This is a genomic window from Pseudomonas rossensis (genome assembly GCF_039888995.1).
GTDB classification, from domain to species: Bacteria; Pseudomonadota; Gammaproteobacteria; order Pseudomonadales; family Pseudomonadaceae; genus Aquipseudomonas; species Aquipseudomonas rossensis.
Map to the genome: position 1 here is coordinate 1 of NZ_JBBWCB010000036.1, position 49,307 is coordinate 49,307.

30 protein-coding genes and 2 pseudogenes are annotated in these 49,307 nt (G+C 59.0%); 12 read left to right on the forward strand and 20 right to left on the reverse strand.

Annotated elements, in window-relative coordinates; translation table 11 throughout:
* Nucleotides 1-101 precede the first annotated feature (101 nt).
* Nucleotides 102-1,046: a LysR substrate-binding domain-containing protein gene (locus WLY71_RS12115; protein ID WP_347803729.1), complete on the reverse strand. Its 945-nt coding sequence runs from the start codon at nucleotides 1,044-1,046 to the stop codon at nucleotides 102-104.
* Nucleotides 1,047-1,156: 110 nt separating this feature from the next.
* On the opposite strand from WLY71_RS12115, the gene WLY71_RS12120 reads away from it, so the two are divergent.
* From WLY71_RS12120 to WLY71_RS12130, 3 genes are all read left to right on the forward strand, one after another.
* Entirely contained in the window at nucleotides 1,157-1,795 is a 639-nt protein-coding gene (locus WLY71_RS12120; RefSeq protein ID WP_347803730.1) for an FMN-dependent NADH-azoreductase, read from the forward strand.
* Nucleotides 1,796-2,101, forward strand: a complete 306-nt coding sequence (locus WLY71_RS12125; RefSeq protein WP_347803731.1) for a DMT family transporter — start codon at nucleotides 1,796-1,798, stop codon at nucleotides 2,099-2,101.
* 109 nt (nucleotides 2,102-2,210) lie between these two features.
* A complete protein-coding gene (locus WLY71_RS12130; protein WP_347803732.1) occupies nucleotides 2,211-3,101 on the forward strand; it encodes an alpha/beta fold hydrolase in 891 nt (296 codons plus the stop codon).
* Between the two features lie 84 nt (nucleotides 3,102-3,185).
* Here the strand turns inward: WLY71_RS12130 and WLY71_RS12135 are convergent, their stop codons facing one another.
* Nucleotides 3,186-4,073 carry a DMT family transporter gene (locus WLY71_RS12135; RefSeq protein WP_347803733.1) on the reverse strand — a complete coding sequence of 296 codons (888 nt, stop codon included), beginning with the start codon at nucleotides 4,071-4,073 and terminating at the stop codon, nucleotides 3,186-3,188.
* Nucleotides 4,074-4,169: 96 nt separating this feature from the next.
* Between WLY71_RS12135 and WLY71_RS12140 the strand changes: the two genes are divergently transcribed.
* From WLY71_RS12140 to WLY71_RS12155, 4 genes are all read left to right on the forward strand, one after another.
* Complete coding sequence (locus tag WLY71_RS12140) at nucleotides 4,170-4,952, forward strand: AraC family transcriptional regulator (RefSeq protein ID WP_347803734.1); 783 nt, start codon at nucleotides 4,170-4,172, stop codon at nucleotides 4,950-4,952.
* Nucleotides 4,953-5,160: 208 nt separating this feature from the next.
* Entirely contained in the window at nucleotides 5,161-9,588 is a 4,428-nt protein-coding gene (locus WLY71_RS12145) for a dermonecrotic toxin domain-containing protein (protein WP_347803735.1), read from the forward strand.
* Between the two features lie 85 nt (nucleotides 9,589-9,673).
* The gene (locus tag WLY71_RS12150) at nucleotides 9,674-9,979 is read left to right on the forward strand and encodes a PsiF family protein (protein WP_347803736.1); all 306 of its coding nucleotides are present in this window, start codon (nucleotides 9,674-9,676) and stop codon (nucleotides 9,977-9,979) included.
* A 180-nt stretch (nucleotides 9,980-10,159) separates the two neighbouring features.
* Complete coding sequence (locus WLY71_RS12155) at nucleotides 10,160-11,173, forward strand: AI-2E family transporter (RefSeq protein WP_347803737.1); 1,014 nt, start codon at nucleotides 10,160-10,162, stop codon at nucleotides 11,171-11,173.
* Nucleotides 11,174-11,308: 135 nt separating this feature from the next.
* Here the strand turns inward: WLY71_RS12155 and WLY71_RS12160 are convergent, their stop codons facing one another.
* Nucleotides 11,309-12,583, reverse strand: a complete 1,275-nt coding sequence (locus tag WLY71_RS12160; protein WP_347803738.1) for an Hsp70 family protein — start codon at nucleotides 12,581-12,583, stop codon at nucleotides 11,309-11,311.
* Nucleotides 12,584-13,038: 455 nt separating this feature from the next.
* Here WLY71_RS12160 and WLY71_RS12165 point away from each other — a divergent pair, with 455 nt between their 5' ends.
* Entirely contained in the window at nucleotides 13,039-13,986 is a 948-nt protein-coding gene (locus tag WLY71_RS12165) for a DnaJ C-terminal domain-containing protein (RefSeq protein ID WP_347803739.1), read from the forward strand.
* A gap of 23 nt (nucleotides 13,987-14,009) precedes the next feature.
* Nucleotides 14,010-14,315 (forward strand): chaperone modulator CbpM, encoded by a 306-nt coding sequence (locus WLY71_RS12170; protein ID WP_140677264.1) that lies wholly within the window; start codon nucleotides 14,010-14,012, stop codon nucleotides 14,313-14,315.
* A 90-nt stretch (nucleotides 14,316-14,405) separates the two neighbouring features.
* On the opposite strand, the pseudogene WLY71_RS12175 reads toward WLY71_RS12170, so the two are convergent.
* Nucleotides 14,406-14,881, reverse strand: a pseudogene (locus tag WLY71_RS12175) (sensor histidine kinase); the annotation flags it as partial.
* A 427-nt stretch (nucleotides 14,882-15,308) separates the two neighbouring features.
* On the opposite strand from WLY71_RS12175, the gene WLY71_RS12180 reads away from it, so the two are divergent.
* The 3 genes from WLY71_RS12180 to WLY71_RS12190 all read left to right on the forward strand — a co-directional run bounded on the left by WLY71_RS12180 (nucleotide 15,309) and on the right by WLY71_RS12190 (nucleotide 31,886).
* Nucleotides 15,309-20,126: an NEL-type E3 ubiquitin ligase domain-containing protein gene (locus tag WLY71_RS12180; protein WP_347803740.1), complete on the forward strand. Its 4,818-nt coding sequence runs from the start codon at nucleotides 15,309-15,311 to the stop codon at nucleotides 20,124-20,126.
* Between the two features lie 442 nt (nucleotides 20,127-20,568).
* Complete coding sequence (locus tag WLY71_RS12185) at nucleotides 20,569-25,725, forward strand: NEL-type E3 ubiquitin ligase domain-containing protein (RefSeq protein WP_347803741.1); 5,157 nt, start codon at nucleotides 20,569-20,571, stop codon at nucleotides 25,723-25,725.
* Nucleotides 25,726-25,817: 92 nt separating this feature from the next.
* Nucleotides 25,818-31,886 (forward strand): NEL-type E3 ubiquitin ligase domain-containing protein, encoded by a 6,069-nt coding sequence (locus WLY71_RS12190; RefSeq protein ID WP_347803742.1) that lies wholly within the window; start codon nucleotides 25,818-25,820, stop codon nucleotides 31,884-31,886.
* 82 nt (nucleotides 31,887-31,968) lie between these two features.
* On the opposite strand, the gene ureC is transcribed toward WLY71_RS12190, so the two are convergent.
* The 16 genes and pseudogenes from ureC to WLY71_RS12270 all read right to left on the reverse strand — a co-directional run bounded on the left by ureC (nucleotide 31,969) and on the right by WLY71_RS12270 (nucleotide 49,112).
* The gene (gene ureC, locus WLY71_RS12195) at nucleotides 31,969-33,669 is read right to left on the reverse strand and encodes an urease subunit alpha (RefSeq protein ID WP_347803743.1); all 1,701 of its coding nucleotides are present in this window, start codon (nucleotides 33,667-33,669) and stop codon (nucleotides 31,969-31,971) included.
* A 172-nt stretch (nucleotides 33,670-33,841) separates the two neighbouring features.
* Entirely contained in the window at nucleotides 33,842-34,150 is a 309-nt protein-coding gene (locus tag WLY71_RS12200; RefSeq protein WP_008011171.1) for an urease subunit beta, read from the reverse strand.
* Nucleotides 34,150-34,683 (reverse strand): GNAT family N-acetyltransferase, encoded by a 534-nt coding sequence (locus WLY71_RS12205; protein ID WP_095127352.1) that lies wholly within the window; start codon nucleotides 34,681-34,683, stop codon nucleotides 34,150-34,152. Before WLY71_RS12205 ends, WLY71_RS12200 begins: the two co-directional genes overlap by 1 nt.
* A 6-nt stretch (nucleotides 34,684-34,689) precedes the next feature.
* Complete coding sequence (locus WLY71_RS12210; protein ID WP_347803744.1) at nucleotides 34,690-35,223, reverse strand: GNAT family N-acetyltransferase; 534 nt, start codon at nucleotides 35,221-35,223, stop codon at nucleotides 34,690-34,692.
* A gap of 9 nt (nucleotides 35,224-35,232) precedes the next feature.
* Nucleotides 35,233-35,535, reverse strand: a complete 303-nt coding sequence (ureA, locus tag WLY71_RS12215; RefSeq protein WP_123367600.1) for an urease subunit gamma — start codon at nucleotides 35,533-35,535, stop codon at nucleotides 35,233-35,235.
* A gap of 165 nt (nucleotides 35,536-35,700) precedes the next feature.
* Nucleotides 35,701-36,540: an urease accessory protein UreD gene (locus WLY71_RS12220; RefSeq protein WP_347803745.1), complete on the reverse strand. Its 840-nt coding sequence runs from the start codon at nucleotides 36,538-36,540 to the stop codon at nucleotides 35,701-35,703.
* Between the two features lie 30 nt (nucleotides 36,541-36,570).
* Nucleotides 36,571-37,269 (reverse strand): urea ABC transporter ATP-binding subunit UrtE, encoded by a 699-nt coding sequence (urtE, locus tag WLY71_RS12225; RefSeq protein WP_347803746.1) that lies wholly within the window; start codon nucleotides 37,267-37,269, stop codon nucleotides 36,571-36,573.
* 157 nt (nucleotides 37,270-37,426) lie between these two features.
* Nucleotides 37,427-38,299 (reverse strand): urea ABC transporter ATP-binding protein UrtD, encoded by an 873-nt coding sequence (urtD, locus tag WLY71_RS12230; RefSeq protein WP_008146480.1) that lies wholly within the window; start codon nucleotides 38,297-38,299, stop codon nucleotides 37,427-37,429.
* Nucleotides 38,296-39,375 (reverse strand): annotated as a pseudogene (urtC, locus tag WLY71_RS12235) (urea ABC transporter permease subunit UrtC). Before urtC ends, urtD begins: the two are co-directional and overlap by 4 nt.
* Entirely contained in the window at nucleotides 39,375-40,877 is a 1,503-nt protein-coding gene (gene urtB, locus WLY71_RS12240; RefSeq protein WP_347803747.1) for an urea ABC transporter permease subunit UrtB, read from the reverse strand. Before urtB ends, urtC begins: the two are co-directional and overlap by 1 nt.
* A 159-nt stretch (nucleotides 40,878-41,036) precedes the next feature.
* The gene (urtA, locus tag WLY71_RS12245; RefSeq protein WP_347803748.1) at nucleotides 41,037-42,302 is read right to left on the reverse strand and encodes an urea ABC transporter substrate-binding protein; all 1,266 of its coding nucleotides are present in this window, start codon (nucleotides 42,300-42,302) and stop codon (nucleotides 41,037-41,039) included.
* Between the two features lie 254 nt (nucleotides 42,303-42,556).
* Nucleotides 42,557-43,567 (reverse strand): FecCD family ABC transporter permease, encoded by a 1,011-nt coding sequence (locus WLY71_RS12250; RefSeq protein WP_347803749.1) that lies wholly within the window; start codon nucleotides 43,565-43,567, stop codon nucleotides 42,557-42,559.
* The gene (locus WLY71_RS12255) at nucleotides 43,564-44,511 is read right to left on the reverse strand and encodes an ABC transporter substrate-binding protein (protein ID WP_347803750.1); all 948 of its coding nucleotides are present in this window, start codon (nucleotides 44,509-44,511) and stop codon (nucleotides 43,564-43,566) included. The genes WLY71_RS12250 and WLY71_RS12255 overlap by 4 nt, the downstream gene beginning before the upstream one ends.
* Nucleotides 44,508-45,296 (reverse strand): ABC transporter ATP-binding protein, encoded by a 789-nt coding sequence (locus tag WLY71_RS12260; protein WP_347803751.1) that lies wholly within the window; start codon nucleotides 45,294-45,296, stop codon nucleotides 44,508-44,510. Before WLY71_RS12260 ends, WLY71_RS12255 begins: the two co-directional genes overlap by 4 nt.
* Before the next feature lie 176 nt (nucleotides 45,297-45,472).
* Entirely contained in the window at nucleotides 45,473-46,852 is a 1,380-nt protein-coding gene (locus tag WLY71_RS12265) for a PepSY-associated TM helix domain-containing protein (protein WP_347803752.1), read from the reverse strand.
* 142 nt (nucleotides 46,853-46,994) lie between these two features.
* Nucleotides 46,995-49,112, reverse strand: a complete 2,118-nt coding sequence (locus tag WLY71_RS12270) for a TonB-dependent copper receptor (protein ID WP_347803753.1) — start codon at nucleotides 49,110-49,112, stop codon at nucleotides 46,995-46,997.
* Nucleotides 49,113-49,307 lie beyond the last annotated feature (195 nt).

Sequence of the window (49,307 nt, forward strand, 5' to 3'; positions counted from 1 at the left end):
CACAGGTACAGTGATCTCCTGTGGGAGCGAGCTTGCTCCGGGCGGCGATCCGACGATGGCGGTCTGGCAGGCGCTACAGGTCTTTCAGAGTGTCGGCCATGTCATCCCCTCATAGGAGCTACCGAAGGACGCGATCTTGGCAATAGCCCCGACAACGCTGCTTCTTCCTGCAACCACGCAAAAAACGCCCGCACTGGCGGATGCCGTTCGCGCCCCGGAACGCACAGTGCAGCGTAACCGGCACCATCGACCTGAACCTTCCCCTTGTAAGCCACCAGCAAATCACTGGCCACGCTCTCGGACACCAGAATATTGCTCGCCAGCACCAGGCCTTGCCCGGCAATCGCCGCTTGCAGGGCGTAATGCTCTTCGTCGTATTCGCGAACCGCTGGTTGCCCCGCAAGCCAGTTCTCGCCGGATTGTGCGCACCAGGCCTCCCAGCCGTGGGCGTACAGTTTGGAGTTATGCCAGCGCACGCTGATCAGCGTCGGCGTTCGGCTGGCGGCCAGGGCGACTTGCTCCGGCGAGCCATAAACACCGAAGGATTCGTCGAACAGACACAGGCCATAAAGGTTCGGGTAATCACCGAGGCTATAGCGCAGCACCAGATCGACGCTGGCGTCCTGATGCAAATCGATGACTTCGCAATGGGTATCGAGCCGCAGGCTGATGTTCGGGTGCCGGGCGTAGAACCGGCCCAGTCGGGGCACCAGCCATAACGCAGCGAAAGCAGCGGTGGTGGAGATCGTCAGGCTCGCGCCGCTGCGTTGCGGGCGCAGTGTATCGACACTTTGCGCCACTTCCAGCAAGGCACCGTGCAAGCTGTGGAACAGCCGTTCACCGCAGTCCGTCAGGCGAACTTGCCGTGGCAGTCGCTCGAACAACGGCACACCGAGCCAGGTCTCCAGCGAACGGATCTGATGGGAAACCGCCGTCGGCGTCACCGAGAGTTCTTCGGCGGCAGCCTTGAAGCTCAGCAGGCGCGAGGCGGATTCAAAGGCGCGCAGGGCGGTCAGCGGCAGCGAGGCAAACATTGAAAGCTCCATGGATGAAATAGATTCATCCAGAATGATTTTTGTTCATTTGAAGAGGGGCGGCTACGCGCTTCAAGCTGCAAGCCACAAGCAGTTTGAGTTTAGTCCTTCAGGAGATTCAGATGAGCACAATTCTTGCCGTACATGCCAGCCCCCGTGGCGACCGTTCTCACTCCCGGCGCTTGGCCGAGGTGTTTCTTTCAGCCTGGCAAGCGGCCAATCCGCAGTCGCACCTGACCCGTCGCGAAGTCGGTCGGGCGTTGATTCCGCCGGTCAACGAGGCTTTTGTGGCCGCCGCGTTTTACCCCGAGCCCGATGCGCGGCCGCTGTCGATGCAGGCCGACCTGGCGTTCAGCGATGAATTGGTGGGCGAGGTACTCGGTCACGATTTATTGGTGATTTCCACGCCGATGCACAACTTCAGCGTGCCCAGCGGCCTCAAGGCCTGGATCGATCAGATTGTGCGACTCGGGTTGACCTTCAATCACACCCTGGACAATGGCGTCGCCCAATACGAGCCGCTGGTGCAGGGCAAAAAAGCGTTGATCGTCACCAGTCGCGGCGGGTTCGGTTTCGGGCCCGGTGGAGCACTTGAGGCGATGAACCATGCCGACCCGTTGTTGCGAACGGCATTGGGGTTCATCGGCATCACCGACATCACGGTCGTGGCCGCCGAAGGCGAAGAATCCGAGGCGCGCACCTTCCAGATCTCCGCCGCCGAGGCCGAGCAGCGTTTGCGTGCGCTGGCCAGGGAGTTCTAGATGGCCTGGCTGTTTTTGCTGATCGCCGCCGGCTTCGAAGTCACCTTTGCCATGGGTATGAAGTACGCCGAAGGCTTCACCCGGCTCTGGCCGTCGATGATCACCGTGGTGGCCGCGGTGGGCGGGATCTACTTCCTGACCCTGGCCCTGCGCGAGTTGCCGGTGAGCATCGCTTACCCGATCTGGACCGCCATCGGCTCACTGGGCACGGTGTTTCTCGGGTTTGCGTTGCTCGGTGAAAGCCTGACGGCGGTCAAACTGGTGTCGGTCGGATTGATCGTGGCGGGGGTGGTGGGGCTGAAGTAGCGCGGGATGTCATAGACTGGTCGTCGAGTTGTCATCTTCGATGCCGATGCTTGGCTGATGTCTTGCATTCAGCCTTGCGTCACCTCACCGATCACAAGGAAGTTCGCCCATGTCGCAAGGTTCTGCCACGCGTTACCCGTTGGTGCTGGTCCCGGGAATGCTCGGGTTTATCCGTCTGCTGATTTATCCATATTGGTACGGGATCGTCTCGGCGTTGCGCCGCGGTGGGGCGACGGTGATTGCAGTACAGGTTTCTCCGCTCAATTCCAGCGAAGTGCGTGGTGAGCAGTTGCTGGCGCGGATCGACGAGATTCTGCGCGAAACCGGGGCCGAGAAGGTCAACCTGATCGGCCATAGCCAGGGCTCGCTCACCGCCCGTTACGCCGCTGCCAAACGCCCGGATCGGGTGGCGTCGGTGACGTCGGTGGCAGGGCCCAATCACGGTTCTGAGCTGGCGGATTACCTGCACAAACACTATCCGGGAGACAGCGCCAAGGGGCGTTTACTCAGCGTTTTACTGCGCTGGATCAGTGCGCTGATGAGCCTGCTGGAGACCGGTTATCGCGGACCGAAATTGCCGGTGGATATCCATGCCTCCCATCATTCACTGACGACTGAAGGCGTGGCGCTGTTCAACCAGCGTTATCCACAGGGCTTGCCTGAAACCTGGGGCGGGCATGGGCCGGAAGAGGTCAACGGCGTGCGGTATTACTCCTGGTCCGGGACCTTGCAGCCGGGCAAGACCGATCGTGGGCGAAACCTGTTTGATGGGACCAACCGCAGTTGTCGTTTGTTTGCCAGGACCTTCGTTCGAGAAGTCGGGCATTGCGACGGAATGGTCGGGCGTTACAGCTCGCATCTGGGGACAGTGATCGGCGATGAGTATCCGATGGATCACTTCGACATCGTCAATCAGTCGTTGGGTTTGGTGGGGAAGGGCGCGGAGCCGGTCCGGTTGTTTGTCGAGCATGCTGCACGGCTGAAGACCGCGGGTCTATAAGATCAAAAGATCGCAGCCTTCGGCAGCTCCTACGTTGGAATGCGTTCTCCCGTAGGAGCTGCCGAAGGCTGCGATCTTTTTCTATCAGGCGACGCTGATCTTGCGGCCCAACACCGTGGTCCAGCGCTCCGAAAGAATCACCCCACCCAACGTCAACATCCCGCCGACCAGGTGATACATCGCCAACTGCTCATGCAGCACCACCGCCGCAATCAGCGCAGTAATCAACGGCAGCAGATTGAAAAACAGCGTGGTCCGGCTCGGCCCCAGGCGGATCACGGCCTGCATCCACGCCAATGGCGCAAGCATCGAGGCCAGCAGGCAGGCGTAAAGCACCAGCGGAATGTTCTGCAGCGTCGGGCCGATCTTCGGTGAAGCAAGGAACAGCGGAAACAGCACCACCACCGCTACCCATACCTGCAAGTACAGCAACACCAGCGGCGGTAATCTCAGCTGCCATTTTTTCAGCAGCGTGCTGTAGATCGCGTAGGCCAGGGTGGCGATCAGCATCATCGCGTCACCCAGGTTCACCCCGTGTTCAAGCAGCGCACCAAGGCTGCCGGATGAGACGACCACCAAAACCCCCGCGAACGACAGCACCGCACCGGCCAGTGCGCCGATGGTCAGGCGCTGGCCGAGGCTAATGATCGCCATGGCCAGCGACATCAGTGGCATCAGCGACAGGATGATGCCCATGTTGGTGGCCGAGGTCAGGCTCGCCGCGAAGTACGCCAGGCTTTGGTAAACAGCCATGCCGAGCACGCCGAGCACAAAGATCTTGCCCAGGTTCGGGCGGATCGCTGGCCAATGGGCGATCACCGGTTTGAGCATGAAGGGTGTGAACAGCAGTCCGGCAAGCAGCCAGCGGTAAAAGCCGATCTCGGCGGGGAAGATCGCCCCGGCCGACATCTTGGTGATCACGGTGTTGCCGGCCCAAATGAAAATGGCCAGCAGGGGATAAGCGTATTGCATCAGAGAAAACCAGAGCGTTAATGAGGGGTGATTATCGCTTGTCTGGATACAAGCCTATACTTCGATCCAGACAACCTTCCCCTGATGACGGACAGCATGAACAGTAAACACATCGATCTGCTCGACTTCAGCGAACTGCCTGCCCCGGTGTACTTCCGTTATGCCGACTTTGATGCACATCGTTATGCCTCGGCGCACCGTCATCCATGGGGCACGCTGGAGTATTCGGCCCACGGCGTATTGCACATGGAAATCGGTGGCAGCCGCTTCATGTCGCCGCCGCAATATGCGGTGTGGGTGCCGCCGCAGACCGAGCACAGCTTCTATAGCCATCAGCCCATCAACTATCGCGCGGTCTGCCTGGCTCCGCTGATGTGCCAGGAACTGCCGCAACAGGCCTGCACCCTGGCCATCAGCGACATCCTCAAAGCAATCCTCAAAGACTTTGCCTCACGCGATGTGAAGATTCCCGAGCACGACGCTGACAAACGTCTGGCTCAGGTGTTGGTAGATCAGCTGCAACAGGCGCCCATCCACGAGTGTTATTTGCCCTACGCCAGCAGCTCGGGATTGCTCGGGATACTCGAAGCCTTGCAGGCCGAGCCCGGTGATAACCGGCCATTGGCGGAATGGGCCGCGCAGATCCATGTCAGCGAACGCACCCTGGCGCGGCGGTTTGTGCGTGAGTTGGGCATGAGTTTTGGTGAGTGGCGGCAGCGGTTGCGGTTTCTGGCGGCGATCGAAGCGCTGGACAGCCACCGCAGCATTCAGGAGATCGCGTTCGACATGGGCTACAGCACCGGTTCAGCGTTTATCGCGATGTTTCAACGCCAGGCAGGGTGCACGCCGGAACAGTATCGGCGACACCGGGGAGGCTGATGCTCCTGAGTTGTATTTTTTCTTAAAAATTATTGAATGAAAGTTAAATTAAATATTGCGGTGTCGTGTGTATGTGGCGTTGTTTAATTAACATCTATTTTTTTGCGAAGCCTCTTACACGTTTTGTCGGAAACACACTCAATAAAATTTCTATGCCTCGCTGTATGCTCCAGTATGCATTTATTAACTTGCTTTGGAGTTGTCAGTCATGGGGCATTCAGTTCTAGTTCGCGGACCGTCCGTATTAATTGCGCAAGAAAAAGGTATTCATCATGAATTTATCAAAGAGGCTATGCCCGCATGGGTGGCTGATGCCTCGTTGGAAAGAGTGCATGCGCTGAAACTAGGGCTGTCCGGTATCCCTCGATGGAGTAAGGAGGCGCCTTCGGCATTGCACTCAAGTCTGAAAAAAACGATGGTGGCGAGTTGGAAAGCCCAAAATGATGTCGACCGAATGCTCGGTGAATTGCAGGATGTTTACGCGTTTGCCGAACCCTTACTGCATCAGGCATTGAAAAAACAATACGGAATCGACGTCGATGTCAGAAGCACTTATTTAAAATTGTTCTCTCCGGCAAAGTTGTCCCCGTGGGCGCTTAACATTACGGGCGGTGTCAAATCTCGAACCGTCTCCATGCTCGATGCGGCATTGCACAACTTTGCACTCAATGAAGTCCTTCTCCCTGACTCGCAGTTTATTTCCAGACCTGACGAACTGGGTCACTTTGAAATACTGGGCATCCGAAACAAGATATCTATCGAGCAGTTCAAGACAGTGTGTCGAGTGCTGGATGTTGGCGCTCAATACAAGGAACACCTCGAAAGTTATTTGCGTCCCACCGATGGCCTGGCACAGGGATGGGTGCAGAACAAAGTCATCAAAAGTCAGCAACACGCGCTGAACGCCGCCACAGATTGGGCCTTGATGCGAAAAGATATCTCGGCCAACGGCTATCGGGTGGTGAAGGGCATACTCGAAGGGGTTAAAGGCCTGAAACTGGAAGGCATCCCGGTTCGTTATTATCACCTGACGATGCTGGACACCCGGCTGCACGGCATTGTGCTGATCACCGGTGATCTGGACGCACCTGGTGCAGGGAGGCGACTCATTGCCTATGTGCCGAACGACCCCGAGCATCCGTTGAAAGAGTATGCGTCGCTGGGCGAGTTCTCGCTCGAACTCACCCGCCAGTTACGCGACGCTGGCCAGGCGCCCGCTCGTGAGGGCCTCCCCTACAGGCGCAGTTATCAGCAGTTCTTCAGCCGCTTTGTCGCCCATCAGCGCCGCGGGCATTTCTTTGCCGAGCTTAACAGTCAACTTGTCGAGATCACCCGGCATGAAAAGGAACGGGGCGTGGACCTGCCTGTCTGGCGAGAAACTGCCGTGGACAACCCGCGCCTTCGTTTTGGGACCCTGAAGTTCGAAGAGGATACCGAAACCCGTTTCAATGGCGACCTGTGGGTTTATCTCTACCAGGTCCAGCAAAACAAAATCCTCAACGACGCACGAGAGATGGTGATTTCCACCGCCGATGCCGATCGCATGGAGCGTTGGGCCTGGTTCGACAATCTGGAGAAGATGCTGTCCGACATCCTCAATGCCGCATTATTGGTCGTGACGCCATTCGTGCCTTTTCTGGGCGAGGCGATGATGGCTTACATGGTTTATCAGCTAGTCAGTGAAGTGGTCGAAGGCGTCGTTGACCTGGCCGAAGGTGTTTATCTAGAGGGGGCCGAGCACCTGATCGGCTTCGTTGAAAGTTTGATCCAGTTGGGCTCGTTCGGCGCTGGCATGAAGCTCGGATCGGAGGTGGTGCTGCCCAAGCTTTCGTCGTTCATCGAAGGGAGCAAGCCGGTCACCCTGTCCAACGGCGACAAGCGTCTGTGGGGACAGAACCTCGAGCCCTACCAGCGCGATCTTATGCTGTCCGCCGATTCAAAACCCGACGATCAATGGCTGCATCGGCATGAGGGCAAGCCGATCCTCAATCTCGATACGCGCTACTTCGAACTTAACAAAGACCTGCAGACCGGCAAGCACCGGGTGCAGCATCCTGCCCGGCCGGACGCCTATCAACCGGTGGTCGAGAGTAATGGAGAAGGCGCTTTCGTGATTGAAGGTGAGCAGCCCCATTTGTGGGATGACGATACGTTGATGGCGCGACTCGGTCAGCCGATGGAAGGGTTGGCGGACGCGTACGGTGACATTCGAACGGTCAGTCGCAGCGACGCCAACGCGATCCGCCGGATGTATGTCGACAAGGAGCGCGCTTTACCCTTGCTGAGCGATACCGTGACGCGCTTCCGGATCGACCACGATATTCAGACATTTATTGAGCAGATTGGCAGTGATCATCCGCAGGACTATTTAAAAGCCGACCCCGCCTTTCAGTTTCGGTTGCTCGATGGCATATGGCCCGGTCGGGCAATTGAACTGGTAGGTGCTGACGGTCAGGTCCTTGGGGTTATTGGCCGTGCCGACGCGTCACCTGTGCGTATACGAAAGGATCGCTTGATCGACGGTGATTTGCTTAAAACGCTGTTAGCCCACCTTGATCAAGCCGAAACAAAAACACTGATGAACGACGAGTTCGGCGCACCGGTATTGGCCGTCGATGTGAACGCGCGAAAGCTGAGGCTTGAACTGGCGAAACTTGCCAAAAACAGGCGTACATCGTTGTTCGAAGCGCGCTACCGTCAGCTTGAAAATGCCCGAAGTGCGAAGAGTACCTCGGTGCGAAATATCCAGGCCCGAATGCCGGATTTGCCGGGCACCGTTGCCCAAGAGTTGCTGGCGATTGCCACTCGCCCGGAGTTGCAGGATATCGCACGAGGGAAACTGTCCGACAGGTTGGAAAACCTTGCGCGCTGGGCCCTTCGGGACGTACGAAGCGCCCGCGCTTATGAGGGGCTACATCTGGATTCAGTCGACAATCCTGATACCCGCAGGCTGGCCTTGCACTCCCTGGAAAACCTGCCCGGCTGGAATCCTGACGTGCGAATCGACGTTCACCGGTTCGAGTTGCGAGGCGCGTTGCTGGACAGCATCGGCAAGGAAGATGCCACCATTCGACGCACTATCGTCGAACGTGAAGACCTGACCTTCCAGGCCTATGACGATGAAGGCAACACCTTGAATGCCGGATCGGACTTTTATACATCGATCCTGCAGGCACTACCGGACGCCGCGCGTAATGCCCTGAACATTCACATAGGGCAAGGACGGCAACTGCAAGAGGCGATTCGTAACCGGGCATTGAAACCTTATCGGTTCCTGAAAGTCCTTTCGGACCTTCCCGCGCTTGACCCGCTCACTTTCGATCCCCAGGTAATGCGCCTGCGTGGCGGCGCTCCGACCGGCGAAGGTGAGGCGGTCGTGTTGCAGGCAATCGCGGATCGCTATTCGGAGCTTGTCGCAGGCGCGTTTCATCCTTCCGTCTCGTCATACGCAAGATATGACTACCTGCGTGGCTTGAAGCTGATGGACGACAACTTTCCTGATGAGTGCTTTTATTCTCTTTGGCAGGCATTGGTCGAAGCCAACACAGCCGCGGACGCTGAGGCCAATGCAAGTATCGTAAAAAGCATTGAGGCGTTGCCCGATCTGGAAAAACTGATGTTGCCAGAGCAATTTGAACCATTGCTCGGGCAACTTTTCACCGGGGATGGCCTGATCCCGCTGCCCGAATCCGTGCGCAACCTGGCCATCAATGCCCGAAATCTGGAGCGCACCGGACGGACCGACGAGTATCAGGCGCTGTTACGTTCAGTCCGGGAAAACGCTGTAACGCCAAGCCCTGAATTGGCCGATTTGCAAAGCTATGGCGAGCTGCTGTTCAGTGGTGTCGTGACGTCCGACGAACCGATTGAGGTTTCGCCGCCAATCATGGCCGACCTGAAAATGGCACAGCGTGCCATCTGCCGCACCAAGGAGCTTATCCCCCTGTCCGGCAATCAGTTGCCGAGCATGTGGGAAAAGGGCGGTTCGGCGATTGCGAAGATCAAGGGTCTTAGGGAAATGAACCTGGAGGAAGGCGGTTTCACCGCAAAACTGACCATCGCTGAAGCGGCTCGTAAAGCCATTGAAATCAAGGGCGGCAATTGCTCGGAAAACTCGAAAGTGACGTTTTCGATCCTCGCCAGTCAGCCCCGGACGTCGAGCGTTCACATTGTCAGAGCCACTGATTTTGACCATCAATATGTGGTCATTGGCGATGACTTGGGTAATCCCGAGGCTCTGGTCGTCGCCGATTCCTGGCCGGAGTTCCCTACGGCTCATTTGGCCAGCAAGGGCTACTTCGAGTTCGAAACGCCGCCGGTGGAGACACTCGCGCCCGGTCCGGCCGTCGCTGAATACGAGTTTATCAATGAGGTCCCGTCAGGCCCGGCGACGTTGCCTGTCGTTTCCGAACCGAACACGTTCAGGCAGATAAAAATAAACAAGCTGTACAAGTCCGGGGCGTACGCCCAATGGACATCCTTAAATGAGTTAGGCCAAACCTACCGCGTGGAGGGCGGCACTCCGGTTTCGTTCGAGCGATTGCCTGCCTCGGTCATTGAGAATCGGGTTGAGGCTTATAACCGCTACTCGAAAGCGTTCGAAGACATCCTGCGTGCGCAGGAGAACGCGGAATAATCGCTGGCGGATGAAGGTGTAACAGGTCTTGTCTACACTGCCCTTGAGGTCGCGCCGCTCGGCGCGGCAACAAGGAGAAAACTCCATGAAGATGTTGCGTGTCCCTTTGTTGATGATCGGTTTGCTGCTTTGCGCCCAAGGCTTCGCCGCCACGGAGCAACAGAACAAGATGACCACCTGCAACGCCGACGCTACCGCAAAAAGCCTCAAGGGCGATGAGCGCAAAGCCTTCATGAGCACTTGCCTCAAAGCTGCGCCGGCTACCGAGGCCGCCAAACCCCTGACGCCTCAGCAAGAGAAGATGAAAACCTGCAACGCCACCGCCGCCACCCAGGCCCTCAAGGGTGATGCGCGCAAAACCTTCATGAGCGATTGCCTGAAGAAAAAATAAATAGGCTCGCTCCCACAATGGATCTGTGTACGCAGGACAAATGTGGGAGCGAGCCTGCTCGCGAAGGGGCCGGCAATGACGCTGAAAAAAGTCGCCAGCGCCGACCTACACAATCCCTAGTGCTGGCATCGGAACGCTGGCAGACTGCCAATCCTTTTACGCCGTTCGTTTTGAGGCTGTATGCCAACGTTTTCTCAACGCCAAGTCTTGCTGCTAATCAGTTGGGTCATCATCTTTGGTGGTTTGCTGCTGGTGATCCCGCTGCGATTGCTGCCCAGTCTGCTGGCCGGGCTGTTGGTGTTCGAACTGGTCAACATGCTCACCCCGCAATTGCAGCGGCTGATCGAAGGTCGGCGGGCGCGCTGGCTGGCGGTGGCGTTATTGGGGACGTTAGTGGTCAGTGTGTTGACGCTGATCTTTGCCGGCGCCATCAGCTTTCTGCTGCATGAAGCGGAAAACCCCGGCGCTTCTCTCGACAAATTCATGGTTGTGGTCGACCGTGCGCGCGGGCAATTGCCGCCGTTCATCGACGTCTATCTGCCGGCCAGTGCCGCCGAGTTCCGCGTGGCGATTGGCGAGTGGATGAGCAAGCACCTCAGCGACTTGCAACTGGTGGGCAAGGACGCGGCGCACATGTTTGTGACGCTGCTGATCGGCATGGTGCTGGGGGCGATCATTGCCTTGCAGCGCGTGCCGGACGTGACCAAGCGCAAGCCATTGGCCGCCGCGCTATTCGACCGTTTGCACCTGCTGGTCCAGGCGTTTCGCAACATCGTGTTCGCCCAGATCAAGATTTCCCTGCTCAACACCTTCTTCACCGGGATTTTCCTGGCGGTGGTCCTGCCGATGTTCGGGATCAAGCTGCCGTTGACCAAAACCCTGATCGTACTGACCTTCCTGCTCGGCCTGCTGCCGGTGATCGGCAACCTGATATCGAACACCCTGATCACCATCGTCGGTTTGTCGCTGTCGATCTGGGTGGCCGTGGCGGCGCTGGGTTACCTGATTGTTATCCACAAGCTCGAATACTTCCTCAACGCGCGCATTGTCGGCGGGCAGATCAGTGCCAAGTCGTGGGAGTTGCTGCTGGCAATGCTGGTGTTCGAGGCCGCGTTCGGCCTGCCGGGGGTGGTGGCAGGGCCGATTTATTACGCGTATCTGAAGAGTGAGTTGAGGCAGGTGGGGATGGTTTGATCCAAGAGATGCAGGGCCTGGTCTGACGCCATCGTCGGAACGCCGCCCGGAGCAAGCTCGCTCCCACATAGTCTTGCAAACACAGGTCCAGTGTGGGAGCGAGCTTGCTCGCGATGGGGGCGCCTCGGTTTCGGATCAATCCATGTTGCCGTAGCGCTTCATCGCTTCAATCGCCAAGCCACTGCCGATGCTGCCGAAGATGTTTCCTTCCACATGCTGCGCGTTCGGCAACATCGCCGAGACGCTGTTGCGCAGTGCCGGAATTCCGCTCGAACCACCGGTGAAAAACACCGTGTCCACCTGATCAACGCGTACGTTAGCGTCGTTCAGCATTTGCGTGACGCTGTTGCGCACGCGCTCCAGCAGGTTGTCGATGGCCGATTCGAACAGTGCCCGGCTCAACTCCACGCTCAAACCCGGTTCGATGCGATCCAGCGGCACATGGCGGCTGTCGGCGTGGGTCAGCTGGATCTTGGTTTCTTCCACTTCCATGGCCAGCCAGTGGCCGGCGCGCTGGTCGATCAGCTTGAACAGGCGATCGATGCCGCCGGTGTCTTCGATGTCGTAGCGCATGCTGCCCAGCGCCAGGGTCGACTTCTGCGAATACACCGAGTTGATGGTGTGCCAGGTCGCCAGGTTCATGTGGTGGCTGGTTGGCATGTAGGCGCCGCTCTTCATCCGGCTGCCATAGCCGAACAGTGGCATCAGGCCTTGCAGGCTCAGCTGCTTGTCGAAATCGGTCCCGCCGATGTGCACGCCGCCGGTGGCGAGGATGTCATCGTGACGGTTGTCGTGGGTACGGCGTTCAGGGGACAGGCGCACCAGCGAGAAGTCTGACGTACCACCGCCGATGTCGACGATCAGGACCAGCTCTTCTTTTTCGATGGTCGACTCATAGTCGAAGGCCGCCGCAATCGGTTCGTACTGGAACGAAACGTCCTTGAAACCGATGGCGCGTGCCACGTCCACCAGAGTGTTTTCGGCTTCCTGGTCGGCCAATTCATCGTCATCGACGAAGAACACCGGACGACCCAGTACCACTTCCTCGAACTCGCGACCGGCGGCGGTTTCGGCGCGCTTCTTCAGTTGGCCGATAAACAGCCCAAGCAAATCCTTGAACGGCATTGCCGTGCCGAGGACGCTGGTGTCGTGCTTGATCAGCTTGGAGCCCAGCAGGCTCTTGAGCGAGCGCATCAGCCGGCCTTCATAACCTTCCAGGTACTCGTGCAGCGCGAGGCGGCCGTACACCGGGCGGCGTTCTTCCATGTTGAAGAAGACCACCGAAGGCAGGGTGATCTTGTCGTCCTCCAGCGCGATCAGCGTTTCCATGCCGGGGCGCAGCCAGCCGACGGTGGAGTTGGACGTGCCGAAGTCGATACCACAGGCACGGGCTGGAGATGCGTTTTTCATGTCTTTCGAGTTCCGGTTAAAAAACGGCCGCGCAGTGTATGTCAGTGCGGCGCAGATTCGAAGGCCGACTATCCGCTAAATCTCAGCTATAAGCGCCTTGAAAGACTATCCTTCGCCCCAAACTTGTCTGCATTGGGCCTGGCAGCCACAGGACGGTCGCAAGAACCGTCCTCCGCTGCCGATAAACTTCTGATGCGCTACCCGGTCACAATAGTGTCCTGCCTCGCAAATACTGCTCCTTTTTGACGGCGTCTGTTTCTGCCATGCTGCGTTGCCGCTCCTCGCCATAGCGGGCTATGACTCGTCGCGGCGCCTTGCCTGGCAGCAACAGCCACTCGTCAAAAGAGGAACGTATTTGCGAGGCAGGACACTAGAGATCGGTCAACCCGACGGCTGGCAATGAGTGCATGCTGGCGGTGGTGGCGCGATATCGATAACGGATGGTGATTCCCTCGATGGACTTCAAAGACTATTACAAGATTCTCGGTGTGGAGCCGACGGCTGACGATAAGACGATCAAGGCCGCCTATCGCAAACTGGCGCGCAAGTATCACCCGGACGTCAGCAAGGAAAAGGACGCCGAGTCCAAATTCAAAGATGCCTCGGAAGCCTATGAAGCGCTGAAAAGCGCCGACAAGCGCGCCGAATACGACGACTTGCGCAAATACGGCCAGCACGGCCAACCGTTCCAGGGCCCGCCGGGCTGGCAGGGTCGTGGCGCAGGCGGTTTCGGCGGTGGTCAGGACACAGGCGATTTTTCGGACTTCTTCAGTTCGATTTTCGGCAACCGTGGCCCTGGTTTTGGTGGTGGACAGTCGGGCCGTAGCGCCGGGCGTCGAGGGCAAGACGTGGAAATGGAACTTGGGATTTTTCTGGAAGAAACCCTCTCGAACGAATCGAAGAAGGTCACCTTCCAGGTGCCGCAGTACAACGCTGCCGGCCAGCATGTCAGCAACACCAGCAAAAGCCTGAACGTGAAGATCCCGGCCGGCGTGACCGACGGCGAGCGCATCCGCCTCAAGGGCCAGGGTGCACCGGGCACGGGTGGCGGGGCCAATGGCGACTTGTTCCTGATCATTCGTTTTGCGCCGCACCCCAAGTTCGACGTCGAAGGCGAGAACCTGATCATTACCTTGCCGTTGGCCCCGTGGGAATTGGCGTTGGGCGCCGAAGTTGCCGTGCCGACCCTGACGGGCAAGATCAACCTCAAGATTCCTGCCGGCAGCCAGAACGGCCAGCGCATGCGCGCCAAGGGCCACGGCTTGATGAACAAGGCCGGTCATCGCGGTTATCTGTTTGTACAGCTCAAGGCCGTCATGCCTAAAACCTCGGACGACGAGGTCAAGGCGTTGTGGCAGGAACTGGCGAAAAGAGCGGCTTTCAACCCCAGAGAAAACTTCTGATCCAAGAGACGGAGTAGCCCATCATGAGCAACCCCCTGATCGTTCAACTGGACATGGCAGAATTCTGTGAGGCGACCGACCTGTCGGACGTCTACGTGATCGAGATCGTCGAGCACGGCATCCTCGAACCTCAGGGCAACCAGCCCAAGGATTGGCGTTTCAACGATTATGAGCTGGCGCTGGCCAAGCGTGCCGCCAAGCTGCGGCACGATCTGGAGCTGGAATGGGAAGGCGTCGCCCTGGCGCTGGACCTGCTTGAAGAGGTCCAGCAACTGCGGGCCGAGAACCGCATGTTGAAGCAGCGGTTGGGGCGGTTGGTGATCGAGTAGTTCAGCATCAAAAGATCGCAGCCTGCGGCAGCTCCTACGGATTTGCGTACGGCTTCGACTGCTCGGCGTAGATACCGTCTCGAACCGTCGCTACGAGACCACCCGCGACACCCTCGGCAATACCACGCTAAACGTCGTGCCCTCGGCCTCGCTGGAGCTGACTTCGATCGTGCCCTGATGCGCATCCACCACTTGTTTGACGATGAGCAAGCCCAACCCAAGTCTGGTGGAAGGGTCGGCGAGCTCTTCGCTGGCGCTGCACACCAACGGGTCGAAAATCGTCGGCAGTGCGTCGGCGGGTATTGGCTCGCCATGGTTGTGCATGGCCAGCGTCACCTGATCTTTTTCTCCGATGATGCTCAGGGTCACCGGACGGTGATTGGCGCGCCGTGCTGCAGAGCGTTGCCGACCAGGTTTTGTAGCAGTTGGTCGAGGCGCGCGCGGTCCCAGATACCGTGAGTGCCGCCTTCGACGTTCAGTTGTGAGTGGCAGTCCGGCTGCCCGGCGCCGGCCTCGTCCAGCGCCGCTTTTGCGGCGGCGGCCAAGTCCATCGGTGTCGGTTCGATGGTGCAATGAATTGGGCGAACTGTTCCCAGTCATCGACGATACGGTCGATGTGTACCACGATGAATTCGGCGAGGCACATGGCTCATGTCCCAGTGAGTGAACATGCCATGGTATGCAGGTAAAACAGCGTGTGGCGAGGGCATAAAACCAATGGAAAACAAGGGTGTTATATATGTATGTTCAACTCTTTAATAGTTAAACGATCGCGCTCTTGATCGGCCGGCGGTCGAACAGTTTTTTAGTCTTTTATTTCAGGGGGTGCCGCTTAAGCTGGTCACTTCTATCGTTATCTTTGGTTGTTACATAATGTCTGAATTAAAAGGGTTGGAAGGTGTTGAACAAGCGCCGGTTAATCCAGTGACCCATAAAGGCCCTCACCACGTACGTATTGTCCAGGCACTGCCCCGCGCAATAACAGAAGCACCCATGAGCCGCCTGTTATCACTGGACATTGCAAGTCCAGCGTTCCCCGATTGGTACATAAATGCGTCCAGCCTCGATCGGCAGCGCCTAAAGGCGCTGGTTGATGAGCGCTGGCGGTTGCAGGCGAAGGTGGATGCCCCTCTGAAAGACTTGCAGCAGGACATCCAGGCGTTTGCCAAACCCTTGCTTTCCTTGCTCATCTGGTCAAATTTCAACTTCGATGTCGATGTCAGCGAGTTGAAGGTGAAGCTGTATGTGCCGGACAGGATTCTGCTGGTGATCGACCGTGGCGCCAGTTATCTGCGTGAATCCACCCTGCTGGAGGCGGCGTTGCATAACTTCGAAGAACCGGAAACCGCAAACGATCATTTCAGGACCGGTTCCGGTGTGTATTCGAAGAACTTCAGGGGTGAACTGAAACTTGTGAAAGCAATGACGATCACCAAGATCGCCACCCTGTGTCGGCGGTTGAACCTGGGTGCACAGTATCAAACCCATATAAAAAGCATTCTGCTACCGTCCGATCCAAACGCCAGGCAGTTATTGCAAGATAATGCGGTGGCCGCGCAGAAGGCGTCCTTTAACCTGGATGCGTTAACGGCTTACTTGAAAAAAGATATCAGCGAGGATGCGTACAACAAACTTCAGCAGGTGCGTGATAACAAAAGCGATATCACCTTTCATGATCAGCCGCTGCACCGGCATCGACTGTCGCTGATGGGCTTCCCGTTGCACGGCATCGTGTTGTTCAGTGCCGTGAGCCAGCCGTCCCGGCTCAAGCCGCTGGTCGACGCATTAACGGCGGATGAAATTAAAATCTTGAGCGACTTGTCACATCGCGCACCAGTGATGCCAGGAGATTATTACGGGAAGTTCAAACTGTTGCGGTCGTTCTTCACCAACGGTCCTTCCAAAGTCCATGAGGACATGCTGCGTCGCGAGGATATTTATCAGCAAAACCGTCTGGATGGGCCGGTGATTGCCTACGTGCCGGACGATCCCCTGCATCCGTTGAAAGAGTACAACTCCCTCGCCGACTTCATGAAAGAGCTGCTTGGCCAATTGCGCGATGCGCAGTATCAGGCGTTTTTCAGTCGCTTCGTGAGGCAAAAGGACAAGGGCAAATTCTTTGCCCGGGTCAACGAACGCCTGTCGCGTGTTGTCTGGCAGCAACGCGAGCCGTTGGACATGGGCCCCTGGTGGCGGGAAACCGCAGTCGAAAACCCCAATGCCGAGCCCATCACCAACCTGATTGCCGGAGATCTGTGGCAATGGTTGTATGTCGACAAACGCGATAAAGCCATCGCCGATGCGCGGGTCATTGCAGTGCCGACCGGCGATGAGGACGCTGCGACACGCTGGAAGCGTCTGACCAGCTACCTGGACATCGGCTGGAATGTGTTCAACTTTGTCGGGATGTTGATTCCGGGCGTGGGTGAAGTGCTGTTGGGCGTAATGGTGGCGCAGATCGCCGATGAACTGCTGGAAGGCATCGAAGACTGGAGCAAGGGCGATCGGGACGAGGCGGCGTCCCATATTAACGGGGTGCTGATCAATTTTGCCCAGTTGGCGCTGATGGGCGCCGGGCACGTACTGCCCCGGGGTGCCGCAGCAGTAAAGCCCAGCGCGCTGATCGACAGCCTCAAACCGGTGGAGCTCCCCGGTGGTAAATCCCGCCTGTGGAAGCCCGACGTCGGGCCTTACGAGCATCCGGTGGCGCTGCCGGCCAATGCCGTGCCCAACGACATCGGCCTGTATGAGCACGGCGGCAAGCCGTGGCTGCGGCTGGAGGAAAAGAACTATCAGGTGAGCCAGGACCCGGTGACGGGGCAGCACCGACTGGAGCATCCGCAGCGCCGCACGGCCTACAAACCGCGGGTGGAACACAACAACGCCGGCGCCTGGAAGGTGGAGACCGAGCAACCGCTGGAATGGGACGCGAAGCGGTTGATGCGGCGCCTGGGTTACTCGGCGGACGCGTTCAGCGATGCCGAGCTTGCGCAGATCCTGGACATCAGCGGCACACATGAGGGCGTGTTGCGCAAAATGCACGTCGAAAACGAACCTGTGCCGCCGCTGTTGGCCGATACGCTCAGCCGATTTGACGCCTATAAACAGACCGAGCGCTTGATCGCTCAGATGAACAGCGATGAGTCTGCAACGGTTACCGCGAGCAGAAAGCGTGAGCTGTTCAATGATCGCTATGCCAGCCAGCACGCGAGCGCAGACCCACAGGTCAATCTGATTAAAAGCCGTTTTACCGGTATCCCCACCCGTATGGTCGAAGACCTGTTGGCCGGTGCATCGAGTGCGGAGCGCGAACAAATGGCCAAATGGGACTTTGCGGACACTCGACAAACCAAGCCCATCCCGCTGCGTCTGGCGGAGGCGTTACGCAACGCTCAACGTGAAGTGCGTCTGTCGCGGGCCTATGAGGGGCTTTATCTGGATGCGCTGCTGACCCGGGACACCGAGTGCCTTGCCCTCAACACCCTGGAAGCATTGCCGGGGTGGCCAGGCAACTTGCGCATTGAAGTCCGGGAGGGTTCCTTGCACGGGGAACTGCGCGCCAGCGTCGGGCCCGAGGAGGGTGCCGAGCGCAAGGTTCTGTTGCGCAAGGACGATGGGCGCTACGAAACCCGTGATGGTGAGGATAACCATCTGCATGGCGACGACGACCTGTATGCGGCACTGCAACATGCCTTGCCGGATGCCCACCGCAAAGCGTTGGGCTTGCCTCATGTGGGGCAGGGGCCGCAGCTCAAGCAGCTGATCCGACAGCATGCCCTGCCACGTAGCGGGCTGCGCCAGGCGCTAAAGATGCAGCCGGTCAAACCCTTCCTCAAGAAGCCGATGCGTGAGGGCGATGGCCGTTTCGGGTATCCGTTGAGCGGCCGTGGGCAAAATGTGCACAGGTTGCTTGCCGAGCGCCGTGAAAGGGTTCGCAGGCTGTACCCCTCCTATGGCAACGCAGACATCGAATCTGTTCTGGCGCAGGCGGCGAATGCGCAGGCGCATCCCTCTTTCCCGCTCACGATTGATGCATATCTGCACAATCTTGAGCTTGAGCTGGAACGCCTGAAAAGTGAGGTGCAAACCTGGGTGGAGACTCCCAGTACGTACGTCTTGCCCGATGGTCGAACTGAGGTGGTTCGCCTGCAGGACAAACAGCGAGTGGCGGACTTGCTCCGCAAATGCTGGCAAAGAGTGGCAGTACCGGAAGGGGCGGGGGCGGGTTTCTATGCCGAGGGATTGCTCAGCCTGGGCGATCTGCGGGTTGGCGAACTTCCAGAGTTATCCACGATGCTGTTTTTTCATGTCCCGGCGTTAGACCTCAGTGGTATGGCGCTTAGGGCGGTGCCGGATGCTTTTCTGGACGCGTTCCCCCGCATGCGCCAACTCAACCTGGAGAATAATCAACTCACCAGTTTGCCAACGGCACTGCGCAATATGCGCTGGCTCGAGGCCTTTGACGCGTCCAATAACCAGATTGCGTTAACGCCGCAGACCGTTGCGGTACTCGAAGAGTGCCCTGCATTACAGCAATTGTACTTGCGCGGTAATCCACTTGGGCGGGTGCCTGATTTCCATCGCATGCCGACGCTACAGCAAATCAACCTGCGCCGCACTGCGCTCACCGGGTGGCCGGCGGGGCTGGATGCCTTGCCGAATCTGCAACGCGTCGATCTGCGCGATAACCTGATCACCCGGGTTCCAGCCGACATCCTTAACCCTGTTGACGAGCATGCAGCCGCTGCCGCGCGTGCATTTAGACGCACCACTCTGGACGGTAACCCGCTCACGCCTTCCGCCCTGGATGACTATGCTCAGACCTGGATGCGCCTTACCCGGCCGCCCGAGATGCATGTGCCAATGGCACCGAATGGGATTCGCGACCCCCTGGCCAATTCCAGTGCGAGGCTTGAGCGCTGGATGCGAGACATTCCAGACAGCGAGCGTGCAATGAGGGAGGAGCAATGGCAGCTTTTGGAACAGACGCAAGACAATGCGAACGAGTTCTTCAAGTTGTTGGAGGACATGGGGGAAACGGCCGAATACCGCAATGCCTACCCGGATTTGCAGGCCCGCGTATGGAAGATTCTGGATGCCGCCACACAATCCGAGGAACTGCGTACCGACTTGTTCCATCTGGCAGGAGATGTAGAGACTTGCGCCGATGGGGCCAGTTTGATTTTCAGTCGGTTGGAGGTCAGGAACCTCGCCAACGAAGGCTTGAAGAGCGTCAATGCCGTGCAGGCCAAAGAGGAGCTTTCGACCTTGGCAAAAGGACTGTTCAGACTGGATGAAGTCGAGCGAATCGCGCAGCAGGATATAGACGCTCGCATTCGTGTCATTGCGCAATCAAACGATACCCTCCTGAAGAAAGTTGAACGAGCCTTGCAGGTCGATAGAGTGGAGATCCGACTTGCCTATCGCATCGGTTTGAAGGATCGGTTGGGCTTGCCTGGGCAACCTGGACAGGCCATGTTCACAGGGATTGCCAATGTGTCGACGCCGATGCTCGATGCCGCAGAGCAGCGGGTGCTGAATCTGGACAACTCCGCGCAGGAGTTTTTGGCGACCACTCAGCGTGATTTCTGGCGAGCGTTCCTGAAAAACAAATACACCGATGAACTGCTGCTGGATCAAGGGCCACTGCGGGCACGTCAGGATGCGTTGGATGACGCACAACAAGGCATGACGAGTCAGGAGTACAAGCTCAAAAGCGACGAACTCAAGAGCGAGTTCAACGCGATGGAGCAAACATTCATTGAGCGCAAGACAAAGGTGGAATTACCCCAACTGAACGCAGGACAGTGAAGCTGCGGCAGGGTTGATACGAGTCACGTTCTAATAAATACGGGTTTCCTTGATTTGCCCCATATGTTGCCAATTGTGCAGTGTATGGGGCTTTTTTAATGCTCGTCGGGCGTTAAGCACTATCAAGCAGAGTGCGGTCAGCCTTGCGGAGCATATGAGCAACGGCAGCGCAGATGCATGGCGTTATATATATATTTCGCACTTCAATGTTCGAACGGTCACTCTGTTTTTTTTGCGGGCGGTCGAGCAGTTTTTTAGTCTTTTGTTTTAGAGGGTACGATTTAAGCTGTTCGCTCCTATTGTTATGGTTGGGTTATATCTAATGTCTGAATTAGAGTTGAATAAAATTGCTGGTTTGACGGTGATCCGTCCGGGCGTTGATAAAAAACTACCCCGCGAACTTATTGTCCAGTCACTGCCCCGCGCGATAACGCAAGCGCCGATGAGCCGTCTGTTGTCGCTGGACATTGCAAGTCCGCAATTCCCCGATTGGTATCTGGAAATGTCCAGCACCCATCGGCAACTGCTCAAAAAGCTGATTGACGTGCGCTGGCGGTTGCAAGACAAGGTGGACGCTTCCCTGAAAGACCTGGAGCACGACATACAGGCGTTTGCCAAGCCTTTGCTGGCCGAGGCGATCCGCTTGAATTTCAACTCAAGTGCCGACGTCAGCAAGCTGACGCTGAAGCTGTATGTGCCGGACACGATTCTCAAGTTCATCGACGGGGGCGCCAGTTATCAGCGCAATTACTCGCTGCTGGAAGCCGCATTGCATAACTTTGAAGCCTCCGAAACCGCTGAGGATTATTTCAGGACGGGCTCCGGTGTGTATTCGACGGATGCCAGAGGGGAGTTGCAGCTTGAAAGCACCATGACTGTCGAGAAAGTTACCACCTTATGTCGGACCCTGGACGTGGGTGCGAAGTATCAAGCCCATATAAAAAATATCCTGATACCGCCCGGCTTTAACGCCAGGAAGTTATTGGAACGGGATTTGTTGGCGGCGGAAAAAGCCAGTTTCAATCTGGCGGCGCTGATGGCGTACGTTAAAAAAGACATCAGCATGAATTCATATAACATCCTTCAGCGGGTGCACGATGGCGAGCGTGGAATCAACTTCCATGGCCAGCCGCTGCACCCGCATCGGTTAACGCTGATGGGCTTTCCGTTGCACGGCATCGTGCTGTTCAGCGCCGTCAGCCAGCCGTCCAGGCTGAAATTGCTGGTCGACGCATTGACGGCGGATGAAATTAAATTCTTGAGCGATTTTTCGCATCGCGCGCCAGTGATGCCAGGAGATCATTACGGGAAGTTCAAACTGCTGTTGTCGTTTTTCACCAATGGTCCTTCCGGCGTCCAGGAGGACATGATGCGTCGCGAGGACCTTTATCAGCAAAGCCGTCTCGACGGACCGCTGATTGCCTACGTGCCAGACGATCCGCTGCACCCCTTGAAAGAGTACAACTCCCTTGCCGACTTCATGAAGGGACTGCTCGGCCAGCTTCGCGGTAAGCCCTATCAGGAGTATTTCAGCCGTTTCGTGAGGCAAAAGGACAAAGGAAAGTTCTTCGCGCGGGTCAACGAGCGCTTGTCGCGTGTCGTCTGGCAGCAACGCGAGCCGTTGGACATGGGCCCCTGGTGGCGGGAAACCGCGCTTGAAAACCCCAATGCCGAGCCTATCACCAACCTGATTGCCGATGACGTGTGGCAGTGGCTGTGTGTCGACAAACGCGACAAAGCCATTGCCGATGCGCGGGTCATCGCGGTGCCGACAGGGGACGAGGATGAGGCCGCACGGTGGAAGCGCCTGAGTTCTTATCTGAACATCGGCTGGAACGTGTTCAACTTTGTCGGAATGTTGGTGCCCGTGCTGGGGGAAGTCCTGCTGGGGGTGATGGTTGCGCAAATCGTCGATGAGCTGGTGGAAGGCATCGAAGACTGGAGCAAAGGGGATCGGGAAGAGGCCGCGTCTCACATCAACAGTGTGTTGATCAATTCTGCCCAGTTGGCGCTGATGGGGGTCGGTCACGTCCTGCCTCGGGGAGTCAGGGCGATCAAACCCAGCCCCCTGATGGACCGTCTCAAACCGGTGGAGATGCCCGACGGCAAGACCCGCCTGTGGAAACCCGACGTTGCACCTTATGCGCAGCGGGTAGAACTGCCCGCCAATGCCAAACCCAATGCCATCGGCCTGATTGAGCAGGACGCCAAGCAATGGCTGCCCATGGAGGACAAGCACTACGAGGTGAGCCAGGACCCCGCGACCGGTCAGCATCGGCTGGAACACCCGGAGCGCCCCACGGCCTACAAACCGCGGGTGGAACACAACGACGCCGGCGCCTGGAAGGTCGAAACCGAGCAACCGCTGGAATGGGACGCGGAGGGGGTGATGCGGCGCATGAACAGCCGACTCGCCAACCACTCCGCGCAAACGCTGGCCAAGATTCAGCGAGTGAGCGGTGTTCATGAAAACGTGCTGCGCAGGCTGCATGTCGAACATGAAGCCCCACCCGCGTTGCTGCGCGATACCGTCACCCGTTTCGACGTCTACGGCGAGGCGGAACGGGTGCCGCAGCAAATCCTGGCCAATCAGGTGCCGGACGAGATGATCGGCATTGAAGCGGCCGCCATGGTCGAATTGCCGCGCTGGCCCGAGCGTCGCGCCATTGAAGTGTTTCAGGCAGAGAATCGCACCGGACCTTCGGTCAGACACGGCAATGCAATGGCCACTGACCCGATGACGATCAAGATCAGCCATTCCGAGCTGGCGGCCGGGAAACTGCCGGAGCGGGTGCTTGAGTCGTTGAATGAAGCCGAAACTCGCAACCTGCTGGGCCATGAGGTCGCACTCGATAAACCGACGCGTATCCAAACGCTACACCAGCAGATGGCCATGCAGGCAGGCAAACAGAAAAAAAGCCTGTTCGAAGCACTTTATAAAAAGCGCGACGTTTCCAGCGATCCTCGTGTGCAGCGAGTGCTCAATGAGGTTCCGGAGCTGCCGGCCAGCGCAGCTCAGGAACTGCTGGAACAGGCCGAACCGGAAGATCTGCGACACCTGACCGAAAAACAGCGCCTCTCGCTGCGTTTGCGCCAACAGGCCCGACACCTGCGCGACCGGGTGCGGTTGAACCGTGCGTATGAGGGCCTCTATCTTGAGGAACTGGCCGGTGCCGACTCGCGCAGACTCGAGCTGGGCTCGCTGGCCAACCTGCCAGGTTGGTCCGACCAGGTGCGCATCGAAATTCGCGAGCTGGGATTCGACGGGAAGCTGCATGCCAGCGTGGGGCCGGAAGATGCGCCCATCCGCAAAGTACTGATTCTCGACGAGGACGGGCGCTACCAGACGCGGGACGCCGAAGATGAGCACCTGCACGGTACCGATGAGTTCTACGCTTCAGTCTTGCACGCCTTGCCGGATGCGCAGCGTGACGCGCTGGGGTATGGCATTCACGATGGCGCACGACTCAAGGCTGATGTACATCGCTCACCCCTGAGCCATGATCAGCTCGCCCCGACATTGCTTGAGCATCCGATTCGTAAGCCGACTTACGACCCGCAAACCATGAAGCTGCTCGGGGGTATGGACGGTTACCAACGCACTGCAGGGGAAAGTACTGCACGGCTTCGCGTGCGTAACCTTTATCCAACGCTCACCGATACAGAACTCGATACGTTCATCGAGGCCCTGCGCCAGCGAAACATATCGCTGGGCCCACAGATTAATGCGCTTGAGATCGAATTCGACCAAATGGTTTCAACGCTGGACCGGTGGGTGAACGGACCAACCCGGGATTTTCGTATCAGTCCCAGTGGCGTTGCCGAGTGGAGCGCCAGGAACACCATCGCCGCAAAGATCAGGCAGTGTTGGCAGCGCACCGGCCCCAGACACATCGATGCGTATGGGAACGTTCTTGGTCAGACACTGGACCTGAGTAACTTCAATTTGCACCTGCACATCGATCGCATGCCCAAGCTGGAGGCCAACTTCGATCACGTCACGCGTCTGTGGTTACGCAACACAGGGTTATCAAATATCGAGCAACCGTTTCTTGAGTCCTTTCGCAACGTGCAAACGCTGGACGTGGCGCGTAATTCCCTGACGGCGCTGCCGCAGAGTATTACCCAGATGCCGCACTTGACCGACCTGGACCTCACGAGAAACCGAATCGTGCTGCGGCCCGCGGACGTCGCAATGCTCAGGAACCGTACTCGACTGACGTCTTTAAGTCTGGCTGACAACCCGCTGGGGTTGTTGCCGAACATCAGTCGCATGCCCGATTTGCATACCCTGATATTGTCGGGCACAGGGGCCACTACCTGGCCGCCTGGGACGTTTACCTGGCCACGGTTTCGGCATTTTTTCCTGGATCTGCGCAACAACCCGTTGACGGAGATTCCGCAGGTGGGTCGGGGGACATGGGATGCCGAGCTGTTGGGGCGTACGTGGCTCAGCCGCGAACCCAGATGGATGTCAGCTGAAAACCTGGAAATTCTCAAAGACTATGTTCGGTCGGCGGGCATGGATCCTGATCGTGCGTACCCGCCCCGAGGTGTGCGCTCCAGCATCCATTGGGAGGCAGGCATGAGCCGGCCTGAGTGGGTAGCGAAGCAAGAGCTCTGGAACGAGGTTGAGGATGAATTCAATTCGCTCGATTTTTTCGAAGAGATCGAAATCCTTACCCGGTCTAAAGACTTCACCGCCAGCAGCGCCTATCGGGCCGATTTGACGGCCAAGGTTTGGCGAATGCTGGAGACCATGGCTGAGGACGCCTCATTGAGGGAAAAGTTTTTCAGGGAGGCCAACGCACGATCCAGCTGCGTCGACGGTGCTACACAGCTTTTCAACGTCCTGGGTGTGGATGTGCTGGTTCAAGAAGCGAAAAAACTGGGCCACAACGGTTTGATCGAAGCTGAGCTGGTGAGCCTGGCAAAAGGCAAGTCACGGCTGGACGAGCTTGGGAGAATCGCCAGGCGTCATATCGAGGCCCGAGAGGCGGCGGGGGAGCGATACAGACGTGAAAATGCCGCCGGTGATATCACCGGAACGATTGATGAGGTCGAGGTTCACCTGGCCTTTATGACGGATCTGGCAGAACGGCTGGACCTGCCATGGCAGGCCCGCGGCATGCAGTTTCGCAATATGGCAGGCGTCACCAGTGAAATGATCGAAGATGCCTATCAGAGGATTCTGGGGCTGGAGGAGGGCAATTTGCTGCGTGATTCGATTGCCGAGCAGCCATTCTGGAATTCTTTTGTCGAGAGTTCCAACCGGGCACGCTTCCGAGCTATCGATCGCAAGACAGTTGCCACGACCAAGTTCAAGGAAGCCCTGGATGCAAGAGCGCGCAGCGCGAACTTGTCACCGGAGGAGAAAGCCGGATTGAAAGAGCAAATCCGCGTCCTCGCCGCTGAACTCGGCCAGCCGGAAAGTGCTATCGCTCTGGGCCAGGTCATGACGGACGAGACCTATGAACAAGAGCTGGCCTTGATTAGAGGCGAGCGTGAAGCCTTGTTGCTGCAATTGACTCAGAACGCCATGGATCGGGCCAAATTGAATCGGGTGGAGATACCTTTCACGGTCGACGCGGGCAACTGATCACTGCACGTTCAGCCTCAATGCGAAGGCGTCATGCTTCGCATTGAGGACGTTGATGCGATCCGATAAACAATATATTTGAGGGTTATCTGATGACTACGTTGCAAGGAAGCAACGGTGCCGATCATTCGGCGTCACTGACTGCTGAAGAACACGGACCCAATACCGACATCATAAAAAATGCCATTCCGGACTGGCTGATCAAGGCCACCCCCGAGCGGCGCGCAGTATTACGAGCCACCTCTTTGGAGGTTCCGCCCTGGTACGCGAACGCTTCGACCGAGCAGCGCCAGGAAATGAAGCGCCTGACCGAGGCGAGCCTCAGCTCGCAGAATGCGCTGGACACTATCATGAGCCGCGTGGACGAGCTCAAGGCGTTTGCCGAACCGTTGTTGATCAAGGCCTTGGCCGAACAGTACAACGTGCACCTGGACGTCAAGACAACCTTCCTGAGGCTCAATAAACCATTGGCGCTGGGAGCTTTCAACGTCAAGGTCAGCACCTTTGAGGTGATGACCTTGTCGCTGCTGGACGCGGCCCTGCATAACTTCGAAGCGTTCGAGTGCAAAGCCTTGGCGTTCGATGCTTCGTCGGGTTTCGGGATCAAAGCGAACCCCGGCGCAAGCTTTGAGCCGATCGTAACCCCGTTGACGGTCGAGCGTTTTACCACCCTGTGCCGAACGCTGGATATCGGACAAAAATATCAGGACCACCTCACATCAATCCTGAAGCCTGACGAACCTGGCGCCGAGGCTGTGTTGTCAACCACGTATATCGCGTGCCAGAAGGCCGCGTTGCACTCGGCCGCCAATATAGCGCTGGTCAAAAAGGACATTGACCAGAACGATTACAAGATCATTCTCTCGGCGATAGCCGGCGATCAAAAAATCATGAATGGCAACACCCCGGTCTGGTTCTGGGAACCCAGGGTGATGGGCCGCAGACTCACCGGTTGCCTGGCCTTCTCGACGATCAAAAAGTACACCTATGGGATTGATGAGATCATTCTTTACATTCCTCACGATCCTGAACATCCGTTGAAGAAATACCGGGACGTGAAGGCCATGGAGGAGCAATGGACCCGACGGTTGCTGGCACCGGACACGTCGGCCGAGAACATCGATGGCCGTCCAACCCGCTATCAACAGTTTCTGAGTCAGTTCATTGACTACAAGGACCGTCCCGATTTTTTCAATCGCTTCACACAGAAAGTCGCTGACGCGCCTGCCGATCCGTTGGCTGTGGTTCGGCCACCGATCGTCTCCGATTTTGTTCTTCCTATAGTGGCAGGATCGTGGGGCTCCCTGCTGCTGCCCAATGAACTTCCCCCCGCAAAAACGGCGCCGCGTGAGCCACTGACCGAGCTGGATATGCGTGTGAGCTATGGCAGCCGTGAAGGGCTGTGGGCCGAGAACGGTGATCTGTGGGCGCAGTGTTATCAACGGTCGCGGGACAAGCTCTTTTCCGACGCTCGCAGCCAGGCGGTGCCGACCGCCGATGCTGACGCCAAGACCCGTGCCGACCGGATCGCGCATCTGCTTGAGGGCGCAATGGCGCTGCTCAACGGGGTCTCGATGTTCGTGCCTGTATTGGGCGAAGTCATGCTCGCGGTGATGGCGGGCCAACTGATGTATGAAACGCTGGAGGGCGCCGTCGAGTGGGGCGAAGGCGATCGCGAAGCGGCCTGGGGCCATCTGATCGATGTAGCGGAGAACCTTGCCCTGATGGGGGTGATGGCCGTTGGGGGGCGGGTGCTGAAAGGGGTGAAGGCCTCTCCCTTTGTCGACAGCCTGAAACCGGTTCGGCTGCCGGATGGCACAACCCGACTGTGGAAGCCCGACCTGACGCCGTATCAGGCAAAAGTCCGGCTGCCGGTGGGCTCGGCGCCGAACGAACTGGGCTTGCACACGGTGGCCGGTCAGGACGTGTTGCCACTGGCCGATCAGCTCTATGTGGTCAAGCAAGACCCGCTGTCGGGTGAGCGACGGATCCAGCACCCCGATCGCCCCGACGCCTACACCCCGGTGGTCGAGGACAATGGCGCAGGCGCCTGGGCTCATGAAGGTGAAGAACCACTGGCCTGGGAAGGTCCGACGTTGATGCGGCGACTGGGTTACTCCACCAACGCTTTCAGCGATTCGCAACTGGAGCAGATTCGCCTGACAAGCGGTGTCGAGCATGATCAATTGCGGCGCACCCATGTCGACCAGGAACCGCCCTCGGCGCTGCTGGCCGATTCGCTCACCCGCTTTCGCATCGATCAGGACATCGAGACCTTCAAGAAACAGATCAGCAGTGACGATCGATACGAATTTTCCAAGGCTGACCCGCGCTTGCAGTTGCAGATCATACGCGCGCAAGGCCTGCTACCCGACACCCCGCCATTGCGGGTGATGGACCGCCAGTCGAACGTGTTCTGGGAGGACCCGCTGCCGTCCGACGCATCCTCCAGGCGAGTGGACATCGTGCTGACCGATCAGGAATTGGCCCACGGCCAGTTGCGTGACGTGCTGCTGGAAGTCCTTGAGATGGAAGGTGTCGACCTCACCCACGTAGCGGGTGGGCCGGGTTCCTCGATAGGGAGCCGAGCCGCGGCATTGCGCAAGGAGATCGCCCATGCGGCGAACAACCGAAAGACCACGTTGTTCGAGTCTCTCTATCGAGCGCAAGACACCACCACCAACCCTGCCGAGCAACGGATCAGGTATTTCTTTCCCGAGTTGCCCGCTGTCGTCGCAGGACGAATCGTCGAGGGCATGAGCGCCGAGCAACTGAGCGAAATCGGTAAACCCGGGCCGTTGCCGCAAAGTATCTATGAGCAAGCTCGTTGGTGTCAGCAGGAAGTACGCGTGGCACGGGCGTATGAAGGGTTCTATCTGGATGCATCCGCCCGCCTGGACAGCGAACGGCTGGCGCTTCACAGCCTGGAGGATCTGCCGGGCTGGCCTACGGGCATCCGTGTCGAACTGCGTGAATACTCGGCGACGGGGCGCTTGCTGGACTCGATCGGAGGTGAGGATGCGTCGGTGCGCAAGGTTGTGGTGTTCGGCGAAAACGGCCTCTATGGAGAGCAGCCTTCGGCAGATATCTACTGGGCGGTGTTGCAGGCGCTGTCGCCTGACGAGCGCGTGTCGCTGGGGTTCACCGCGCAAGAGGCGTCACGGCTCAAGCAAGCGGTGCAACAACGACCCATGAATCGCGAGGCGTTCAGGACGGCATTGCTGAAGCATCGTGAGTTGCGACCCAGTTTCGCGCCAGGCGTCAAACTATTGGGCGGGGCGGGTTACTCGTTGCCAACCCGGCAGGAGATCGCCAGTTTCTTTCGCGCCAACCGGGCACGGGTTCGCAAGTTGTATCCCGATTTCAAGGACACCGATATAGAGGCGTTTCTGCAATCGCTGGGGGCCGACCCGCGAGATTCATTGAGGCGACTTGAAGCCGAGTATGTCACCTTGAAACGTGAGCTCAAGACCTGGGTCCATGAGCACCGCTTGCCAGATTCGCAGAGAGGAACAACGGCTCACACCGAGGTAGCCAACCTTCTCAAGCGCTGCTGGCGCCGACAGACAGCGGCAAGGCTGAGAATCGACAGCGATGTAGAACTGCCGGCGTTAAGCGCCAGTTTCAGTCATGTCGAGGCGCTTGAACTCAAGGGCCCATGGTTCAAGGAGACGCCTGACTCGTTCCTCAAGGGGTTTGACAACCTCAAACGATTGACCATTAGCCGAGGTCGGACGCGTCTCACCTCCGTGCCCGACATCATCGGCCAGATGCACGGCCTGACCCATCTGGATCTCAGCGTGAACGCTATCGTGTTGACCGAGCACAGCGCCAGCATGCTTGGCGGGTTGAGTACCCTTGAAGTGCTTAAGTTGCACTTCAATCCGCTCGGTCGATTACCGGATTTCAGCGCTATGCCCCGGTTGAGGGAAGTTGACTTGAGTTGGACGGGCATCGACCAATGGCCTGAAGGTTTGCGTGACCAACCTGGCTTGCGCAGTGTGGATTTACGCGACAACCAGTTACGCAGTGTGCCAGAAGCATTTCTATCCCCGCCTGACGATCAGGTCGAGGCGGTCGCCAGGGTCAATCGGGTCACGCTGTTGGAGGGCAATCCATTCTCCCGGGCGAGTGCGCTTCGGCTCTGGGACTATCGACAGCAGTTGTTACAGGCACGTCCCGAGCTGTGGGAAAGTGGGCTCGAGGGTGCCTTTGAAGTGAACCCACCCTTGTATCGTCGATATCGCCAGTTGTACCCCGACACAACGTTTGGCCAGACCGAGGCGTTTTTTCGCGGTTTTGCCTCCGAGGGTGCAATCGAATTGCTGGTCAGCGGGCGTGAAGCAGAGCAGGCCAGGCTGGACAGTCAGTTGTCCGAGTGGGCGTACTCGGGCGAGCAGCAGGGGCGATATGTACATGTAAACAATAGAGCCAATCGCAATTTCAGGGATCATCGTTACCTGGCCGCCGAGCGCATTCGCAGCTGCTGGCAACTGCGCACCCCCCAGGTGCTTGCTCGTGACGGCAGCCCGATTGGCATTGAACTGGACCTCAGTGGTCTGGGGTTACCGAACCTGCCGGAACTGGATGCCGATTTCAGTCATGTCGGCTCCCTTAACTTGAGCAACATGGGGCTGACCGTCACGCCGGAAGCGTTCTTGCGACGCAACCGTGGTGTTCGCTGGCTCGATCTGTCGGGAAACCGGCTGACAGAAGTCCCCCAGGCACTGGGTGAAATGGAGGGATTGACGCGTTTGTTTTTGCAGCACAACCGCATTCGCCTGACCCCTGAAACGGCTCAAGTCCTGGCAGGGAGGACGACGCTGCGAGCCTTGAGTCTGTTTGACAACCCTTTGGGCATAACGCCTGACTTCAGTCAGATGGTGGATTTGCGCAGCCTGTCGCTCGGATCGACCGGTATTGAAACCTGGCCAACCGGGCTCGCCGAACAACCTGCGCTGGACGTCATCGACCTGAGTCACAACCGGCTCGTCACAATCCCGGACAGTGTCATCGCGCCGCCCGCTGAACACCTGGAGCAGGCAGCCCGCCTAAACAACGTCACTCACATTCAGGGCAACCCGTTTTCGACACAGGCCCAGCGTCAACTGGATGAGTATTGGGCACGCCTTGTACGTGAACGCCCCTATTTGTGGGCGGAGCTTCGACAACAACCGCGAGTTTTCGAATATCAGGCGCCTGGAGTGCCAGGTGCAGGTCAGGGCGGGGCAGCGGGTGTCGCGGCTGATGGGCAAGCCGCTCTGCAGCGTTGGATCCTGGGCCTGCCGGCGGATCAAGCGGCGCTCAGGAAAACCCAGTGGGACAAACTCTACAGTCTGGAAGAGTCAACGCTGTTCTTTAAAGTACTGGCCGACCTGGAGCCTGCTGGCGCCGGCGCCATGGACCTGCAGCAACGTGTGTGGGAGGTGATCGATTCCCTCTCTGAACCCAACGCAGAGTCCGAGCAACTGCGTAAAGACATGTTCGAGTGGGCGGCAAGACCGGCCTGTTGTGATCGCGCCGCCTTGTCGTTCAGCAATCTGGAAGTCATGGCCATGGTCTACCGGGCTGGCCGCCTGGCACAGGAGGGGCAGCAAGGCGCTGTGCTCCTGAAATTATCCAGAGGGCTGTTTCGTCTGGATAACGTTGAAAGGATCGCGCTGGCCGATATCGGCCGACGTACAGCGGCGATCAATGCCACAGAAGGCCTGACCTCGGCTCAAAAGGCACAGCGAATTGCGTTGCTGGAAGAGGTCGAGATCAAGCTGGCTTATCGCTTTGGTCTCAAGGATCGGCTTGGCTTGCCTGGTCAACCCCAGCGTGTGCGGTTTATTCGTCTGGGCGATGTTTCGAGCGAAATGCTCGACAGTGCGCAAGCTCAGGTTCTGGCACTGGACAACTCTCCCGAGGAGATCCAGGCGCTGGTGGAGCGCGGATTCTGGAAGCGTTATCTGGCCAGTAAATACCAGGCGCAATTCGAGGCTCGGCAGGCGCCTTACCTCGAGCGTCAACTCAGTCTGTACCAGGCGCATGCCGCGCAAGAGCTTTCGCAAGCTGCGTATGAGCAGAAATCGTTGGATCTGGATGCCCAGCTGCAGATCGAGGAAGCGGCGCTGGTCCAGGAACTGACCCATCAAGAGCTGGCGCAGACCCCCTTCTGATCAATCACTGAGCCACCCAAAAAAGGCAAAAAGCCCCAAGTACGCGGTATGCACTTGGGGCTTTTTTTATGCGGAAGACGGGTCAGAACAGAAAGTAACGCTGAGCCATCGGCAGCACATCCGCCGGTTCACACCACAGCAAAACCCCATCGGCCTTGACCTGATAAGTCTGTGGATCGACATCTATGTTCGGCAGGTAGTCGTTGTGGATCAGGTCGGTTTTCTGCACCTCGCGGCAACCTTTGACCACGGCGATTTTCTTCTTCAAACCCAGGGCTTCGGGAAGGCCTGCCTCCTGTGCTGCCTGGCTGATGAAGGTCAGGCTGGTGGCATGCAGCGAGCCCCCGTAACTGGCGAACATCGGGCGGTAGTGCACCGGTTGCGGCGTCGGGATCGAGGCATTGGCGTCGCCCATCAGGCTGGCGGCAATCGCGCCGCCCTTGAGGATCAGCGTCGGTTTCACGCCGAAGAACGCCGGGCGCCAGAGCACCAGGTCGGCCCATTTACCGACTTCGATAGAGCCCACTTCATGGCTGATGCCGTGGGTGATGGCCGGGTTGATGGTGTATTTGGCGATGTAGCGTTTGGCGCGGAAGTTGTCGTTGCCCTCGCCGTCACCGGGCAATGGGCCGCGCTGTTTTTTCATCTTGTCGGCGGTCTGCCAGGTACGCGTGATCACTTCGCCAACGCGGCCCATGGCCTGGCTGTCGGAGCTGATCATCGAGAACGCGCCGAGGTCGTGGAGGATGTCTTCGGCGGCGATGGTTTCGCGGCGGATGCGGCTTTCGGCGAAGGCCACGTCTTCGGCAATACTCGGGTCCAGGTGATGGCAGACCATCAGCATGTCGAGGTGTTCGTCGATGGTGTTGCGGGTGAACGGCCGGGTCGGGTTGGTGGAACTCGGCAGCACGTTGGCAAAGCCGCAGGCCTTGATGATATCCGGAGCATGACCGCCGCCTGCACCTTCGGTGTGATAGGTGTGGATGGTGCGGCCCTTGAAGGCGGCGAGGGTGGTTTCGACGAATCCCGATTCGTTGAGCGTGTCGGTGTGAATCGCCACTTGTACATCGTACTGGTCGGCGACGTTCAGGCAGTTGTCGATGCTGGCCGGGGTGGTGCCCCAGTCTTCGTGCAGCTTCAGGCCGATGGCCCCGGCCTTGACCTGCTCGATCAACGGCTCCGGCAGGCTGGCGTTGCCCTTGCCGGTGAAACCGATGTTCATCGGGAACGCATCGGCGGCCTGGAGCATGCGCGCCAGGTGCCACGGTCCGGACGTGCAGGTGGTTGCATTGGTGCCCGTGGCCGGGCCGGTACCGCCGCCGATCATGGTGGTGACGCCGCTCATCAATGCTTCTTCGATCTGCTGCGGGCAAATGAAATGGATGTGCGTGTCGATGCCGCCCGCGGTGAGGATCATGCCTTCACCGGCGATGACTTCGGTGCTGGCACCGACCGCGATGGTGACGTTCGGCTGGATGTCCGGGTTACCGGCCTTGCCGATGGCGGCGATGCGGCCGTCCTTGAGGCCGACGTCGGCCTTGACGATGCCCCAGTGGTCGATGATCAGTGCGTTGGTGATCAGGGTGTCGACGACCTCGGCAGCGAGTAATTGGCTTTGGCCCTGGCCGTCACGGATGACTTTGCCGCCGCCGAATTTCACTTCTTCGCCGTAGGTGGTGAAGTCTTTCTCGACTTCGATCCACAGCTCGGTGTCGGCCAGGCGGACCTTGTCACCGACGGTGGGACCGAACATGTCGGCGTAGGCTTGTCTTGAGATTTTCATGCGCATGCCTTGGGATTCAATTAATTTTGAGACCGCTCGCGTAGCTCGCTATCGCAGCCTCGCTTCGCTCGACAGCTCCTACAGGTGTTCACTCAAGTTTCCGATTGCTCTCGCCCCCTGTAGGAGCTGTCGAGTGAAACGAGGCTGCGATCTTTTCGAAGCACCGCAGAAATCAGTCGAGGTCACCCATGATCCGCCCGGCAAACCCGAACACCCGACGGTGTCCGGCAAGGTCTACCAACTCGACCTCACGGCTCTGTCCCGGCTCGAAGCGCACGGCGGTGCCGGCGGGGATGTTCAGGCGCATGCCGCGGCTGGCGGCGCGGTCGAAGGTCAGGGCGTCGTTGGTTTCGAAGAAGTGGTAATGCGAGCCGACCTGGATCGGGCGGTCGCCGCTGTTGGCCACCTTCAGGCTGAGGGTGCGGCGTCCAACGTTGAGTTCGATGTCACCGGGCTGGATCTGGTATTCACCGGGAATCATCAATGGGCTCCTTGGAGAATCTTGTAGTAGAGAGCGGTCGGTTTGTAGCGACCGCTCGGGTCGCAGGCATAGTCGGGGATTTCACCCGCGCGGGTGTAACCCAGGGCCTTGTAGAAGTCTTCGGCGGGAGAGCCGGCCTCGGTGTCCAGGTAGAGCATGCCGCGCTTGTGCTGGAGGGCGGCCGTTTCCAGCGCACTCATCAACTGCTGCCCCAGACCCCGGCGACGCGCATGTTCACGCACCAACAGTTTTTGCACTTCGGCGCGGTTCAGGCCATTGGCCTTCTGGCACAGGGTCAGTTGCACACTGGCCTGCACTTGCTCGTCCTTGACCACCACCCACAGCAGCACGTTGCCCTTGTTCAGGTTCTCCTGGACATCATCGAAATAGGCTCGGGCCTGGGTGGCGTCCAGATTGGCCATGAACCCGACGCTGGCGCCATAGCCGACGGCGTCGAGCAGCAGATCAATCAAACCCTGACGATAGTGCGCAAAGCTTTCAACATTGACGCGGCGTAGTTGGGCGGCGTTCATGGGCAATTACTCCTTGTTGGCAGTCGGCGGCTCCGCGCCAGGATTGAGGGTCAGTTGCATAAAAGTCAGGTCGAGCCAGCGACCGAACTTGGTGCCCACCTGAGGCATCTGGCCGGTCGTCACGAAACCGGCTCGTTCATGCAGGCGAATAGACGCGGCGTTACCGCTTTCGATGGCGGCGACCATCACGTGTTTGTCGCAGCCTTTGGCGCGCTCGATCAATGCGGTTATCAATTGCGGGCCGAGACCATTGCCACGCTGGTCGCTGCGCACGTAAACCGAGTGCTCGACGGTGTGACGGAACCCGTCGAACGGCCGCCAGTCACCAAATGAAGCGTAGCCCAGCACAGTGTTGTCGCCGTCGACGATCACCAGAATCGGGTAGCCCTGGGATTGCCGGGCGCTGAACCAGGCCTGGCGGTTACCCAGGTCCACGGCCTGTTCATTCCAGATGGCCGTGGTGTTGAGCACGGCGTCGTTGTAAATGTCGCGGATCGCCGGCAGGTCAGCATGCAGTGCATCGCGAATTTCGTAAGTCATGACGCGGCCTCAGGCGATCGGTTGGTGAACGGTGACCAGTTTGGTGCCGTCGGGAAAGGTCGCTTCAACCTGGATCTCCGGGATCATTTCCGGGATGCCTTCCATCACTTGTTCGCGGCTGAGCAGGGTGGTGCCGAAGTGCATCAACTCGGCCACAGTCTGGCCGTCGCGCGCGCCTTCGAGCAGCGCTGCGCAAATGTAAGCCATGGCTTCCGGGTAGTTGAGTTTCACGCCGCGCGCCAAACGCCGCTCGGCCACGAGGCCGGCGGTGAAGATCAGCAGCTTGTCTTTTTCGCGTGGGGTCAGGTCCATCGTTTGGAATCCATTGTTGGCAGAATGAAAATCGAATGTCTTGCACCCTCTTTGTAGGAGCTGTCGAGTGAAACGAGGCTGCGATCTTTTGATCCTGATCTTCAGCTGCGTCGATAAAAGATCGCAGCCTCGTTTCACTCGACAGCTCCTACAGGGGGGATGTGTTCAGGTGCTCCATATTCTTGGGGGGACAGCTTCTCGGCCAAGCAACGCAGGCCGAAGCAATCGCCACAAATCAATCAGCCAACCCCGCGCCAGCAGCGCTTCACTGGCCAGGCAACGTGCGACTAACAGCCCCGGCAACTGGGTCAGATCTCCGCGCACGTCATGGGGCAGCGAACGGCAACGCTCCAGCAAATCACTGTCGATCTCCCCAGTCACCAACAACGTCGCAAACACCGGTTGCCCATCCAGGCCAATCGGCGAATCAAGCAAACCATCACCCCCGACAATGCGCTGGCGTTCATGCCAGAGCAACTGACCGTCACGGCGGATGTCCAGTTGCGCCTGAAAATGCCCGAGGTCGAAACGCTCGCCGCTGGCCGGCCGGCCCAGCGCCACCACATCCCAGTAAAACAACCGCGCATCGCCTTCCAGATCAATCGAGGTGCTGAGCTCAGCCTGAGCGGCGCTGAAAATAATGGTTTCCTGTGGCAGCCACTCCAGTGTCGCGCCGGTCGCCACTTTCAAATCCAGCTGCTGATAAGCGGGCCCCGCTGCGCGATACCACTTGGCGGCACCGGGGCTGGTGATTTGCGCCCAGGCATCGCGGCCGACACTGGCCGAGATGTCCAGCCGATCACCCCCGGCAATCCCGCCCGGCGGGTGCACGATGATGTGCTGGCAAACCTCCGGCCCTTCGGCATACAGGTGCTTCTGCACCCGCAGCGGGCCTTTGTGGCGGCGCTGAACCGGGCGGGTGCTGTCACCGAATCGGGCGTAGCCGAGTTCCAGCTCGGCGTGCCAGCTCGGGGTAAACAGGGCAGTGGGGACAGGTAAATTCATGATGTCTAATTATCGTCAGGACGCTACAGATTAGATCGTAACCAGACCGCGAACACCCTCGGCCTCCATATTTTCTCCGCGACCCTGTTGCACGATTTCGCCCCGGGACATCACCAGGTACTGATCGGCCAGTTCGGCGGCGAAATCGTAGAACTGCTCTACCAGCAGAATTGCCATGTCGCCACGGGCTGCGAGCTTCTTGATCACCACGCCGATTTCCTTGATCACCGATGGCTGGATGCCTTCGGTGGGCTCGTCGAGAATCAGCAGGCGTGGACGGCTGGCCAACGCTCGGCCGATCGCCAATTGCTGCTGTTGGCCACCGGACAGGTCGCCGCCGCGGCGCTGCTTCATCTGCAGCAGCACCGGAAACAGTTCGTAGATGAACGCCGGGACTTCCTTGGCTTCAGCACTGGGAAATCGCGACAGGCCCATCAACAGGTTTTCTTCTACGGTCAGCCGGCCGAAAATTTCCCGACCCTGAGGCACGTAAGCGATCCCGGCGTGAACCCGCTGGTGTGGCTTGAACGCGGTGATTGATTTGCCTTCCCAGTTCACCGCGCCTTCTTTGGCCGGCAACAAACCCATCAGGCACTTGAGCAGCGTGGTCTTGCCCACGCCGTTGCGCCCGAGCAGGCAGGTGACTTCCCCGACTTTCACGTCAAACGTCAGGCCCCGCAGGATGTGGCTACCGCCGTAATACTGGTGCAGCTTGTCGACTTGCAGCATCTTAAAATTCCTTCTGTTCCATACAGGCCCACTTCTGACTTTCTCTTGTAGGAGCTGTCGAGTGAAACGAGGCTGCGATCTTTTGATCTTGATCTTCAGCGGCATCGAAAAAAGATCGCAGCCTCGTTTCACTCGACAGCTCCTACGGGGCGGTCGGCTATCGGCCTAAATACACCTCGATCACGCGCTCGTTGTCCTGCACCTGTTCCAGCGACCCTTCAGCCAAAACACTGCCCTGGTGCAACACGGTGACGTGGTCGGCGATGGAGCCGACGAAGCCCATGTCGTGTTCCACCACCATCAGCGAATGCTTGCCCGCGAGGCTCTTGAACAGTTCGGCGGTGAATTCGGTTTCGGCGTCGGTCATGCCCGCCACCGGCTCGTCGAGCAGCAGCAGTTGCGGGTCCTGCATCAGCAACATGCCGATTTCCAGAAACTGCTTCTGACCGTGGGACAACAAACCCGCCGGACGATTGACCGAAGTGGTCAGGCGAATGGTGTCCAGCACCTCGCTGATGCGATCTTTCTGTTCGCCACTCAGGCGAGCGCGCAGGCTGGCCCACACCGACTTGTCGGTTTTTTGCGCCAGCTCCAGGTTTTCAAAAACGCTCAAGGCTTCGAACACTGTCGGCTTCTGGAACTTGCGACCGATGCCGGCCTGGGCGATTTGCACTTCGCTCATCTGCGTCAGGTCGAGGGTTTCACCGAACCAGGCCTTGCCGTGACTGGGGCGAGTCTTGCCGGTGATCACGTCCATCAGCGTGGTCTTGCCCGCGCCGTTGGGGCCGATGATGCAACGCAATTCGCCGACGCCGATGTACAGATTCAAGTCGTTCAGCGCCTTGAAACCATCGAAGCTGACGCTGATGTCTTCCAGAGTCAGGATCGTGCCGTGGCGAGTGTTCAGGCCGGGGCCGACACGCTGGCCGAGGCCGATGGCGTCGCGGCTGCTGCCGGCGTCCCGGTTGGGTTCCAGTGGTGGGAAAAACGCCGGTTCGAGCATGAATTCAGCCGTCGCAGTCACTCTCATTGCTCACCCCTTTTTTTCAGCAGACCGATCACGCCTTTGGGCAGGTACAAGGTCACGACGATGAACAGCGCGCCGAGGAAGAACAGCCAGTATTCCGGGAAAGCCACGGTAAACCAGCTCTTCATTCCGTTGACCACGCCGGCACCGAGCAGCGGGCCGATCAGCGTGCCGCGACCACCCAGCGCTACCCAGACCGCGGCTTCAATGGAGTTGGTCGGCGACATTTCACTCGGGTTGATGATCCCGACTTGCGGCACGTACAGCGCACCGGCCAGGCCGCACAACACTGCGCTCAACACCCAGACGAACAGCTTGAAACCGCGTGGATCGTAGCTGCAGAACATCAGGCGGTTTTCGGCATCGCGTAACGCGGTCAGCACCCGGCCAAATTTGCTTTGCGCCAGGCGCCAACCGATGAGCAGGCTCGCCACCAGCAACACCACCGTGGCGAAAAACAACACCGCGCGAGTCTCAGGTTCAGTGATGCCGAAGCCGAGAATGGTGCGGAAGTTGGTGAAGCCGTTATTACCGCCAAACCCGGTTTCGTTGCGAAAGAACAGCAGCATCCCTGCGAAGGTCAGGGCCTGGGTCATGATCGAGAAATACACGCCCTTGATCCGCGAGCGGAAGGCGAAGAAGCCGAACACCAGCGCCAGCAACCCCGGCGCCAACACCACCAGACACATCGACCAGAGGAAACTGCTGGTGCCGGTCCAATACCATGGCAATTCAGTCCACGACAGAAAGGTCATGAACGCTGGCAAGCCGTCGCCCGAGGCCTGGCGCATCAGTTACATGCCCATCGCATAGCCGCCGAGGGCGAAGAACAAACCGTGACCAAGGGACAGCAGACCGGCGTAACCCCAAACCAGATCGAGGGCCAGCGCGACAATCGCGTAGCAAAGGATCTTGCCCACCAGCGTCAGCGTGTAGGCCGAGACGTGAAACGCGCTGTCCGGCGACAACAACGACAGCAGCGGCAACGCCAGCAACAGAACGAGGATCACCGCGCCGACGGCGATCGTGACTTTGGGGCCGGCCTTTTGCGTGGCCGTGAGCATCAGGGGCTGGTTCATCAGTCGATCACCCGTCCTTTCAGTGCGAAGAGGCCTTGCGGACGTTTCTGGATAAACAGAATGATCAACGCGAGGATCAGGATTTTGCCAAGCACGGCGCCGATCTGCGGTTCGAGAATTTTGTTGGCGATACCCAGACCGAAGGCAGCCAGCACGCTACCGGCCAACTGCCCGACACCGCCGAGCACCACCACCAGGAACGAGTCGATGATGTAGCTCTGTCCGAGGTCCGGGCCGACGTTGCCGATTTGACTCAGCGCTACGCCACCAAGTCCGGCAATGCCCGAGCCGAGGCCGAAGGCGAGCATGTCCACGCGCCCGGTCGGCACGCCGCAGCAGGCGGCCATGTTGCGGTTCTGGGTGACGGCACGCACGTTCAGACCCAGGCGCGTCTTGTTCAGCAGCAACCAGGTCAGCACCACCACAAACAGCGCGAAGGCGATGATCACGATGCGGTTGTATGGCAGCACCAGATTCGGCAAAACCTGAATCCCGCCCGATAGCCAGGCCGGGTTGGCCACCTCAACGTTCTGCGCGCCGAACATCAATCGGACAAGCTGAATCAGCATCAGGCTGATGCCCCACGTGGCGAGCAGGGTTTCCAATGGACGGCCATAGAGGTGGCGAATCACCGTGCGTTCCAGCGCCATGCCAATGGCGGCGGTGACGAAAAACGCCACCGGCAACGCGATCAGGGGGTAGAACTCGATGGCTTGGGGGGCGAAGCGCTGGAACATCAGCTGCACCACGTACGTCGAGTACGCGCCGAGCATCAGCATCTCGCCGTGGGCCATGTTGATCACGCCGAGCAGACCGAAGGTGATCGCCAGACCGAGTGCGGCAAGCAGCAGGATCGACCCCAGGGACATGCCGCTGAAGGCCTGACCGAGGATCTCGCCGATCAGCAATTTGCGTTTGACTTGAGCGAGGCTGGTTTCGGCAGCGGTGCGTACGCCGACGTCGGCTTCGACACCAGGTTGCAGCAGGCTTTCGAGGCGGGTGCGAGCCAGCGGATCACCGGTTTCACCGAGCAGACGCACAGCGGCAAGGCGCACGGCCGGGTCGGTGTCCACCAGTTGCAGATTGGCCAGCGCCAGGCTCAAAGCGGCATGGACACTTTCATCTTTTTCGCCAGCCAGTTGCTGGTCGAGAAATTTCAACTGCGCCGGTTTGGCGCTTTTCTGTAATTGCTGCGCGGCGGCCAGACGGGTTTTGGCGTCGCTGGCGAGCAATTGGTGGCTGGCCATAGCGGTGTCGATCAAACCCCGCAGGCGGTTGTTCAGGCGCAGGGTTTTCGGTTGGCCGTCGACGGTCAACTCGCCTTGCTGCAGGGCGTTGATCAGCCCGATACGGGCCGGATCGGGCTGCGCAGCCCAGGCTTCCAGAAGCTTGGCTTGTTGCACGGGATTGGCGGCGACGAAGTCTTCGGCGTCGCCGGCGTGGGTGGTCATCGGCAGCAAAAGTGCGATGACGAGGAATAACCGGTAAAGGGCAGTGGGCATAGAGAGTCGCCTTGCGCGGACTATGTGGGAGCTGGCTTGCCTGCGATGCAGGCGACTCGGTGTATCTGATGCACCGAGGTGATGCCATCGCAGGCAAGCCAGCTCCCACAGGAGTTGTGTCGGTCCTTAGCTGTGTGCTCAGGCCCGACATCCAGTGGCTTAGTTGCTCTTCACCGCATAATCCGGCTTCTTGTCGTTACCCGAAATGAACGGGCTCCATGGCTCGGCACGGATCGGCCCTTCGGTCTGCCACACCACGTTGAACTGACCGTCCGCCTGAATCTCGCCGATCATCACCGGTTTGTGCAGGTGGTGATTGGTCTTGTCCATGGTCAGCGTGTAACCCGACGGCGCGGCAAAGGTCTGGCCGGCGAGGGCTTCGCGGACTTTGTCGACGTCGGTGGACTTGGCTTTTTCAGCCGCTTGCGCCCACATGTGGATGCCCACGTACGTGGCTTCCATCGGGTCGTTGGTCACCGCTTTGTCGGCGCCCGGCAAATTGTGTTTCTTGGCGTAGGCTTTCCAGTCGGCCACGAAATTCTTGTTCGCCGGGTTCTCGACCGATTCGAAGTAGTTCCATGCCGCGAGGTTGCCCACCAGTGGCTTGGTGTCGATACCGCGCAGTTCTTCTTCGCCCACCGAGAACGCCACGACCGGAACGTCAGTGGCTTTCAAGCCCTGGTTGGCCAGTTCTTTATAGAACGGCACGTTGGAGTCGCCGTTGACGGTGGAGATGACCGCAGTCTTGCCACCGGCCGAGAATTTTTTGATGTTGGCCACGATGGTTTGGTAATCGCTATGACCGAACGGGGTGTAGACCTCTTCGATGTCCTTGTCCGCCACACCTTTGGAGTGCAGGAACGAGCGCAGGATTTTGTTGGTGGTGCGCGGGTAGACGTAGTCGGTGCCCAACAGGAAGTAACGCTTGGCGCTGCCGCCTTCTTCGCTCATCAGGTATTCCACCGCCGGAATCGCTTGCTGGTTCGGCGCGGCGCCGGTGTAGAACACGTTCGGCGACATCTCTTCGCCTTCGTACTGCACCGGGTAGAACAGCAAGCCGTTGAGCTCTTCGAACACCGGCAATACCGATTTGCGCGACACCGACGTCCAGCAACCGAACACCACCGCCACCTTGTCCTGAGTCAGCAGTTGACGACCTTTTTCGGCAAACAGTGGCCAGTTCGATGCCGGGTCGACCACCACAGGCTCCAGCATCTTGCCGTTGACGCCACCCTTGGCGTTGATCTCGTCGATGGTCATCAACGCCATGTCTTTGAGTGACGTTTCGGAGATCGCCATGGTCCCGGACAACGAATGCAGAATACCGACCTTGATGGTCTCGGCGGCCTGGATGCTCCAGGTCATGCCCATCGCGGCAATGCTTGCCGAAAGTGTGAAAGCCTTGATCAAGCTGCGACGCTTCATTGTGCGATCTCCATGAACTTATGAATTTTCTTGGTTGGCAGATGCGGACTACTGAAGGGTCTTTAGCAAGGGCTGTGCCTGGTCGGCAAAAGGCAGGGAAATGTCGTATTAGAGCGGTTGCGCGGTTTTGCGGCGCACCATAAGGGGACGGGGTCGGGGCGGTGGTGCGTCAGGATGCGCCACATCGGGGCGAGGAGTTGGAGCCCGATCACATTTTCTGTAGGAGTACAGGGGATTGTGTAGATCCGGCAGGATTAGCGTCGGCGCATGAGGCCGATGAAGAACAGGCCGCCGATGGCCGCCGTGGCGACGCCAATCGGCAGGTCTTCCGGGGCGATCAGGGTGCGGGCGGCGACATCGACCCACACCAGAAAAACACTGCCCAGCAACACGCACACCGGCAGCAAGCGACGGTGTTCAGCCCCGACCAACCGGCGCGCAATGTGCGGCACCATCAGCCCGACAAACCCGATAGACCCGCTGATCGACACCAACACCCCGGTCATCAGCGACGCAATCAAAAACACCCGCAACCGCACGGTGCGCGCATTGAGCCCGAGGGTCACCGCCGTCTGTTCGCCCGCCATCAACGCATTCAACGGCCGCGCCATGCCCAGCAGCAACACCAACCCGAGCAACACGCTGGCTGCCGGCACCGCCAGCAACTCCCAACGTGCCAACCCGAGCCCACCGAGCATCCAGAACATCACCGCAGAACTCGCGCGGTGATCGCCGAGAAACAGCAGCAGATTGGCGATCGCCATCATCACGAAGGACACCGCCACGCCGCACAGCAGCAGCCGGTCACTGTCCAGCCGCCCGTTGCGGTTGGCGATCATCAGCACGATCAGCATGCTCAGCAACGCGCCGATAAACGCCGCGATCGGCAAGGTCAGCAGGCCAACGATTTCACCGACATGCAGCACCACGATCACGGCACCGAGGGTCGCGCCGGAGGTGACTCCAAGCAAATGCGGGTCGGCCAGCGGATTGCGCGTCACCGCTTGCAGCACCGCCCCGATCAGCGCCAACCCGGCACCCACCAACGCGCCAAGCAACATGCGCGGCACACGAATCAGCCAGACGATGTGTTCCTGCCCGGCGGCCCAGTCCGGCACGCCGAAACCGAAAATCTTGTGCAGCAAAATCCGCCACACCACGTCCACCGGCACCCGCGCCGGACCGAAACCCAGCGACACCACGCACGACACCAGCAACAACGCGCCGAGGGCAACCAGCAACAAGGCGTAACGACGATTGATCATTCGCCGTGGAAACCCTTGGCCAGGGTTTCAACCGCCAGCACATTGTCGATCCCGGGCGTGGCCTGCACATACGGAATCACGATGAAGCGCTGGTTCTTGATCGCGTCCACCGATTGCAGCGCCTGGTTGTTGAGCAGAAATTGCTCTTTCTGTTCGGCGGTGACTTCGCCGTAGTCGACGATGACGATCACCTGCGGATTGCGTTCGACCACGTTCTCCCAGTTGACCCGGGTCCAGCTTGCGTCGACGTCGTCGAGAATATTGCGCCCGCCAGCGGCGTCGATCAGCGCTTGCGGCATACCGAGACGGCCGGAAGTCATGGCGCGGTCTTCACCGCTGTCATAGAGGAACACGCGAGGTTTGTCCGCTGGCAGATCTTTGCGCACTTCGGCAACTTGCGCCTGCATCTGGGTGATCAAGGCATTGGCGCGATCCTGCACGTCAAAGATTTTGCCGAGGTTGCGCAGGTCGTTGTAGGTGTCTTCCAGGCTGGCCGGCGGACGCTTCATCACGAACGCACAGGACTCGGTCAGCTCGTAGACATTGATGCCCAGCGGCTGCAACGTTTGCGGCGTGAGGTCACCGCCCACGCGCATGCCGTAATCCCAACCGGCGAAGAAGAAATCAACATTGGCGTTGAGCAGGGTTTCCACCGACGGGTACTTGGCCGCCAGTTCCGGCAAGCCATCGAGGATGGTCTGCATCCGGGGCGTGACCGACTTCCAGCCGGTCACACCGCTATACCCGGCCATGCTGGGTTTCAGGCCGAGGGCGAGCATCATTTGGGTCATGTTGATGTCGTGGCTGACCGCGTGTTTCGGCGCTTGCTTGAAGGTCACTTCGCGGTTGCAGCTCTGCACGGTCAACGGGTAGTGAGTGGCCTCGGCAAATGCTTGGGCATTGCCCAGCAACAGAGCGGCGCAAAGCAGGGAACGCAAAGTCATGGTTGGGTGATCCAGGTAATTCGTGGGTAGCCGTGCAAGGGATGTTCATCGATCAGCGCTTCGACGCCGAACACGTCGCGCAGCAGTGGTGCGGTCAGGACTTCTTTGGGTGTGCCGCTGTCGACGATGCGGCCGTGGTTGATCACGTACAACCGATCGCAGAAAGCGGCTGCGAGGTTGAGGTCGTGAATGCTCGCCAGGGTGCCGATCTTCAGGCGTTTGACCAGTTGCAGCAGTTCGAGCTGATAACGCGGGTCGAGGTGATTGGTCGGCTCGTCGAGGATCAGCATTTGCGGTTGCTGAGCCAAGGCGCGGGCGAGGATCACGCGCTGTTTTTCACCGCCGGAGAGGGTGGCGAAGGCATGATCCTCGAAGCCTTTGAGACCGACTGATTCGAGGGCCTGGGTTGCGAGTTCTCTGTCCTCCAGGGTGTCGCCGTCGAACAGACCTTTGTGCGGTGTGCGGCCCATCGCGACGACTTCGTCGACGGTGAGGCCGAAGGCGTCGGGGAATTCCTGCAGGACCACGGCGATGCGTTGCGCGCACCAGCGTGAGGATTGCTTCCAGACGTTGTGGTGGTCGAGCTTGACCTCGCCGCGCTCGGGTTTGCTGAAACGCCAGGCACAGCGCAGCAGGCTGGTTTTGCCGCTGCCGTTGGGGCCGATCAGACCGACGAACTCACCGGGGAGCACGTGCAAGGTTGCATCACGCAGTTGGAACTGGTGATGGCAATGGCCGTGGCCCAGGGGTGTCCAGGCGAGGTTTGTGAGGTTCAGCGAGGTCATGCATTTGCTCTGAAATATTCGGTGTTGCTGATGACGCTTTCGCGAGCAGGCTCGCTCCCACAGTTGATCGCATTTCAATGTGGGAGCGAGCTTGCTCGCGATGAGGCCCCTGTAGCCGACCGGGAGATAAGCGCGGGAAGTCTACAGATCCCTCTAAATCGCGCATCTCGCCTGTTTCATGATGAAGGTGAGGCCGATTCAGTTTGCCGATTGAATCGCGACAGCAGCACCCGATCCAGCAGCCAGACCACCACCAGTGAAGCGCCCACCAACGGAAACGCCACCGCCAGACCGAACATGATGACCATTGCGGTTTTCCATCTCGGCAGGTCGTGGCGCAGCGGCGGAGCACCGAATTTTCCTTGTGGACGGCGCTTCCACCAGATCACCACGCCGCTGACGGCGCTGAGCAGAATCATCAGGCAGATCAGCAGCACGATGATCTGATTGAACACACCGAACATCTTGCCTTCGTGCAGCATCACGCCGATTTCCGTCGCACGGGCGACGGTGCCGTATTGTGCGTAGCGCACGTCGGCGAGGACGTCGCCGGTGTACTGATCCACATGCAGCGTGGCGTCGTTGCGCGGGTCGTCGGCGAACACGGCGATGGTGAACACGCCAGTCGCCGTGGTCGGCAAGGTGATGCTGTAGCCCGGTTCGACCTGGCGTTGCGCAGCGATGTTCTGCACGTCCTGCAAGCTGATGGTCGGCGCGGCGGGGCCAGCTTGTGCGCTACCGTGGGCCATGTGTTCGGCGTGGTCGCCGGACATCGGCATCGGTGTGTTTTCCATCGCCCAAGGCACGGTCTGGCGGGTGGCGGTGTTGAGGCTGCGGGCCTCGACATCGGACTTGGGCACGTCATCCCACATCGCTGCCGGAAAGACATTCCACACTTCGGCGTATTGCTTGCCCCAGAACCCGGTCCAGGTCATGCCGCTGAGCAGCATCACCAGCAGCAACGACGCGCCCCAGAACCCGGTCACCGCGTGCAGGTCACGCCAAAGCACTCGACCGCGACTGCTCAAGCGTGGCCACAGGATGCCGGCCGCCTGGCCACGCGGCCACCACAGAAAGACGCCGGAGACCACTAACACCACGCCCCAACCGGCGGCCAGTTCGATCAGTCGATCACCGACGGTGCCGATCATCAATTCGCCATGAATCGCTCGCGCAACGGCTTGCAGATTCTTTTTGGCGTCTTGCTCGCCGAGGATGTCAGCGTGATAGGGATCGACGAATACGTTGAGCTCGTTAGCGCCATTGAGCACGACAAATTGCGCGCTGCGTTCGGCGTTGACCGGTGGCAAATACTGCTTGATCGTGGCTTGTGGATAAGCCTCTTTCACCCGCTTGAGCAGGTCATCGGCCGGGACGCTGTGATGCCCGGCCGGGACATTCAGCAGGCTGCCGTACATCAACGGGTCGAGTTGCGGCTTGAACAGGTAAATGATGCCGGTCAGGGCCAGCATCACCATGAAAGGCGCGACGAACAGACCGGCATAGAAATGCCAGCGCCAGGCCAGATTGTAGAAATTCACTTTGGGCTGTTTCATCGGTTGTGCTCCGCTTTGGCGATTCAATTGTCTTGGAAAGATCGCAGCCTCGTTTCACTCGACAGCTCCTACACAGCTCCTACAGGGGGTACGTGTTCCAATGTAGGAGCTGGCGTAGCCTGCGATCTTTTGACTTTTCTTGTTAGAAACTCATGTCCACTTTGGTCCAGAGCGTGCGCCCCGGTTCTTTTATCGCTTGCGGGTCATTGGCCGGGTAGCCGAAACCGGCGTTGCCGGCCAGGTTCAAATGCTCGGCATACGCCTTGCCGAAGAGGTTGTCGACGCCGGTGCTGACCTTCCAGTTTTTGTTAATCCGGTAGGCGCCATTGAGCGAGAACACGCCAAAACCCGAGGTCTTGTCGAAGTCCTTGCCGACGACGTTGCCTTTGTTCTGGTCGATGCGGTTTTGCGCCGCCACCACCCGCCACAAGGCACCGGCGCTCCAGTTGTCTGCGCTGTAGGTCAGGCCGAAACGTGCGTCCAGCGGCGGCATTTGCGGCAGTGCGTTACCGTCGCTGCTGTTCTTGCCCCAGGCGTAGGCCAGGGTTGCGTCGGCTTTCCAATGGCTGGTCAGCTTGTAGGCCGCACCCAATTCGCCGCCCATGATTCGTGCGTCGATGTTTTGTGCTTGCGAGGTCATGCCCATCATTGCGGGCGTGTAGTTGAACAGGATGTAATCGCGCACCTGCCCGACGTACCCCGAGGCCCAGGCTTCCAGGTCTTCGGTCTTGTATTGCAGGCCGAAGTCGAGCTGGGTGGTTTTCTCAGGCTTGATCGAATCGAAGGCATTCACCGACCCGGCGGGCCCCGATTTGGGCGAAAACAGCTCCCAGTAATCCGGGAAACGCTGGGTGTGACCGAGACCGGCATACAACGTGGTCGGGCTGTCCGCCAGATCATGCTCGTAACGGACGAAGCCGCTTGGCAGGGTGTCGGCGCGGGTATCGTCGGCGGTCGGGTTGGCGCGAGTCATCATTCCCGAGCCAGTGGTCTGCCGATAATCCTTGGCCGAGGCGCGGTCCAGGCGTGCACCGGTAATCAATCGATCACGGTCGGCGGCGTACCAGGTCAATTCGCTGAACACGCCGTAGTTGTGGAAGTCGGCGTCCTTGTTGCGCGGCAGTTCCTTGTAGACGTCGATGCCCATGGCGCTGCGTTGGCGATGTTCGTTGGTCTGCGCATCGATGCCGCTGATCAACTGCACATCGGCCCAGCGCCAAGTGGCTTTGATCCGTGCGCCGAGGGTTCGACGGTCGACGTTGGAAGCCATCGGGCCGGCCATCATTCCGGTGCCGGACGGCGTGCGCAGGGTGTAGTTGTCCATCACGTGGTCGGCGTAGTTGTAGTAGATCTGCGCTTCGACCTTATCCAGCACATCACCGATGTTCGACTGCTCGAAACGCAAGCCCAGGCTTTCGCGCTTGAATTGCGAACCGTCCATGCCGCGCCCGGCGTAACGGGCTTCGCCATCGCCCTTGCCGGCGGTCAGTTCCAGCAGGGTGTCAGCGTCCGGGGTCCAGCCAACCGCCACATCGCCGTTCCATTTGTCATAGCGCGACGGCACGGTGTCGTTGTTGCCGTCCTTGTAGTCGTCGGAATGCGCGGTGTTGCCGATCACTCGCACGTAACCCAGTGGCCCGCCGGCAGCAGCGTCCACCACTTTGTCGAAACGGCCGTTGGAGCCAGCCAGCACGCTGGCGTTCACCCGCGTGCCGAGTTCGCCGAAGCTTTCCGGCTCACGGTCGAAGAGGATGGTCCCGGCCGACGCGCCCGGTCCCCAGAGCACGGTTTGCGGGCCTTTGATCACGGTCAGTTTGTCGTAGGTTTCCGGCGAGATGTAGGAGGTCGGTGCGTCCATTCGGCCGGGGCAGGCGCCGAGCAACTGGCCGCCGTTGGTGAGGATGTTCAGCCGCGAGCCGAACATGCCACGCAGCACCGGGTCGCCGTTGGTGCCGCCATTGCGCACCAGGGCGAAGCCAGGGATGGTTTTCAGGTAATCGCCACCGTCGCTGGCCGGCACCGGCTGGCGCGGGTCCTTGGGGTTGGTGACGATGGTCAGCGGCGAACTCGGCGCGATGGCGGTGATCACCGTCGGGCTCAGTTCTTCACTGTGACCGGCGTGTTCATCGGCCAGCACCATGGGTGTCAGCAGTGCACCGCAAAGGAAGGCGGTGGCGTGCCTGAAACGAATACTGGATTCGTTCGGGGCAAAAGAAGCTTGGGCAGCGCTCAAGCGTGTGTCAGCAGAAAACCTGGGCATGACAATTTCCATCGAACAGTCGTAAACGACACGGCCGGCAGCCTGCGCAATCCATGTGGGAGCGAGCTTGCTCGCGATGAGGGAGGGGCAGCCAACATCAATGTTGAATGACCCATCGCGATCGCGAGCAAGCTCGCTCCCACAGGTAGCTTTGGCTATCTTCGGACTGTGTGAGGTCGGAGGTGGGTGTTTACG

Bases quoted from the DNA above. Each gene is read 5' to 3' on its own strand.
- WLY71_RS12115 (WP_347803729.1), bottom strand. From the start codon at position 1,046: ATGGAGCTTTCAATGTTTGCCTCGCTGCCGCTGACCGCCCTGCGCGCC.
- WLY71_RS12120 (WP_347803730.1), top strand. From the start codon at position 1,157: ATGAGCACAATTCTTGCCGTACATGCCAGCCCCCGTGGCGACCGTTCT.
- WLY71_RS12125 (WP_347803731.1), top strand. From the start codon at position 1,796: ATGGCCTGGCTGTTTTTGCTGATCGCCGCCGGCTTCGAAGTCACCTTT.
- WLY71_RS12130 (WP_347803732.1), top strand. From the start codon at position 2,211: ATGTCGCAAGGTTCTGCCACGCGTTACCCGTTGGTGCTGGTCCCGGGA.
- WLY71_RS12135 (WP_347803733.1), bottom strand. From the start codon at position 4,073: ATGCAATACGCTTATCCCCTGCTGGCCATTTTCATTTGGGCCGGCAAC.
- WLY71_RS12140 (WP_347803734.1), top strand. From the start codon at position 4,170: ATGAACAGTAAACACATCGATCTGCTCGACTTCAGCGAACTGCCTGCC.
- WLY71_RS12145 (WP_347803735.1), top strand. From the start codon at position 5,161: ATGGGGCATTCAGTTCTAGTTCGCGGACCGTCCGTATTAATTGCGCAA.
- WLY71_RS12150 (WP_347803736.1), top strand. From the start codon at position 9,674: ATGAAGATGTTGCGTGTCCCTTTGTTGATGATCGGTTTGCTGCTTTGC.
- WLY71_RS12155 (WP_347803737.1), top strand. From the start codon at position 10,160: ATGCCAACGTTTTCTCAACGCCAAGTCTTGCTGCTAATCAGTTGGGTC.
- WLY71_RS12160 (WP_347803738.1), bottom strand. From the start codon at position 12,583: ATGAAAAACGCATCTCCAGCCCGTGCCTGTGGTATCGACTTCGGCACG.
- WLY71_RS12165 (WP_347803739.1), top strand. From the start codon at position 13,039: ATGGACTTCAAAGACTATTACAAGATTCTCGGTGTGGAGCCGACGGCT.
- WLY71_RS12170 (WP_140677264.1), top strand. From the start codon at position 14,010: ATGAGCAACCCCCTGATCGTTCAACTGGACATGGCAGAATTCTGTGAG.
- WLY71_RS12180 (WP_347803740.1), top strand. From the start codon at position 15,309: ATGAGCCGCCTGTTATCACTGGACATTGCAAGTCCAGCGTTCCCCGAT.
- WLY71_RS12185 (WP_347803741.1), top strand. From the start codon at position 20,569: ATGAGCCGTCTGTTGTCGCTGGACATTGCAAGTCCGCAATTCCCCGAT.
- WLY71_RS12190 (WP_347803742.1), top strand. From the start codon at position 25,818: ATGACTACGTTGCAAGGAAGCAACGGTGCCGATCATTCGGCGTCACTG.
- ureC (WP_347803743.1), bottom strand. From the start codon at position 33,669: ATGAAAATCTCAAGACAAGCCTACGCCGACATGTTCGGTCCCACCGTC.
- WLY71_RS12200 (WP_008011171.1), bottom strand. From the start codon at position 34,150: ATGATTCCCGGTGAATACCAGATCCAGCCCGGTGACATCGAACTCAAC.
- WLY71_RS12205 (WP_095127352.1), bottom strand. From the start codon at position 34,683: ATGAACGCCGCCCAACTACGCCGCGTCAATGTTGAAAGCTTTGCGCAC.
- WLY71_RS12210 (WP_347803744.1), bottom strand. From the start codon at position 35,223: ATGACTTACGAAATTCGCGATGCACTGCATGCTGACCTGCCGGCGATC.
- ureA (WP_123367600.1), bottom strand. From the start codon at position 35,535: ATGGACCTGACCCCACGCGAAAAAGACAAGCTGCTGATCTTCACCGCC.
- WLY71_RS12220 (WP_347803745.1), bottom strand. From the start codon at position 36,540: ATGAATTTACCTGTCCCCACTGCCCTGTTTACCCCGAGCTGGCACGCC.
- urtE (WP_347803746.1), bottom strand. From the start codon at position 37,269: ATGCTGCAAGTCGACAAGCTGCACCAGTATTACGGCGGTAGCCACATC.
- urtD (WP_008146480.1), bottom strand. From the start codon at position 38,299: ATGAGAGTGACTGCGACGGCTGAATTCATGCTCGAACCGGCGTTTTTC.
- urtB (WP_347803747.1), bottom strand. From the start codon at position 40,877: ATGCCCACTGCCCTTTACCGGTTATTCCTCGTCATCGCACTTTTGCTG.
- urtA (WP_347803748.1), bottom strand. From the start codon at position 42,302: ATGAAGCGTCGCAGCTTGATCAAGGCTTTCACACTTTCGGCAAGCATT.
- WLY71_RS12250 (WP_347803749.1), bottom strand. From the start codon at position 43,567: ATGATCAATCGTCGTTACGCCTTGTTGCTGGTTGCCCTCGGCGCGTTG.
- WLY71_RS12255 (WP_347803750.1), bottom strand. From the start codon at position 44,511: ATGACTTTGCGTTCCCTGCTTTGCGCCGCTCTGTTGCTGGGCAATGCC.
- WLY71_RS12260 (WP_347803751.1), bottom strand. From the start codon at position 45,296: ATGACCTCGCTGAACCTCACAAACCTCGCCTGGACACCCCTGGGCCAC.
- WLY71_RS12265 (WP_347803752.1), bottom strand. From the start codon at position 46,852: ATGAAACAGCCCAAAGTGAATTTCTACAATCTGGCCTGGCGCTGGCAT.
- WLY71_RS12270 (WP_347803753.1), bottom strand. From the start codon at position 49,112: ATGCCCAGGTTTTCTGCTGACACACGCTTGAGCGCTGCCCAAGCTTCT.